This is a genomic window from Thermogutta sp., from assembly GCF_039793925.1.
GTDB lineage: Bacteria > Planctomycetota > Planctomycetia > Pirellulales > Thermoguttaceae > Thermogutta.
In genome coordinates this window covers 117466-164163 of sequence record NZ_JBAMME010000130.1, presented here as the reverse complement: position 1 = coordinate 164163, position 46698 = coordinate 117466, and the positions used below count along the sequence as shown (strand labels likewise).

General features: G+C 56.7%; 36 protein-coding genes. 16 read left to right on the top strand and 20 right to left on the bottom strand.

The window, feature by feature from the left end; translation table 11 throughout:
- Positions 1–531 precede the first annotated feature (531 nt).
- From ABJK56_RS05430 to larC, 3 genes are all read right to left on the bottom strand, one after another.
- A complete protein-coding gene (locus tag ABJK56_RS05430) occupies positions 532–1677 on the bottom strand; it encodes an FAD:protein FMN transferase (RefSeq protein WP_347243647.1) in 1146 nt (381 codons plus the stop codon).
- 277 nt (positions 1678–1954) lie between these two features.
- A complete protein-coding gene (locus tag ABJK56_RS05425; protein WP_347243646.1) occupies positions 1955–2665 on the bottom strand; it encodes a hypothetical protein in 711 nt (236 codons plus the stop codon).
- Between the two features lie 13 nt (positions 2666–2678).
- The gene (gene larC / locus ABJK56_RS05420) at positions 2679–3905 is read right to left on the bottom strand and encodes a nickel pincer cofactor biosynthesis protein LarC (protein ID WP_347243645.1); all 1227 of its coding nucleotides are present in this window, start codon (positions 3903–3905) and stop codon (positions 2679–2681) included.
- A gap of 360 nt (positions 3906–4265) precedes the next feature.
- On the opposite strand from larC, the gene ABJK56_RS05415 reads away from it, so the two are divergent.
- Together ABJK56_RS05415 and panB are read left to right on the top strand one after the other, a co-directional pair.
- Entirely contained in the window at positions 4266–4958 is a 693-nt protein-coding gene (locus tag ABJK56_RS05415) for a thioredoxin domain-containing protein (RefSeq protein WP_347243644.1), read from the top strand.
- A gap of 57 nt (positions 4959–5015) precedes the next feature.
- Positions 5016–5819: a 3-methyl-2-oxobutanoate hydroxymethyltransferase gene (gene panB, locus ABJK56_RS05410; protein ID WP_347243643.1), complete on the top strand. Its 804-nt coding sequence runs from the start codon at positions 5016–5018 to the stop codon at positions 5817–5819.
- 59 nt (positions 5820–5878) lie between these two features.
- Here the strand turns inward: panB and ABJK56_RS05405 are convergent, their stop codons facing one another.
- The gene (locus ABJK56_RS05405) at positions 5879–6670 is read right to left on the bottom strand and encodes a DUF4254 domain-containing protein (protein ID WP_347243642.1); all 792 of its coding nucleotides are present in this window, start codon (positions 6668–6670) and stop codon (positions 5879–5881) included.
- 318 nt (positions 6671–6988) lie between these two features.
- Here ABJK56_RS05405 and ABJK56_RS05400 point away from each other — a divergent pair, with 318 nt between their 5' ends.
- The 4 genes from ABJK56_RS05400 (at position 6989) to glnA (ending at position 11552) form a co-directional block, all read left to right on the top strand.
- Positions 6989–8260 carry a LysM peptidoglycan-binding domain-containing protein gene (locus ABJK56_RS05400; RefSeq protein WP_347243641.1) on the top strand — a complete coding sequence of 424 codons (1272 nt, stop codon included), beginning with the start codon at positions 6989–6991 and terminating at the stop codon, positions 8258–8260.
- Between the two features lie 182 nt (positions 8261–8442).
- Complete coding sequence (gene pyrE / locus ABJK56_RS05395; protein WP_347243640.1) at positions 8443–8991, top strand: orotate phosphoribosyltransferase; 549 nt, start codon at positions 8443–8445, stop codon at positions 8989–8991.
- 170 nt (positions 8992–9161) lie between these two features.
- Entirely contained in the window at positions 9162–9860 is a 699-nt protein-coding gene (locus ABJK56_RS05390; protein ID WP_347243639.1) for a hypothetical protein, read from the top strand.
- Positions 9861–10139: 279 nt separating this feature from the next.
- Complete coding sequence (gene glnA, locus ABJK56_RS05385; protein ID WP_347243638.1) at positions 10140–11552, top strand: type I glutamate--ammonia ligase; 1413 nt, start codon at positions 10140–10142, stop codon at positions 11550–11552.
- 238 nt (positions 11553–11790) lie between these two features.
- Here glnA and ABJK56_RS05380 read toward each other — a convergent pair whose 3' ends face one another.
- The 3 genes from ABJK56_RS05380 to ABJK56_RS05370 all read right to left on the bottom strand — a co-directional run bounded on the left by ABJK56_RS05380 (position 11791) and on the right by ABJK56_RS05370 (position 15645).
- Positions 11791–12240 (bottom strand): hypothetical protein, encoded by a 450-nt coding sequence (locus ABJK56_RS05380; RefSeq protein WP_347243637.1) that lies wholly within the window; start codon positions 12238–12240, stop codon positions 11791–11793.
- 266 nt (positions 12241–12506) lie between these two features.
- Positions 12507–13598, bottom strand: a complete 1092-nt coding sequence (locus ABJK56_RS05375; protein WP_347243636.1) for a DUF1559 domain-containing protein — start codon at positions 13596–13598, stop codon at positions 12507–12509.
- A gap of 712 nt (positions 13599–14310) precedes the next feature.
- A complete protein-coding gene (locus tag ABJK56_RS05370; protein WP_347243635.1) occupies positions 14311–15645 on the bottom strand; it encodes a PQQ-binding-like beta-propeller repeat protein in 1335 nt (444 codons plus the stop codon).
- Positions 15646–15928: 283 nt separating this feature from the next.
- On the opposite strand from ABJK56_RS05370, the gene ABJK56_RS05365 reads away from it, so the two are divergent.
- Together ABJK56_RS05365 and ABJK56_RS05360 are read left to right on the top strand one after the other, a co-directional pair.
- Positions 15929–16747: a hypothetical protein gene (locus ABJK56_RS05365; protein ID WP_347243634.1), complete on the top strand. Its 819-nt coding sequence runs from the start codon at positions 15929–15931 to the stop codon at positions 16745–16747.
- 236 nt (positions 16748–16983) lie between these two features.
- Positions 16984–17886, top strand: a complete 903-nt coding sequence (locus tag ABJK56_RS05360) for a fumarylacetoacetate hydrolase family protein (protein WP_347243633.1) — start codon at positions 16984–16986, stop codon at positions 17884–17886.
- A gap of 22 nt (positions 17887–17908) precedes the next feature.
- On the opposite strand, the gene ABJK56_RS05355 is transcribed toward ABJK56_RS05360, so the two are convergent.
- The 4 genes from ABJK56_RS05355 to acs all read right to left on the bottom strand — a co-directional run bounded on the left by ABJK56_RS05355 (position 17909) and on the right by acs (position 23747).
- On the bottom strand, positions 17909–20089 hold the full coding sequence (locus tag ABJK56_RS05355; protein WP_347243632.1) for an amylo-alpha-1,6-glucosidase: 2181 nt from the start codon (positions 20087–20089) through the stop codon (positions 17909–17911).
- A gap of 32 nt (positions 20090–20121) precedes the next feature.
- On the bottom strand, positions 20122–20967 hold the full coding sequence (locus tag ABJK56_RS05350) for a glycosyltransferase family 4 protein (RefSeq protein ID WP_347243631.1): 846 nt from the start codon (positions 20965–20967) through the stop codon (positions 20122–20124).
- A 29-nt stretch (positions 20968–20996) separates the two neighbouring features.
- Positions 20997–21185: a glycosyltransferase gene (locus ABJK56_RS05345; RefSeq protein ID WP_347243630.1), complete on the bottom strand. Its 189-nt coding sequence runs from the start codon at positions 21183–21185 to the stop codon at positions 20997–20999.
- Positions 21186–21797: 612 nt separating this feature from the next.
- Complete coding sequence (gene acs, locus ABJK56_RS05340; RefSeq protein WP_347243629.1) at positions 21798–23747, bottom strand: acetate--CoA ligase; 1950 nt, start codon at positions 23745–23747, stop codon at positions 21798–21800.
- 283 nt (positions 23748–24030) lie between these two features.
- Between acs and ABJK56_RS05335 the strand changes: the two genes are divergently transcribed.
- The gene (locus ABJK56_RS05335) at positions 24031–25050 is read left to right on the top strand and encodes a TIM barrel protein (protein ID WP_347243628.1); all 1020 of its coding nucleotides are present in this window, start codon (positions 24031–24033) and stop codon (positions 25048–25050) included.
- A 231-nt stretch (positions 25051–25281) separates the two neighbouring features.
- Here ABJK56_RS05335 and ABJK56_RS05330 read toward each other — a convergent pair whose 3' ends face one another.
- Positions 25282–26034 carry a hypothetical protein gene (locus tag ABJK56_RS05330; protein ID WP_347243627.1) on the bottom strand — a complete coding sequence of 251 codons (753 nt, stop codon included), beginning with the start codon at positions 26032–26034 and terminating at the stop codon, positions 25282–25284.
- Between the two features lie 540 nt (positions 26035–26574).
- Here ABJK56_RS05330 and rdgB point away from each other — a divergent pair.
- The gene (rdgB, locus tag ABJK56_RS05325) at positions 26575–27198 is read left to right on the top strand and encodes an RdgB/HAM1 family non-canonical purine NTP pyrophosphatase (protein ID WP_347243626.1); all 624 of its coding nucleotides are present in this window, start codon (positions 26575–26577) and stop codon (positions 27196–27198) included.
- Between the two features lie 187 nt (positions 27199–27385).
- Positions 27386–29266 carry a peptide ABC transporter substrate-binding protein gene (locus ABJK56_RS05320; protein WP_347243625.1) on the top strand — a complete coding sequence of 627 codons (1881 nt, stop codon included), beginning with the start codon at positions 27386–27388 and terminating at the stop codon, positions 29264–29266.
- 5 nt (positions 29267–29271) lie between these two features.
- On the opposite strand, the gene ABJK56_RS05315 is transcribed toward ABJK56_RS05320, so the two are convergent.
- The 3 genes from ABJK56_RS05315 to ABJK56_RS05305 form a co-directional block, all read right to left on the bottom strand.
- The gene (locus ABJK56_RS05315; protein WP_347243624.1) at positions 29272–30330 is read right to left on the bottom strand and encodes a glycoside hydrolase family 99-like domain-containing protein; all 1059 of its coding nucleotides are present in this window, start codon (positions 30328–30330) and stop codon (positions 29272–29274) included.
- Positions 30331–30490: 160 nt separating this feature from the next.
- Positions 30491–33112: a carbohydrate binding domain-containing protein gene (locus ABJK56_RS05310; RefSeq protein WP_347243623.1), complete on the bottom strand. Its 2622-nt coding sequence runs from the start codon at positions 33110–33112 to the stop codon at positions 30491–30493.
- Positions 33113–33225: 113 nt separating this feature from the next.
- Positions 33226–34566 carry a Gfo/Idh/MocA family oxidoreductase gene (locus ABJK56_RS05305; protein ID WP_347243622.1) on the bottom strand — a complete coding sequence of 447 codons (1341 nt, stop codon included), beginning with the start codon at positions 34564–34566 and terminating at the stop codon, positions 33226–33228.
- A 202-nt stretch (positions 34567–34768) separates the two neighbouring features.
- Here ABJK56_RS05305 and ABJK56_RS05300 point away from each other — a divergent pair, with 202 nt between their 5' ends.
- Positions 34769–35611, top strand: a complete 843-nt coding sequence (locus ABJK56_RS05300) for a sugar phosphate isomerase/epimerase family protein (RefSeq protein WP_347243621.1) — start codon at positions 34769–34771, stop codon at positions 35609–35611.
- 144 nt (positions 35612–35755) lie between these two features.
- Here the strand turns inward: ABJK56_RS05300 and ABJK56_RS05295 are convergent, their stop codons facing one another.
- Positions 35756–36445: a PEP-CTERM sorting domain-containing protein gene (locus ABJK56_RS05295; protein WP_347243620.1), complete on the bottom strand. Its 690-nt coding sequence runs from the start codon at positions 36443–36445 to the stop codon at positions 35756–35758.
- A gap of 491 nt (positions 36446–36936) precedes the next feature.
- On the opposite strand from ABJK56_RS05295, the gene ABJK56_RS05290 reads away from it, so the two are divergent.
- Positions 36937–38109 carry a trypsin-like peptidase domain-containing protein gene (locus ABJK56_RS05290; protein ID WP_347243619.1) on the top strand — a complete coding sequence of 391 codons (1173 nt, stop codon included), beginning with the start codon at positions 36937–36939 and terminating at the stop codon, positions 38107–38109.
- A 5-nt stretch (positions 38110–38114) separates the two neighbouring features.
- Here the strand turns inward: ABJK56_RS05290 and ABJK56_RS05285 are convergent, their stop codons facing one another.
- Together ABJK56_RS05285 and ABJK56_RS05280 are read right to left on the bottom strand one after the other, a co-directional pair.
- Complete coding sequence (locus ABJK56_RS05285; RefSeq protein ID WP_347243618.1) at positions 38115–38699, bottom strand: hypothetical protein; 585 nt, start codon at positions 38697–38699, stop codon at positions 38115–38117.
- Positions 38700–38778: 79 nt separating this feature from the next.
- Complete coding sequence (locus ABJK56_RS05280; RefSeq protein ID WP_347243617.1) at positions 38779–40140, bottom strand: Gfo/Idh/MocA family oxidoreductase; 1362 nt, start codon at positions 40138–40140, stop codon at positions 38779–38781.
- A 414-nt stretch (positions 40141–40554) separates the two neighbouring features.
- Between ABJK56_RS05280 and ABJK56_RS05275 the strand changes: the two genes are divergently transcribed.
- Both ABJK56_RS05275 and ABJK56_RS05270 read left to right on the top strand, forming a co-directional pair.
- Positions 40555–41304, top strand: a complete 750-nt coding sequence (locus ABJK56_RS05275) for a sigma-70 family RNA polymerase sigma factor (protein WP_347243616.1) — start codon at positions 40555–40557, stop codon at positions 41302–41304.
- Complete coding sequence (locus ABJK56_RS05270; protein WP_347243615.1) at positions 41297–42262, top strand: hypothetical protein; 966 nt, start codon at positions 41297–41299, stop codon at positions 42260–42262. The genes ABJK56_RS05275 and ABJK56_RS05270 overlap by 8 nt, the downstream gene beginning before the upstream one ends.
- Here the strand turns inward: ABJK56_RS05270 and fmt are convergent.
- Positions 42255–43292, bottom strand: a complete 1038-nt coding sequence (gene fmt, locus ABJK56_RS05265) for a methionyl-tRNA formyltransferase (protein WP_347243614.1) — start codon at positions 43290–43292, stop codon at positions 42255–42257. The two genes, ABJK56_RS05270 and fmt, sit on opposite strands and share 8 nt — an antisense overlap.
- A gap of 368 nt (positions 43293–43660) precedes the next feature.
- Between fmt and ABJK56_RS05260 the strand changes: the two genes are divergently transcribed.
- Complete coding sequence (locus ABJK56_RS05260; RefSeq protein WP_347243613.1) at positions 43661–45049, top strand: DUF1598 domain-containing protein; 1389 nt, start codon at positions 43661–43663, stop codon at positions 45047–45049.
- Between the two features lie 35 nt (positions 45050–45084).
- Here ABJK56_RS05260 and ABJK56_RS05255 read toward each other — a convergent pair whose 3' ends face one another.
- Positions 45085–46632, bottom strand: coding sequence for a deoxyribodipyrimidine photolyase (locus tag ABJK56_RS05255; protein WP_347243612.1), 1548 nt, complete (start codon positions 46630–46632; stop codon positions 45085–45087).
- Positions 46633–46698 lie beyond the last annotated feature (66 nt).

The window sequence follows — 46698 nt, the reverse complement described above, 5'->3', positions numbered from 1 at the left end:
TCGTTCTTGGCACGTTTGGGTAATTCCACTGGAAAACCTCCATCCTCAAAACTTGTAACACACCTCAGGAACCCACCTCCGCCGAGCCCAAACCGCCACCTCTCGAGCGCCCGGCCGGAAAAAAGGCTTGATCCAATTATATGCGCTCCCCCGCTAATTACCAGTGAGCTATTCCCTACCTGTTGTGTTATCGATCGCGCCCCGGCTCCGGTGAAACCATCAAATGACGGGCGTCCGGCATTTCCGGGAAGTTTGATCACGTCGTCAACTCTACGAACTCTTTGTCCTTCGAAGCTGCTCAGCGAGTCCCATCCTGTCGGTCTCGGTTAGCCCTGTCATTACGCCGCAAACACACGATGCACCGCTACTTGGGTTGTGTCTGGGGGGCTAAAACTATCTTTTTCTGTCAAATCGTTATGATTTGAGCAAGCTGCTCAGTTTGTGAAGAATCCAGCGCGCCAGATCGGGTAAAGGTCGCGATTGCGGACCAAAATGCTGATCCGCCGGTTGAAGCCAGCCGTGAAGCCGAATTCATGAAGCGTCGCCCTGGCGCTCATCGATTTCCATATCGGGTTGGAGGCTCCCGACCACCTCCACTTGGGGAGGGCCTTGTGAAGCATTGCAAAGGAATACGCCGGTGACGTTCGGGTGCTGTTCGCAGAAGCGTCTGGCGCCATCTGGACCAAGGATGAAAAAAGCCGTGGCCAGGGCGTCCGCCTCGGCCGCCGTGGGAGCAAGCACCGTCACGCTCAGGACTTCATCGGCAGGATAGCCAGTACGGGGATCCAAAATGTGGCCGTACCGTTTTCCCTTGTGCCAGAAAAATTGAAGAGCTGTGCCGGAAGTGCCCAGCCCCTGACATTTGAGCCAGACTCGACCAAATCGACGACCTGGATGAAGGGGATCCCTCAGCCCGATCGGCCATCCTTGCGGACTCTCCGTGTGTTCGGATAACGTCGGTTCCCACGAATTCCCCATGGCGAAGACACTACTCAGTCCCCCGTGAAGGGCGAAGTCCTGAATGCCCGCCTCAGCAATCATCTTAGCCAGACGGTCTAACGCATATCCCTTACCCACACTTCCCAAGTTGAAGGCCACCCCCGGCTTGTGGAAGCGGACGGTTTGCCGCGACGCATCCATTTCCACCCACCGCCAGCCGCAGAGTTCCCGCGCCTTCATAATTTCGGTTTCGTGCGGTAGTCGTCCTTCCCGGCGGGCAAATCCCCAAACCTGCCAGAGAGGAGCCGCAGTGATGTCAAACGCCCCTTCGGTCGCCTCCCAGAGCTGGCGGCAATAAACCAGCAGGTTCCACAACTCTGACGACACTTCCACATCCCGGTGAAAGGCCTCCGCGTTGATCCGTCCGAGTTCGCCCTTGGGGCGGAAGAAGGACATCATGTCTTCCAGCGGTTCCAGCAGGTCCAGAGCTGTCAGCGCAACTTCGACAGCGTTTTCGTACTGGCCCAAGTTGAAAATCGCCTGAAAATCGCTGGCCATAGCCCGCCGACCTAACTGCAATTTGTAGGCTCCGCCTCGGGGAGTTGAAGATCGAGTGCCAGCCGGTGACGCATTCGATGCGTCGGAGTCGGCAGGGACCCCAATAGGTTCGCCGGGATCTTCGAGTTGTCCGCGAGTCAGCCGTCGCAAAAAGTCACGGCGGTTGCTTTCTGTTGCCATGGATATGAAAAACCGAGCGGTTCCGACATGGACCAGAAGTCAAAATGGGCTGAGCCACGGTCCTTGGCCACACCACGCTGTTGACGATAGGCGCACGAAACAGGCAATGGTAATTGTCACAGTTAGCCTATTGATTGATTTTACAAGACTTCCGCCTCGACAGGCGCAGTTTCAAAATGGGCTGGGTCAAAGCAGACGCCTTGCTTGGGCAGAAAGAGTTGAGCCGAACTGATCGAGTGTCGCCGGTTCCTTGCTCGAAGGTGTAACGAGAGGCGCATTATTCCTGTGACTTCTCCTGACCGGCGGACTCCCGTGTTTTGCGGAGGCTAAGGATCAATTGCACTTCCCCGACCGGAAGCCCAGTGCGCTGAGCGATCTCATCAGGATCATAACCGTAGTCCGCAAGGGTGTAGATTTCTTCGGCAGGCCTGACCTCGCGGGATCGGCTTTCTCCGACACTTGCGCCGTGTTCTTCGCTGCTCTCAATGCCTGACTGAGAATCCTGCAAGGGGGTTGTCACCTGGGTGATGGCGTCAGCGACTGGACCGTTGGCTTGGCTGTCGTCAGGGCTCTGCAAGACGTGCGGAGAGTCCGGAGACAAAACACCGGCGGCCTGGGTTTGGCGAAGCTGCTCGGTGGCACGGAGGGCTGCTTCAAGTCGGGCGGCGGCCCGATCGGCTTCCCGGACCAGGTTTTCCAGAAGTCCTAGTTTGCTGGTGATTCGGCCTTCGATGTCCCGGGCAAGTTCGTGCATTCGAACTTCCCAATCGGTCACCGTGGAAGGATGCGGCAGGTGGCCGGCACCATGCCCAGAACCTGCGTAATCGCCCAACCGCGGCTCCTCTCTGCTTGAGGGTGGTACTTGCCGACCGCTGCGACGCTGCATCCGGATAAGAGAAAACCAGATGAAGACGATCGCCAAAGCCAGGACGATCCACGACAGGGTGCTGTTGTCCAGGGCGATGGGCATTTGAAACTCAGGTCCCATATCATCCCTCCCACTAGCTGCTTGGGGATGGATGCTCGCTTTCCTTTTTCCAGACACCATGCTGGCGGAAAGCTTCTTCCGCAGCCTCGTAAACTTCCCGGAGGGGAATCTGATGCCCTCGGGCAATTTCGCGACAGGCTTCAAACTCCGGCGAGAATTCCTGGGCTCCGTCAGGAAGGACACGGAGTTTGCCCCGAATTTCTCCCCAACGTGTCTTGACACTGGCGACCTGCCGGGGAAGTACGTGGCGATCGACCGGCCAGAACCGCACTCCCAGCGTGGTTGTTTCCCGGAACAGGAGCGATTCCACGGCGGGCACCAGTTCCTCATTGCAGAGAACCGTGAGTTGCACACCTGGCCGATTCTTCTTCATATGGATCGGAGTCGTAAAAAGATCGAGAACTCCCAGTTCCCACAATCTCTCCAGAGTGTAGCCAAGGACTTCTGCAGAAAGATCATCGTAGTTCGTTTGCACAACCCAAATGCGGTCCCGGAGAACTGACGCCGATGTTTCCCTAGGCCGAGCGATCTCTCCTATGAACAGGCGGAGCACATTGGGGCGATGCGGAATGTCGCGAGATCCGGCCCCGTAGCCGATCTTCTGAATCTCCATGGCAGGTAGCGGCCCAAACTCCTGTGCAAATGTGGTGATGAACGCCGCGCCGGTTGGCGTGGTCATCTCCATTTGCACATCGCAGGGAAGCAGTGGAACACCTCGCAGCAGTTCCGCCGTCGCTGGGGCAGGCACGCTCACCTCTCCATGGGCGATGCGGACTGTTCCACCGCCGGCGGGAATCGGTGATGCGTAAACGGCTTCAACCCCCAAATAGTTGAGCCCGAACACACTGCCCACTATATCGACGATAGAATCGGCAGCCCCGACCTCGTGGAAATGGACCTTTTCCAGCGGTACTCCGTGGACCCGGGCCTCAGCCTCGCCTAGTCGGGTAAAGACTTTGATGCTTTGTTCCTTCGCCGATTCGCAAAGCGACGATCGCCGGATCATCTCCACGATGTGATGAAGGTGCCGATGGTGGTGCTCTCGTGGAGTGTGGACCACCACCTGGGTTGCCCGGAATCCGTTCTTTCGCACTTCCCGAGCCTCCAAGCGACAGTCAGGCAAACCCAGCGAATCGACAGCCTGCTGGATGGCGTCGATGGGTACACCCACGTCCACCAGTGCACCGAGGACCATATCACCACTGATTCCACTGAAGCAGTCGAAGTAGGCGGTTTTCATTTGAGCACAAGTAAAAACTGAAGAAATCCGTTAGTGATCGGCCGCTTTAGAATGTCCGAACACGTTTTCTCCCGCGATCGTTGACGGATGAAGCTGGGATCGATCTTCCCGTGATTCTAAACGCCCCCTGATTCGAAACAAGCCCAAGCGCGGGCCGTGAAGGCGAATGTATTTACGTGGTTGAGTGTGTTGAGGTCCTCCAGTTCTGGCTTGATCAGGGCTTCAGCGAGGTCAATAATGAGGCAAGTGGCCATTTGGGACCATGGAAGAACGCAAAACTATTTCGGCAAGTGCTTGCCCTGACGCTTAATTTCTTCAAGAGGAGCGGTTGAGCGGAATGCCTGTGACGGAGGCCCCGGTATGAGTCGTTCGTGGAGGATCCTTGGGATATTGATGGTGGTTGTCATTTTTGGTTTGGCAGGTTGCCAAGCTTCGAAGAATGAGACACCCCAGAAAAGTGAGAGCCAGCAATCAGCGTCAGACGCCAAGCAAACGGCTGTAAAACTGCCCGAGTTGGTGGTGGAAGTAGGGGATGAAAAGGATCTGGACGCGATTCTTAAGGAAAATACAGGAAAAGTGGTACTTGTCGATTTTTGGGGTACGTGGTGCATGCCGTGCCTCGAGTTGTTACCGCACACCCTGGAGCTTGCCCACAAATATGCTGCCGAGGGGTTGGTGGTCGTCACTGTGGCGATTGAGGATATCAACGACCCACGGAAGGTTGATGAAGTAAAAGGCGTACTAGTCAAACACGGAGCAACGGGCAATGTGCGGGCGTTGGTCAGCCGATACGGAATTGGCGAAGAAGCATTCACGAAATTCAACATCGCCAGTGGCGCACTTCCCCATTTGAAGTTGTTCGGCCGCGATGGTGCGCTGGCGGTGACCTTCGGATTGGACGCCGAGAAACCAGATCCCGCGCGAATCGAGGCCGAAGTTCAACGGCTTCTCAAAGAGACGGCGGCTTCTCAAAGCCAGAGCGTGGAAGGGCCGGAGTTGGTCATCCCAGAGGTGAACTCTTCGATGTCGTACGCATCGGGGAGTGCCTCCTGAGATAGTTTCTGCCAGAGTGAGCCGCGTGTTCGCTTAAACGAAAGTTGCTTCGCTACGATGAGCGTAGACACCTCTCCCTTAACTGTGCCGAAATTCTCCGCGCTGAAGCGCGCCGGCCAAAAAATCACCATGGTAACGGCGTACGATTTTCCTTCCGCTGCGCTGGCCGACCTGGCTGGTGTGGACGGGATTCTTGTAGGTGACAGCGTGGGGATGGTGGTTCAGGGAAAAAGTACGACACTTCCCGTCACGCTGGAGCAGATGATCTATCATGCGGAGATGGTATGTCGGGCGGTGCGCCGTGCACTGGTCGTGGTGGATATGCCGTTTATGAGCTATCAGACAGGAGTACGGGACGCTTTGATCAACGCGGGGCGGATTCTCAAAGAGACCGGCGCGCAGGGGGTGAAACTGGAGGGCGGGCGAGACCAGGCTGAATTAATTCGAGCACTCGTCCAGGCGGGGATCCCGGTGCTGGCCCATTTGGGACTTCGGCCACAGGCAATTCGGACTATGGGGGGATATCGCGTGGAGAGGGATCGAGAGCGTTTGCTCACAGACGCCCAGGCCGTTGAAAGGGCGGGGGCTTTTGCAGTCATACTTGAGTGTATCCCAGCGGAAATCGCGGGTGAAATCACTCGCAGCTTGGAGATCCCCACAATCGGCATTGGTGCGGGGCCGCAGTGTGACGGCCAGATTCTCGTGTTCCATGATCTGCTGGGCTACGCGGCTGGGGGACGTAAGCCCAAGCATGCCAAGCAGTACGTGAATCTGGGGGATATCATTGGCCAAGCGATCCGTCAGTACATTCAAGAGGTCCAGGAAGGCAAATTTCCTGGACCAGAGCACAGTTTTTCGTGACACCCGATCGCAGCGGGGATTCAAACGCCGGCGGTCATTCAGATTGGCAACAGTGGAGCTTATGCAGCGGGACGCCTCTGGTACAAATACGGGTTGTAGGCCGGGTCGTTGTACATCTTGAATTGGCGATAGATTTTCATCACGCGTTTGCCCGAGAAAAGATCAGCCAGCAGGTCTGCCAGTGCAGCGCTGAGGTCCTCGTGCTGCTGGTAGAGGATGCTCAGCTTCGCCCTGGCCCGTTCTCGATGTTCTTCATCCACGTCGGTACGCTGCGTTTGCTCCTCCATATGATAGATCCTAAGAGCGAGAATCGATAGCCGATCAATGGCGGATCCCGGCGTTTCTGTATTCAGTTTAGCCCGAGGAAGAGGGCGTACTCCCCACGCCGCGAGGTTTTTCAGAATGTACTCGTCCAGACGCTCAATCCAGTCATTGCGTTCCTGGTTCAGACGATCGATTCGTCGCTTGACAGCGGCAATTTCGTGATCGGTGGCGGTGGGATCACGGGCTTTGTCCTCCTCATGCCACAAAAGAAAATTCCTCTGGTGTTGTTCGCAGACTAAATGGAGGAAACCCCGATAGGGATTGTCGATGGAGGCATGGTGCCATCTTTCAGTGCATTCGCGGTGCAGTGCAGTGATTGCCGAAACATCGATCATGGCGGTTTTTCTCGCTCGCCGAACGAAATGTGGTGTGGGGAGTTGCGGGGGTTGGCTTGTTTGGGGATCCACCAGATAACCGCCCGACGGTTGATTCACAGGGACCACTGGCAACCTCCCTTTAAGACCGGCATCCTGAGGCATCGCGCCGAGCTCGGCAGACTCCACGTTGGAGTTGTCCCTTGCATGCATTTCGCTTTATTCTTGGCAAAACCGTGCTGGGCAGTGAGGACCGGCTCGGCCGTGATTACGGAAGACAGCACTTTAGCAATGTGTGCGGGTTTCGCTCAAGGGCAAAATTTAGCCGCGGCGAGTAGCGTGCCAACGTGTCGAGAGCACTGAAAAGTGCTCTTGGCCAAAGAGTGGTCTTTTCGTATCATGGGCTCGCTTGGGAGTCTCGACAGCTTTCTGGCGGATACGGTGGGGTGACTGGTGGGATGAAGGGCAGAGAGGCACGCGGAGTCGGGGTTCAGGGAGCGAACCATCGTCCAATGTCACGGAGGACCGTCAATGGAAACGATTAAAACCATCGGCGTCCTGGTCGTTCTGCTCGTCGTCGGCTATCTCGGTTATAAAGCCGTAACCACTCCCCCGCCCACGCCTCCCCGCGACGATGATGGCCATCCCCCGCCCGCCTCAAGCGATCTCAACGTGCCCATCCCGGAGTTGCCCGCGGAGCTCGCCCAGCAGTCTGGAAGTGCCACGTCCTCAGGTGGGCAACCCATGAGCGGCCCGGCCTCCGACGGTAGAAGTCAGGTGGCAACCGGCAGGCAGCCGCCCCCGGCGTTTATGGGAGGAACGTCAAATCCCGACAAGACGCTGCCGCCAGGTTCTTCCCAAGGCGTTGTTGCGGATGAAGCTTCCAATAAGGACGGTGAGATGGCATCACTGCCCCCACAGGCGGCTGTCGCTAGCGCGATGGGCCGCTCACCTACCGACGTGCTGGGGCCACCAGGAACAATTGGGACGCCCAATATTGCCAGTACCATTGCAAACACGAATCTCGCTCCCGGGGAACCGAAACCGCAGGAACCATCGTCATCTTCTCTGACCAGCGATTCTGGGCAAAATGGGATCCGTAAAGAATTTGCTGAATTTCTGGAGGCTGCCTGCCGCAAACTGGATCGAGGCGAGTTCGTTCAGGTCCACACGGTGCTCACGGCCTGGTATGCTGATCCCCGATTGACTCCTCAGGAAGACGCACAGTTGACGGATTTGCTCGATCAGGTGGCGGGTACCGTCGTTTATTCGCGCCAGCATTTGCTGGAAAACCCCTATGTCGTTCAGCCAGGTGATAGCCTCCAATCGATTGCCGAACGCTACAACGTGACGCCGGAGCTTCTGGCGAAAATCAACGGTCTTTCCAAGCCGGAGGATCTTGTCCCCGGGATGACTTTGAAGGTGCTCCGAGGACCGTTTGATGCAGTCATCTATCTTCACCGGCGGGAACTCGTGCTCATGTTGCAGGGGAAATATGCTGGTCGGTTTCACATCGGCATTGGGACCGATGCCCGTCAGTGTGAAGGGAGCTATCAGGTTCGTGAGAAGACTCGCTTTCCTCGTTACTTCACCGACTTTGGTGTTTATGAGGCAGGGGATCCGCGGAACCCGCTAGGCCCGAAGTGGATCGGCCTGGAAGGCCGCCTGGGAATTCACAGCACGACGGATCCCGCCCAATTCGATAATCCCCAGGCTCCCGGTTCGATCTTCGTTTCTGCCAAAGACATGGAGGATCTGTTCGACATCCTGACAATCGGCTCGCGAGTGACCATTTTACCGTAGCGCGACGCCCCACCCCGACCCGCAAGGAAGGAAGATAGCAAAGAACGGGAGGCGACTCGCGGTCGCCTAAACATTTCGGATGCCCTTGGTTTTCCAAGAGAAGAACTTCACAATCAAGGAGAACCATCGAACGTGCAGGAAGAAAGCGAGCCCGCAGTTGATCGGGAGGGAAGGCCCTAGGGATGTACGATCGAGAACAATTGCACCGTTTGATTCGTGAAAAGGCGCTCCGGTTCGGGCAGTTCACATTGGCATCCGGGAAAACCTCGACGTTTTACCTCGATTGCAAGCAAGTCACGCTTGATCCAGAAGGGGCTCGGCTGATTGGAGAAGGTTTTCTGGACCTGCTCTCGGAGTACCGGCCGGACGCCATCGGAGGTCTGGCCATCGGGGCCGATCCGATTACCGCCGCGGTGGTGACGATGTCGGCGGTTCGGAAAACACCGATTCGCGGGTTTATGGTCCGCAAAGAACCGAAAGGTCATGGCACTCAGCAGTTCATCGAGGGACCAGTTTTTCCGGGCGATCGCGTGGCTATCGTGGAGGACGTGATTACCACAGGAGGTTCCGCGCTCCGGGCGATTGAGCGGGCGGAAGCGTACGGTCTGAAAGTTGTCCAGGTACTAGGGATCATTGATAGGCTGGAGGGAGGGTCGGACGAGTTTCGGCGACGGGGATTTCCGTTTGCGAGTCTTTTTACAATTCGCGATTTTGGCATTGAACCGGCATAGGGCCGGACGAGCGAATGGCAGAAAGAAGGCCATTGCGGAACTTCTCAGCGGGTAGCGAGTTTGCTCGCCGCCACTGAGGGCACCACCAACCTGGGTGGTCATGGGTTTTCGAGGGCAATACTTCTATTCTTCGGTGGAATATGTGGGCTCGGTACATGGAGGGTTATTCTATGGAGCATTCGCTGCACAGCGATTTGAAGCGTTTTTATGCAGGTCCGGCGCCATCTACAGAGGTTGTGGTTGACGGTTACCGCATCGATGCCACCAGCCATGGGTGGTTGGTGGAGATTCAGCAAGGGCCGCTCTGGGCTATTCGAAGAAAGACCCAGGCGCTCTTGGAAAAGCATTGCGTGCTGGTCGTCAAGCCTATCGTTATGACCAGAACGATTGCCCGGCTGGAAGGGGAGGGGGGGAAAGTGATTTCCTACCGCAAAAGTCCAAAACAGGGACGCCGCTGGGATGTTTTTGAGGATCTTGTGCATTTTGCCAAAGTATTCCCTCACCCCCGACTGCGAATCGATGTGGCGTTCGTGGACGTGATAGAGTACCGCTACCCGCGGCAAAGCCGCTCGTGGCGTCGTTCCCCGTATCGGCTGGCCGATCGCCAGCTTGTAAAAGTGTGCGAAACGGTCACCCTTTTAACGCCAGATGATTTGCGTCTCCTCCTGCCTGGTCTCCCCGAGGTGTTCGACAGCGCCGTCCTTGCCGAGGTACTCGATGTTCCGCGGTGGCGAGCGCAGCAGGTCGCATATTGCTTGAGAGAGACGGGAGCCGTGCAGCTTCTGGGTCGCACCCGCCGGGGATGGCAGTATTCGTGGCGGCCGACGCAACCTGCTCCAGAGGATCGCTTGTCCCTCCTGGTGGCGTAGTGTTACTCGGTTGCCCAGTATTTAGGCAGAAAAGTTCCTGTTGTGGGCAGTGTCTGTCCAGGGGTCAGCTCCTTCCTCGCACCAGAGGAACACGATTTCTGTTCAAGACGGGTGTTAGAGACGCTTTTCTCGTGTTTTGCTAGGACTTGTGTTGTTTGGCATAAGACCTGCTCAGATCGAGTTGTCCCGACTGCGGCCGGGTCAGTGGGACGCTACAGTTCGGTTTTCGGCGTCATGAGATCAGGCACCCTATTTACCAGAGCGAGATGAGGAGAAATTATGACCCCCAAGGAAGTTATCGCATTCTGTCGGGAGAAAGGCGTCAAATCTGTTGATCTGCGATTCATGGATTTTCCGGGCGTGTGGCAGCATTTCACGATTCCAGTGACCGCCCTCACAGAAGATGTGTTCGAGGATGGTCTCGGATTCGACGGCTCCAGCATCCGGGGTTGGCAACGAATTAACGAAAGCGACATGCTGGTCCTGCCTCAGCCAGACACAGCCGCTTTGGACCCGTTTGCTGAAATTCCCACACTCATGATGATTTGCAACATTCAGGACCCGGTCACCCGCGAGGACTACACCCGGGATCCGCGGAATGTTGCCCGCAAGGCTGTCAACTATCTGAAGAGCCTGGGTATTGCAGATACCTGTTACGTCGGTCCGGAGTTGGAGTTCTTCATCTTTGACGACATCCGCTACGATCAGACCTCGCACTGCGGGTACTACTTTGTGGACAGCGTGGAAGGCGAATGGAACCGCGGGCGGGACGAAAAGCCCAATTTGGGCTACAAGCTGCGTCATAAGGAAGGCTATTTCCCGGTGCCCCCGGCCGACCAAATGTTCAATCTCCGCAATGAAATGATGCATCTGATGATCGAATGCGGAGTTCCCGTAGAAGCCCAGCACCACGAAGTAGCCACGGCCGGTCAGTCGGAGATCGACCTGCGGTTCGAAGAACTGGTGACTATAGCCGACCGCGTCATGATTTACAAGTACATCGTCAAGAACGTGGCGCGGCGGCATAACAAGGTGGCCGTCTTTATGCCCAAGCCCATCTTTGGGGACAATGGCTCCGGAATGCATACGCACCTCTCCCTGTGGAAGAAAGGGCAGCCCCTTTTCGCGGGGAGCGGGTACGCTGGCCTGTCCGATGTGGCGCTTTACGCGATCGGTGGCCTGTTGAAACACGCACCGGCGCTCTGTGCGTTCACAAACCCAACCACCAATAGCTACAAGCGGCTTGTGCCGGGCTACGAGGCCCCCGTCAATCTCGCGTACTCCCAGAGAAATCGTTCCGCGGCCATCCGTATTCCCATGTACAGTGCCAATCCAAAGGCCAAACGGATCGAGTTCCGATGTCCCGACCCGTCTTGTAACCCGTATCTGGCCTTTGCTGCCATGTTGATGGCTATGATCGATGGGATCCAGAACAAGATCCATCCGGGAGATCCGCTGGATAAGGACATTTACGACCTTCCGCCAGAAGAGCTCGAAAACATCCCCAAGACGCCCGGGTCGCTGGAGGAAGCACTCAACGCCCTGCGGAATGATCACGAATTCCTGCTGCGTGGGGATGTGTTCACACCAGACGTGATTGACACCTGGATCTGGTACAAGATGACGAACGAAGTGGATGCCATCCGCTTGCGTCCGCATCCCTACGAATTCTGCCTCTATGCAGATATCTGATTGCCGGGGGTCAGAATAACTTTCCCTAGCTGTCGGCTTCTGGCCCCTGGAGTTTCGCCAGTCCCGGGTGAGTGCTGCGGAACTCATCCGGGACCGATGTTTTTTCGAAATTTCTGAAGATTTGCCAATCTGCAAGTTTGACCACGAAGCATTTCCCAAAGAAAAGACGGCGTGAGCCGGTTCTAAAGGCCCAAGCCGTCTGGAACTGCTTTAGACCCCTGACAGTTTTGCCGCAGGGTTACTTCTGCATAGGCACAAGTTCGATGGTGATTTCGTTTTGACCGGGCTTAACTTCGACCACTTTTTCCTTGGGCACCAAACCGGCATAGGGAGAGGGTTCGGGTTTATCCTCGTACGTCTCAGCGCCTTTGGAGACGGGAATGTACGAGACTTCATGTTTGCCTACCACGGCGCCATCGCCCTCTCGATACGTGCTGAGGACGAAGGTCCCGTCGCTTTTAACCTCTCCTGTGGCCGGTTTGCCGAGCGAACCCTCTTTAGCGCCGGGGACCTCAATGGGACGGAAACGGATGCCGCCGCTCGTCACAGGCTGACCGTTATAGATCACCTTGCCCCGTACTGGCGCCACCTTGTACTCCGCGCCGGATTTTGGCCCACAACCGGCCAAAACCAGAAGGCCAATGGCCACCGATACCAACCATACCGTCACGAGTGATCGTACTTTCATGTCAGAGCACCTCCATACCGGATCGATGGTGAGACTTTGACCTGATCAGCCTCGCTTAAACGTCAAGCTGATCAAATACCTGCCTTGGCAGTCAAGCTATCACACCCGGGCGAATTTGGCAACGCGCCCGATCAAGGAATAGCAAAGGCGGATGCCATTTTGCACCCGCCTCTTACTGTTCAATGTTCCAACCTGATCAGGCTGGGCCGAACGTCTAAACGGAACAACGTCAGGTTGTCGATCGCTTTGTGAGATGCCCCTGAGCGTTATGGAACCTGAACTGGGTTGCCATCATTGATGGCGGCTAGCCGCTCGTAGAGGACTGTGTCAATTGTCTCGGACAAGAAGTGCACAGACCCGTCGCCAAACAGGAAGTTGGCGCCGCCAGGATGTTTGCTACCGAAGGCGAAGTCGGAAAGCGCGATGCCCGCGACGGGCGTCGTATCTTTGCTGTTGATGGGGGTGTACTGACCGGCGACACGGGCCCAGGAAGGAATCCGCCATTGGCCAGCCCAGTCGTTGTTACCTCCCGCCCAAAGCGGAAACACACGGTCGATCATTGTGCGGGTCACGTTAGCCGACTCCGACACTTCACCAATGGCGATCACATTGCTGGAACCGTCCGTGAGGTCGGCAAAGCTTGTCACGTAATGGTAGTCGTTCGTCTGCGCCAGGCGGAACATTCCGTTCTGGCCAGAAGCACCGTTGGGCTGCGACCAGCTTGGACCACCACCGGAGGTCAATTGAATGTACCAGGGCGTATCGCCACCCAGGCAGCAGCAATAGTTCGACTTCCCGTAGCCATTGTTGTCCTGCTTGGGGAGAACGTCGCTCGGGCAGATGTACACGCTGATGATGGTTTTGGCGCCTTGGTTGTTGGCACCGCTCGGATTGCCGTGGTTGTTGCGAACCTGCGTCCACCAGTCGTAGCTGTCGGTGCTACGCACCGGGTGACCAGTGGGCAATGCAGGGGAAACTCCAGGAATCTGGCGAATGGCCCCATGGACTTTGAGGTTGTCGCCTCCAGGGATATACACCAGGGCTGCGCCACCACTCACCAGCGTGTCGTACATCTGTTTCTGTTCCACATAGGGAAGAATGTAGGCGCCCCAAGCATAGTTGTCGTTGTCATCGTCCGGCTGACCGATGGGAAAGACGTTGTTCACATCGTGAAAATTGTGAATGGCCAACCCCAACTGTTTGAGGTTGTTGGTGCACTGGCTCCGGCGGGCTGCTTCCCGTGCCGCTTGCACAGCCGGCAATAGGAGAGCAATCAAAATCCCGATGATGGCGATCACCACAAGGAGTTCGACGAGTGTAAACCCTTTACTTACCAAGACTTGTGAAGACTTCTTCATGGAACTACCTCCATACCGCATCACACTGCCAAAGTCAGAAGACTAAGAAAAACAACATAACGCGTGCGCAAAGCCTCCCCAGAGGAACCTTTACGGCATGCTGCTCACGAGAAAGAGGGTCTATTTCTGTTCCGTTTTGAGGGCCTTTTTCGGGCGTGAGCGAGCAGGCGAGTTGACCTATCTCTAACCAAATTCTAGTCCAATTTCCCTACAATGTAAACGCGTTGGATCGTGCGAGGTTTCGTAAAACCGAAGGAAAAAAATGCCTTTGCAATATTTGCACTGCATGCACGGAAAAGAAATACAACATATTCCTGCTAACAACTTTACACGTGATGGGCCGTTGTGGCTTTGTGAGATTGCTTGTTGTTATAAACCCGAGAGCTTCGCCGTTGTCGAAAAGGTCATTTGACAGGATGATGGGCAAAACTCGTACACTCATTGCGACTCTGGGCTTCTCCGAGGCTCGCAACACTGACGCCGACTCAAAGGCCAGGCTGGGCGGCCGCAGCTCTTTCAGGAGCAGCCCATTCAATCTGAAGCTCGGCAGTGCTTGCGGGTCCGAAGATCATGGATCGCGAGTGCTTGAGAAAGAGGCTCTGCGAAGCACGACCCGCCGTAGAAACAGCTTTTCGTAACGCTCGAGTCCCCAGGTTTTTGGTGACGGTCATTGGCTACGCCACCTGGGGTCGCGACTCAGCGTGGCAGGCGATCATTGAGCGTCGGCCGACAGATCAGCACAGACGAGTTCCTCGTCATTTCGGTTAAATACGTGTCGATCCGCGAAGGCCGGGTGAGACCACGTGACACCCTCACCCCGGGGAAGCTGTCCTCTGGTGGGACGCAGGAGCCGAGCACGCGAAATCACTTCGACGCCGCGTGGTGATAGCCGCGCGATGATGAGTTCTCCCTGATCGTTGAACATCCACACGCGATCGGCCTGCTGGACCATATGAAGTGTGCCCCAGCGCAACTGGGACGTTAACGTGGTGTTTTCCCAGATCCGATCTCCATTGTTGGCGTCCAGGCAGCGGAACTGTCCGTAGCTGTCCACTCCGTAAATCCAATTCAATTTCAGGATTGGACTTGACATCAGGCAATGGAGAGCATCCGTTTCGATTTCGTTCTTTCCTTTCCGGGACCAAAGGTTCTTCACGGTTAAGTGTTCCGGATCGAGCTGAAGCATGAGCGACCCATCATCGAAACAACTGATGAACAAGCGATTGGTGGCGGGATCAAACACGGGCGAAATGATGGCGTCAATCCACCGGCGATGGGTGAACGGTACTTCCCAGAAGACGCGACCAGTGCTGGCTTCCAATCCGGCCAGTCGCTGACCGGTCCACACAACAACCGCATCGTGCTGTCCCTGACGTATGAGGATCGGAGCCGAGTAGGACGCCTCATCCTCCAGCGCGCTCCAGCGAAATTCTCCGGTCCTTCGATCCATCGCCACAACACAACCCTGGCGTGCCCCAATCTGCACGACGAGTAGGTCGCCCACTACCAGCGGAGCCGCGGCCACTCCCCAGGTGGGCACGCGGACCTCCCAGTCTACGTTCGGTATCTTCTTCCAGACCACTTTTCCCGTGGCGGCCTCCAGGCAATGGAGATGGCCCATGGTTCCCAGCGCGTAGGCCAGCCCCTCATGAATTGTGACAGACGCTCGTGGACCAGTCCGATAGGTGACATTTTTATAGGAGCAGGGGTAGGAGTATACCCACAGGAGTGCTCCCGTGCGGGCATCGAACGCCAACACGCGTTCCTGCTCTTCAGGGTCCGTAACACGATCTGTAACAAACACCCGGCCATCAGCGACCGTCGGTCCTGAATATCCGCCGGATATCTTGGCCTTCCATCGCAGTTTGATTTCCGGGCTGTCGAAGCGATCGATGATCCCTGTTTCCCGCCAAACGCCATCGCGGTTGGGCCCCCGCCATTGAGGCCAATCGTCCGCGTGAGCATTTTTCAACGCGGTCGGTGGAGTGACAACCTGGCCAAGCCCGATCAGGGCCGCAGCAGCAACGCAAAACTTGCACAACCTCATGGTGTGAGTCCTCAGGGGATGGTTTCAACTTGCGAGCCGTGCAACTGCAACAAAAACGAATTATCATAGATAACCGGGCAGGGGGAAGTCCCCAGATGAGTTCATGAGTCTTTCACTGTTTCCGGGAGAGTCGTTTCTCGCCGTGAGGTTGGTATTACTGTCCTTTCGGTGGCGACCAAACGTTCCCGGGCATCGCTTTGACACGCGAAGGGTGTTGGCCGGAAAGGGTGGTCCTTCCGGCTTTCTGGATGGGTCGTCCGGTTAGATAAAAGGAGGAAGACCGATGATGCGCAAAGTTGCCGTGGGAGCGGTGGGCGCCGTAGTCTTGCTGGCGCTAACCGCGGAGATGGCGAGCGCCGGGCTGTTTCGCCCTGGCCCAGGGCTGTTGGCGAGGCTGCGATGTCGCCGGGTGAATCCCGCCTTAGTGGCGCTCCAGGAGGAACGGGCCAAGGCCGAACAGGCCAAAAAGGAGGCGGAAGAGGCTAAGGCTGCCGCGGAAGCTGCTAAAAAGGAGGCCGAGGCTGTGAAAGCCGCCGTGGAAAAGGCCCTCGCATCCGTTCGTGAGGAAGCTGCCAAGGCCCTCGAAAAGATCCGGCAGGAGACGGAAGCGGCACTTAAGGCGAAAGCAGAGGCAGAGGCCGCATCCGCTAAAGCCAAAGCCGACGTTGCGGCAGCTAATCAGGCCAAAGCCGAAGCCGAAAAGATGAAGGCGGAGGCTCAGGCCCTCATGGATCAGGCCAAGGCCGAAATGGCCAAAGTTGAAGCGGCGAAAGCCGATCTGGCCAAGGCCCAGCAGGCGCTCCAGGCGGAGCAGCAAAAGCTTGAGGCAGCCAAGGCCGATCTGGCGAAGGAAAAAGCGGCGGTGGAGCAAGCCCGTAAAGAAGCAGAGGCCATGAAGGCGGAAGCGGAAAAGGCCAAAGCCGAAGCTGAAAAGAAGTCTGAATCGGCTGCTCCCGGCCAGGAGGCTGCCCCATCTGCTGGTGAATCGGGCGCCCCAGCTCAGCCCGCCCAGCCGGCCGAAAACGTCTCAGGCGCCGAAGCTGGTTCTGCGGGGGCTTCGGCGCAGGATTCGCCCGCCTCTCCAGCGGCCAGCAGCCCGTGAGTCCAGCACCTTTGTGGGAAGCCGCATGAAGGCGGGAGTTTCCCGCAGGCCCGGTGGAGATGCGAACTCCGCCGGGTTTTTTATTGCGCCGACGAACAGCTTGCAAAAGCAGCGACACGATTGGTAGGTCGTTAAAAGCGCCTGGATATTTCGGGATGGCCTGATATACTCGTACGAATCGCGCGGTACTGAGCACAAAGAAAAGAAGGAACCCATCGCTTGAGAGAGGTTTGGTCATGCGGTTAGTTTCCTACGCCAGCCCAGACGGGCCTCGCGCAGCCATTGTCCGTGATGGCGAAATCGTTGATCTCCATCAAAATGAACCGGCACTGCCCACAGATCTTGGCGCTGTCCTCGCCATGGGCGAAGATGCCTGGCCCTTTCTCAAGAGGGTGCTGGAGCGAGGCAAGGCACTGGCCGGGACTGTACGGTTGACGGCTCCAATTCCCATGCCCCGAAAGATTATCTGTGTGGGACTCAACTACGCAGACCACGCCGCCGAAACGGGCGCCACACCGCCCCCTGAGCCAGTCATTTTTAATAAATTTCCCACCGCCATCATCGGGCCGGGGGAAACTATCCATTTGCCGGCCGACTCTAACGAGGTGGATTATGAGGCGGAACTGGTCGTTGTCATCGGGCGGAGTGGCCGACGAATTCCAGAGCAGGAAGCCAGGAATTACGTGGCGGGATACATGTGCGGCAACGATGTGTCGGCACGGGACTGGCAGCTCAAAAAGCCCGGTGGCCAGTGGCTGCTCGGTAAATCCTTTGACACATTCGCTCCCACAGGACCGCACCTGCTGACAAAGGACGAAATCGAGAATCCGCACGATCTGCGTATTCGGCTCATTCTCAATGGCAACGTTATGCAGGATTCGCGGACCAGTCAGTTCATTTTCTCAATTCCGCGGCTTATTGCGTACGTGTCCCGTGTCTGCACGCTGGAGCCCGGCGATCTTATCTTCACAGGAACGCCTGGCGGTGTCGGCTTTACCAGAAATCCTCCGGTGTTTCTGAAAGCAGGCGATGTTGTGGAGGTGGAGATCGAGGGGATTGGCAGGCTGACAAATCCGGTGGCAGGACATGAGCCGGCAGCGAGCTTGAGGACCGCAGCGACTCCCGGCGGTCCATTATGATTCTGCACCATTCAGCAGGTCGTCAGAGGATGACCTCCAGTTCTACGGGCCCTTCCCGTTTTAGGACGTGCGCGGCCACGGTATCACCATGCCGTTGGAGAAAGATGTCCATTCGTGGCCGACCGAGTCGCAGGTTGCGGATGGTCAACCAGTCGAGGCATGGCGGAAGCCGAGGGTGAACAAGTCGCACGGTGTTAGTCGCAGGACTGAAGTCCACGCCCAGGCAGGCGCCCAGGAGGGCAAACGGTGCTGCTGCTGCCCAGGCCTGGGGTGCGCATGCCACCGGATAGAGTGTCGGCCCTTTATCGCGCTCCCTTTGAAAGCCGCAGTAAAGCTCTGGAAGGCGTCGCAAATCCATGTGGGAGGCTGCAGTTAAGATGGCCGTCGTCAATCGCGTCAGTTCCTCTTTGAAGCCGTAGCGCGAAAGCCCCAGGCCGATCAGGGCGTTGTCATGGGGCCAAACCGAGCCATTGTGATAAGAGGCCGGATTGTAGCGAATTTCTTTTCGGCTGACGGTGCGAATACCCCAACCGCTGAACATGTCGGAGTTGAAGAGCGATCGAACTACTTTTTGACCGCGGTCCGGGCACGGTAAGCCGGTAAACAAAAGCTGGCCGGCGTTGGATGTGCGGACACGACAAGGTGTTTTGTTGCCATCGAGCGCCAGAGCGTAAAATTCGAGGTCATCGCACCAGAAGGCCGCCTCAAAGCGATTCCGCAATTTTTCTTTTTTCTCCTCCAGCGATACTGCAAGTACCAGATCGTTCATCTCGGTGGCCAGCCGAACGCCGAGATCGTAGGCCAAGTACACGTAGCCCTGAACTTCCACCAGTGCGATGGGAGGTTGAGCAAGTCGGCCGTCGGCGTGAAAGATGGCGTCGCCGGAATTTTTCCACCCCTGGTTGGTCAGACCGCTGCTTGCCCGACTGTAGTATTCCACAAACCCATCCCCATCGCGGTCGCCGTAGTTTTCGATCCAGTCGAAAGCCCGGCAGACGGCGGGCCAAAGGGCTTCCAGCGTTGGACGGTCATTGGTGCGATGCCAGTAGAGTCCGGCAAGAATGATGAAAAGCGGCGTGGCGTCCACCGATCCGTAGTATTGTCCGAAGGGGATCTCCCCCAGTCGCGCCAGCTCACACTGCCGCATTTCTTGTAGAATCTTCCCCGGTTCCGCATCCGCTCGCGGATCGTCGTGAGTGGCCTGATGCGCCGCAAGAAAATTCAATACGCCACGGGCGATTTCTGGGTCGATCCAGAGCATCTCAATGGCAGTGATGAGGCCGTCTCGGCCAAAAGCTGTGGAATACCACGGGATGCCCGCATAGGGATACGGCTTCCACGGCGTGTCCGTGACGAGCATGGTCAGGTCCGCCATCGACTGGCAGAGGATTTCGTTCACCGTTTCGTTGGACGTTTCCAAAACGGCCGCCCGCTCTGCCGCGTCAAGGAGAGCCCGTCGGGCTCGACGGACGCTTCGGGCAAAATCCCGTTGGTGTGTTGCCTGGTTGTCAACCTGACATTCGACGGTGACCTTGATTCGGCAGCGTTCTTTCGGACCAAGTCGCAGCGCAAACTGAGATTTTGTCGTCGTCAGGCGATCGGGCGCCGGATCAAAGGTGACCACTGTAGACCGGGGCAGCCCATCGAGTGAGTGATAGATAAATCGGAGCCGGCAGGCGTCTTCCACGTGTGCCTCCACGTGGCCCCTTTTTTCGCGCTGGAATCCTCGAACTTCAAAAAGGTCGGCGAAGTCCGCGCCGAATTCCAGCGTCAGTGCGAAAGTGTGCTCCACCGTGTCGAAGTTCCTCAGAGTGAGGACCTCATAGCATGCGGTTTGCCACAGGAACTTGGACCTGCGGATGTGGATGGCCCCTTTGGGCAAGACGAGGGTGTGATCCTGGAAAACGTCGTGATTGGTTAAGTCGACGTTCAACAGAGCGTTATTTCGCTGAACAGTGGAGCTGAGTAAAAGCGGTCGCTGCCCCTCGATTTTTAGGATCAGGCGGGAGAGAAACCGTGTGTCAAGATGATAAATGCCCTCCGGAGTTCGATCCCCCACCACGATGTCCCCGTAATGGTCGAACATGGCGAACGTGTCGCCATGCTTGAGCGTCCGGGGACGCCGTTCAAAGAGCGAACTTGTGGCGGGGATGTAGAACTCCGGAACGGCGGTCTCCTTGAAGGGCCAGACTCCTGTGCTCATCGATGACTCCCCAGATGTTTGCGTCAGAGTTGTCAAATCCGTGCCAGGACAGCTTCGCCCGCTTTGTCACCGGCTTCAAGCAGGCGGTTGTACACGGCGAGGTAATCGGCAGCCATGCGCTGGACAGTGAATCGTTCCTCAAATTGCCGCCGCACCGCGTACCGGTCGAGTCGCTCCACGTGTTTGAGTGCGTCCACGGCTGCGTCGATCGAATCCACAATCCAGCCCGTGATTCCCGGATCAATCACCTCCGGCACCGAACCACAACGCCAGGCAATCACCGGAGTTCCACAGGACATGGACTCGATCATCACCAGTCCAAACGGTTCCGGCCAATCGATTGCGAAGACAAGCGCCAGTGCATTGCCGAGAAACTCGGATTTTTCGCTCTCGCCAATTTCGCCGATGAATTCCACATGGGGTTGTGACAGCAGAGGCTCGATGCATTCCCGGAAATACTGCCAGTCGGCCTTGTCCACCTTGGCAGCAATCCTAAGTTTCATGCCCGCACGCCGGGCAATCTCAATAGCACGATCCGGGCGCTTCTCCGGGGAAATCCGTCCCAGAAACGCCACGTAATCTCCCTTCGGATTTGGGTTGAAGAGGCACACGTCCGAAGGCAAACCATGGTAAACCGTGGCTACCCAGTTGGCAAAGGGGATTGGCCGCCGCTGATCGTTCGAGATGGAAACCAAGGGCATGTCCTGAAATTCCCAGTAAAACGGTTTCAGATCCGGAAGGTCTAATCGGCCGTGAAGCGTCGTGACGGCCTTATGTGCACTATCACGGAACAAAGGAAAGTGAATCATGTCGACGTGGAAATGAAGAATATCAAACTCGCTGGCTCGCTGCCGCACACGCTCCAATTGCATGAGCATGTACGGTAGAGGCTCCTTGATTCGTGGATTCAAACGAATCGCACGATCAATATAGGGGACGAGTTCCGCCGATGTGACGAACCGCCGCTGGCGAACAGTGTCACTTCGTGACCCTGCCGGACGAGTTCTTCTGTCAGATACGAAACGACTCTCTCCGTGCCGCCATAAAGTTGTGGTGGCACGCTTTCGAACAGGGGAGCAATTTGAGCAATTCGCATAAACGTTCCTCCTCCAATTTCATTTCTGAAGGTCCGAGAGAACGGTGCGAACTGCAAAGGACAAAGCCGTGGGGGCCCTGTGACTAATGGGAGCCCGCAGGGAGCCCCCTTGGTTGGACCTGCGGTGACGTTCAAATACGAGCAGAATTGTGCCAGAAGACCGCTGTGTCGAACGTCTCATCGCTATCGAGCTTACCACTCGACAGAAACGGACGTGCACACCACCAGGCAAACAGCGAAAAAGAGGAACACCGCGATGTTATCGAGAAAATGCGGGCGTTGCGCGGTCAAGCAAATGTCATGCGATTAAGAGTGTGATGCGACGCCCCGCTTCAGATTGCCCAATATCTTTATCTTTGTTCTATGTTTCCTATAGCGCCTATGTTCCCCGGTCGAGACGCCGAGCGAATGAAAGCTGCCCCCATACGAGTGGCGGTCATTCTCCCGCGGGGATGGTAATTCAAAAAAAACGGGGACTGCCATTTTCGCAGTCCCCAGTGCCAAATTGGCTAGCTCGAGGGTCTCCGGTGTACTGCTACACCCGGAGGTGTGAATAGCGCTGCCGGCAGGTCCCTAATTCTGGGGCCGGTATGCAATCGGCAGACTGATGCATTATTCTTCGCCGGCACGCAGTCGGGCGAGGACGCTGTAATCTTCCAGCGTGCTCGTGTCGCCTACGGTCTCACGACCCGCTGCGATATCACGCAGCAGCCGCCGCATGATCTTGCCGCTCCGAGTCTTAGGCAGAGCGGTTGTGAAGCGGATATCGTCGGGGACCGCCAGCGGCCCGATTTGTTCCCGCACGTGCTTCTTCAATTCCTGGCGCAGAGCGTCGGAGGGTTCATACCCTTCAGCAAGCGTCACGAAAGCGCAGATGGCTTCGCCTTTGATTTCGTGCGGACGGCCGACGGCCGCTGCCTCGGCCACTGCCGGATGGCTGACCAGGGCACTTTCGATTTCGATCGTGCTCAAGCGGTGACCGGACACATTGAGCACATCGTCGATGCGGCCCATGATCCAAATGTAGCCATCCTCGTCAATCCGTGCGTTATCTCCGGCCAGATATTTATGGGGCACATCGGACCAGTATTGCCGTTTGTAGCGTTCGTCATCACCCCAGATCCCGCGGAGCATCCCCGGCCACGGTTGCGTGATGACCAACCAGCCACCGACGCCCACCGGCACCGGTTTGCCGTCCTCGCTGACCACTTCTGGGACCACACCGGGCAGGGGGAATGTCGCGCTTCCGGGTTTCAGCGGTGTGCAGCCCGGCAGCGGAGAGATCATGATCCCGCCGGTCTCGGTTTGCCACCAGGTGTCCACGATGGGGCACCGTCCGCCACCGATCTTCTCGTAGTACCACATCCACGCTTCTGGATTAATACCTTCACCGACACTCCCCAGCAGCCTCAAGCTGGATAGGTCGTGCTTCTCTACATGCTCATCACCCCATTTGATGAACGTTCGGATCGCGGTGGGAGCCGTGTAGAGGATATTCACCTTGTACCGTTCGATAATATCCCACCACCGATCGTACGCAGGCCAATCGGGAGCGCCTTCATACATGACAGTGGTGGCACCGGCGGTGAGAGGACCGTAAACGATGTATGTGTGCCCGGTGATCCAGCCAATATCTGCCGTGCACCAATAGATATCCTCGTCGCGAATATCGAAGACCCACTCCATGGTCTTCTTAGCATAGAGGTTGTAGCCCGCCGTCGTGTGCTTAACACCTTTCGGTTTCCCAGTGGAACCGCTCGTGTAGAGAAGGAAGAGGGGCGCTTCACTGTCCATCGGTTCGGCCGGGCAGTTCGCCGAGGCATCCTTCATGAGTTCGTGCCACCAGAAGTCGCGGCCAGCTACCATGTTGATGTCCTGCCCCGTCCGCTTGAGGACAACGCACTTCTGAACGGTGGGGGACTTTTCCATGGCCCGATCGGCGTTTTCTTTCAGCGGGATGATCTTGCCGCGGCGCCATCCTCCGTCCGCCGTGATCAAAAGCTTGGCCTGGGCGTCGTTATTCCGTTCGGCCAATGCCTCTGCGGCGAAACCTCCGAACACCACCGAGTGGATTGCTCCAATTCTCGCACAGGCTAGCATGGCGATAGGCAATTCGGGGACCATCGGCATGTAAATGGAAACGCGGTCCCCCTTCTGAATTCCCAGGTTTTTGAGGACGTTGGCGAATTTGCATACCTCCCGATGAAGCATTTCGTATGTGAGGACGCGGACATCCCCCGGTTCGCCTTCCCAGATATAGGCGACCTTGTTGCGCCGCCATGTGTTCAGATGAGCGTCGAGGCAATTGTAAGAGACGTTTGTTTGGCCGTTTTTGAACCAGGTAGCGAACGGTTCGTTCCATTCCAGAACTTTTTCATACGGCTTGAACCAATGGAGCTCTTTGGCATACTCGCCCCAGAAGCCCTCTGGATCGTCTTTGGCCCGTTGCCACATTTCACGATATTGTTCCATAGATTTTATGCGGGCCTTTGCCGAAAACTCGGGTGGCGGCGGAAATACCCGGGTTTCCTTCATCACATTAACAATCCCGGCTTGCGACATGAGCTGCACCTCCCTTCCGCATTGGTTCGGAAGAATGACCAAGAATTCAACACCACCACACTGATCAATTCCGCTTGATTCTAGGAGTGAAGAAAACGGCTGTCAATAATGGCGTCCGCTTCGCGAGGGGGTTGTCACGCCTACGAGGGTCCACCACAATAGCACCATCCGGCGGTCGTGCGCGAGACCCTTTGCGGGCAAACGCGCAGTCAGGGCGAGGTGCGAAGTTATTGTGACACATCTGGTTTTTCGCGCAGTTAACAAAGGAGACGAGGAACTAACCATGGCTACGGGTGTGCCTCCCCGAGTGATTCTCTCCGGATTTGCCGACGAAGCCGCGATCAATAAAACTGCCGTCGAGCAGTTTGTCGCTTTCTCGGCCCTCGGGCTGTCCTATTACAGTATCCGTTTCATCGATGTCGGCCAGGGTGTGAAGAACGTGATGAAACTGACGCCCGATGAGGTAAAAGAGGTGTGTCAACTTCAGAAGGATTATGGTTTGCAGGTGTCCTCACTGGGCTCGCCGATCGGCAAGATCAAGCTGAAGGATGTAGAGGATGGGACGAAAAACGTTTACGTCCCGTTTGACAAGTATCTTCAGGAGGATGTCCGCCGGGCGTGCGAACTGGCTCAAACCTTGGGGACCAAACTCATTCGCGGCTTTTCTTTCTACCATCCAAAGGGAGAGGATCCCCACCCGTACCTTAACGAAGTCATCGATCGATTGGGCAGGATTGCGGACGTGTGTCGGGATGCTGGGTTGATTTTCGGCTTGGAGGTGGAAGCGAATCTGGTCGGACAGAATGGTTATCTGCTTGCGGAAATCTACCAGAAGTTACAGCATCCGTCGCTGGTTCTCGTTTTCGACGGCGCCAATCTTGTTGTGCAGGGATACACGGCCGCCGAGATTTACGACCAGTACCTCGCCATGAAGCCGGGCCTCGGATGGATGCACATTAAGGACTATCGGCGGCCCCAACGTGATGCGAAAGGGGGCCATGTGGACGAGGACATGCTTAAGAACTTTGTCCCTGTTCACCTCGGTGACAGCGGTCACGAAGTCATCTTGCGCGATTTCGCTTCCTATATTCCCGAGTTGGAGGCCCGCCTTCGCCCGTTCGGTGTGCCAGGCGTCTTCTTGGACCTGGAGCCACACGTGAAAGGTGGCGGCCAGTTCGGCGGATTCAGTGGGCCGGACGGAATGGGCGTCGCTCTGCGGAGTCTCTGCCGCCTCCTTGACTATGTGGGAATCGGCTATCATCTGCGAGATTTCGACGATATCCGCGCTGCTCGGGGATTCTGACGTGCTCTGCGAGTGAGCAAAGCGGGATACCGCGGAGAAACGTTTGAAGGAGAGGCAGTTCCAACGTGGACTCCACTTTTTGAAGGGAGGGCAGCCCGACTTGCTTACGTTATACGGGTTCCCGCTAATTGGCGAATGATGTGGCTTTGACGGCAAAAAAGGCGTCAAACGGGGTAGCCGCTTGACGCCTCCATTTGTTTTATTTTGGCAAGCTGTACCTAGCCAAACGGTTCAGGTGGCGAAGGGATTCTCGTTGGCGGGGGGTTGTGCAGGCGGTTGAGGAGCCCGTTGCGGGGGTGCGGCCGGAGCGGGTTCCGTGCTGAAGGGATTCTCTTGCGCTGGAGCCGGGGGAGCGGCTGGCTGCTGCGGCGGGGAAGCCGGCGGAGTTGCTTGCGGCGCTGGTGGTGTGGCCGCGGGAGCTTGTGCTGCCGGCTCCATTGGGGCGGGCGGTGCGGGTTGCGCGGCAGGTTGTGCCGGGGAAACTTCGGCGGGCGCACTCACCTGAGGAATGCCCACTGGTGGCGCGGAGCGGTCAAGCACCCGGGCCTCTTCCCGTCGCAGCTCTTCGTAGCGTGCTCGCCGCTGTTTTTCCAACTCCATCATCACTGTCAGTCGGGCTTGCGTCCGGTATTCCTCGATAAGAAGTCGCTGACGTCCCTGAATCCGTTGCAAGGCCCGACTCACGTTAAAGAACTTCGTGGCAGATTTCATCTCCAGTTCGGCCCCCTTTTTGAAGTCCTCCTTCGCCTCATCTTCTCGCCCCAGTTGGAGATAGGTGAGGCCGCGAAAATAATAGCAGCGAGGATCGTCACTCCCATTCTCGATGGCGGAGTTAAAAGCTTCGAAGGCGCCGGAATAATCCCGAGCAAAATACTTATGCACGCCTTGACCGTAGAGCTGACTGAGAATGCTGTCCTGCGCCATCAGTGATGCGGCACCGACAGCAAACGCTGCCGCGAGCCCACAAAGGATTGTCCGTAACATTGAACTCACTCCCGAGGCAGAATAATTCCCACAATTAACCGGTGCCAAACGCCCACATCCTGTCCGAACAGTGATCCCTTCGGTTGCTTTCTTCCAGACGCAGCTCACTGCACCCGCTCGGGCGGTGTCGCCACATCCCAGCCACCCGTTGCCATCGGGAAGAAAACCCGACCCTCACAAGTCTAAAGGCCATCGTAATTAGGAAAATAGGGCCTTTCAAGTCTCTCCCGACATTTGCACAGTCTTGGAAGAAAGGATAACGCGGATAGGATAATCCTACCGAAGCAAGATTGCAAGCACCCGACTGGCTCGCGGTCTCGTTTTCATGTGATGGTAGGACCTGTTCGACTCCCATCGCCGATGTCTGCTCCCAGGGGCAGGTTCTGTTACCATGAGAGAAAACGTAAGGGCGACGCGCCCCCAATTTGTCATACCGAACAAAATTTGGCAAAAATGTATTTTCTGATTTGGCGGATTCGGTGATCTGCGAGCGACTGTCACAATGGGCACTGTCAAGCAACACAAAGTTGTGAAACAGGTATGACACCACCCACAGGCGTTTTGGGCACAGGAAACAACCATAAGGTGCGAGAGCTTCAAGAGCTTCTCGCCGACACTCCGGTGGTCTGGCGATCCCTGGCAGAGTTTTCTGGAATTCCGGAAGTTGAAGAGACGGGAAAGACTTTTGCGGAGAACGCCCGCCTTAAAGCGGTGGGCTATGCTCGGGCCATCCGACAATGGGTGCTTGCAGAGGATGCCGGACTGGTGGTGGATGCGCTGGGGGGAGAACCAGGAGTTCTGTCCGCGCGGTACGCCGGCGAACCACGGGACGACCGAAGAAATATTGAACTCTTGCTCCAGCGGCTGAAAGACGTTCCCACTGAGCGCCGGACCGCTCAGTTCGTCTGCCACATGGTCCTGGCGGACCCAACCGGAGAGATTGTGGCCGAAGCGACGGGAGTGTGTCGCGGAAGAATCACTGATGCCCCGCGGGGTGTGCACGGATTTGGCTACGATCCGGTGTTTGAAATTCCTGAGTATCACCGGACATTTGCCGAGCTGGGGCTTGCGGTGAAAAGTTGTCTCAGCCACCGGGCCCGCGCCGCACAGGCCATGGTGAACCACATCAGACGCCTGGTAATGTCAGGCCGTTGGGGTGGCTAATGAAGACCATGGACAACCCGAACTTCTTGGAGAACTCATTGGTGGAACACGTCGCTTGGAAGACGAGCTCTGCTGGAATGGGGCACCGGCTGGCAGGTCCGGGAAAACTGTCGGGAAACATAAAAGTCACCCTCCGGCATGAGTTTATAGGTAGTTTTGACAACATCTCTAAATTCCCCAGCATAGTATGACTGGCCGATTCATCGTCGCCTATGGTGTGATTGTCCTTGGGGTGATCGGTTTGGTTTGGGCATTCTGGAGGCCCGGAGAACCGCCAGCAGATTTTTCCTTCTGCAACGGAACGGAAATCAAAACGGTTGACCCAGCCCTTGTGACCGGCCAGCCGGAGGGCAGGGTGGTTTGGGCGATTTTTGAAGGGCTGACCACCTACGACCCCAAAACGTTGGCGCCCCGTCCGGGGGTGGCTGAAAGTTGGGAGATTTCCGAAGACAAAAGGGTCTACACATTTCATCTTCGCAAGAACGCTTACTGGTCGGATGGCACGCCGATAACGGCGGAGGATTTTCACTGGTCTTTCCGCCGCCTCCTCCATCCGGAAACGGCCTCGGAATATGCCTACGAGTTGTGGTACGTGGTCAATGCGGAAAAGTACACCTCTGGCCAGGTCCAGGTGGGTGATCCCGTCGAGATCGAACTGGAAGAAAAGCCGCCGGGAGCCCGCCCTTACGCATCCGGTGTGATTCTTCGAGGCAGGATCGTCGCCATTGAACTTGGGCCGACCGGAACGAACGAGAATCAAGCTGAGACATCGCCGGTTTATGTGGTGGAGATTAATGGCCGCAAAGAATATTTTCAGAAACCCGAGCGAGAAGGCCAGCCACCGCGCGATCCGCGCGCACGTGCTTATCGGTGGTTACTTTTCGACTTTGAGCATGTGGGGATCAAGGTGCTGGATCGGTTCACGCTTCAGATGACACTCAACCATCCGGTACCGTACTTTCTTCAAATCATTGGATTTTTTCCGATGATGCCGGTGCCACGGCACTGCGTTGAAAAATACGGTTATCCTGCCTGGACCAAACCGGAAAATATCGTCTCGAATGGGCCATTCATGCTCCAGTACCGCCGGATTCGCGATCGGATTCGTTTGGTGAAGAATCCATGGTATTGGGATCGCGAAAATGTTCGGCTGAATACAGTCGACGTGCTGGCCGCAGAATCGGCTATCACGGGGCTCAATCTGTACATGACCGGTGCTGCCGACTGGATTCCCGTGGTTCCCAACGAAGTTGTGGGAGAACTCTTGCGACAGAAGCGAAGCGACTTTCAGCCTGCCCCCTATCTGGCGGTGGAGTATTACATCGTCAATACACGTCGGCCGCCTCTGGATGATCTCCGGGTACGTCGGGCTCTGGGCCTGGCCATCGACAAACGGGAAATCATTAACCGAATTCTTCAAACCGGCCAGGAGCCTGCCCTAAGCTTTGTTCCCTCGTCGATTGCGAAGTACATACCCTACCAGCCACCGCAGATGCCGGACTACGATCCCGCAGCGGCTCGCCGGCTGCTTGCCGAGGCTGGATATCCCGGTGGCAAGGGCTTTCCCAAGATCGAAATCCTTTACAACACGCACGAATCGCATCAGGCGATTGCCGAGCTTGTTCAAGCGCAATGGAAAAGAAACCTGGGGATCAACGTGCGGCTTCAAAATCAGGATTGGGCCCGGTATTTAGCTAGCCGGCGACAGGGCGAATTTTGGGTGGCCCGGGCAGGGTGGATTGCTGACTATCTCGATCCGAATACTTTCCTGGAAATGATGACCACGGGCAATCCCAACAATCATGGACGCTGGAGCAACGCCGAGTATGATCGGCTTATTTCGCAAGCCCAGGTGGAAGTGGACGAACAGCGTCGATTGGCTTATTTTGGAGAGGCGGAAACAATCCTTCTTCAAGAGATGCCCATCTTGCCGCTCTATTTTCCCGTTACCCGAGCGATGGTTCGGCCGTATGTGCACGGATATTACGGCAACGTCCTTGACATTCATCCTTTGAAAAGTATTTGGGTGGACGTTTCCAAAAAGGGAAGGGAACGAGACGTCCACTGACCGTGTCAGACGCGTCTGATGAACCGCGCCGTCATCTTCTGGGTCAATTCGAGATACTTCCGCCCGTGTTCCACTGACGGCTCAATCTCGCTGCCTTCGTGCCACTCGTTCCAGGAAGTGATGAGAACCCAGTCCGGCTCGGCAGCAATGGCAGCTTCCCATTGAACTATGTAACTTTGCCCTTCGTAGCGTTCGACTTTGAGACCGGGTTTACGGATCTTGGTGTCGTCGTATCCCGGGATGACTGTGAGGGAACTGATTCGACCGGCATCCCGGGCGAGCTTGACCCAGCGTGGGAAAGTTTCGGCGCACCAGCTCTTCACCTCTTCGAGAGACTTGCCGCGGAGGTGCCCGGCCGTGTTATAGGTATGGAGGCCGTCGAAAACCTCCGCCGCTTTGGGAGAGAACTGGTCGCCCTGGAAAATCGCTCCTCGCTTGAAGGATTTGTTGACCGACTGGATGACGTCTGCCCAGGCCGCCACACCGATTTCGCCGACCGCTCGCCCGTAAATGAAGACGACCGGTTTTCCCTCGACCTGCAGCCAGGCCGGATGAGCAGCATATTTTTCCAGGAGCTGAACGATATCTTTGGCTGCACTTTCCGGCGTTTTTGCCTGGCCGGGAATCGTTTCGTAGTAGATGGTCACTGCCAGGCCATGTTTAGCGGAAATATCCAGAATCCGCGGCGTGGCCTGATCCTCGAAAGAGCCGTGTCCCCACCAACTGACGATCCAACCCGTTAGCCCGGCTTCCTTCGCCCACTGACAGTGCTGGTGAATAACCTTCGGGTCGTGGGAATCGTAGGGGCCAAGTTCCGGGTAATGGGTGCTCGAGCCAATCGTTTTGGCGTTCTCGTCAATGTCCCGCCAGTGACTCCACCGCCGGCTTCCCCCAGCCGCCGCGGGATTGCCGTACCATGGGTAGTAGAAGGCCAGCACGTGTCTTGAAATGTCTTGGTGGGAAACCGCAGGAGATTCAGCCGCCAGGCAGACAAAGCTACTGCGACCGAGCGCCAATGTGCCCAAAGCTCCCATCTGGCAGAGAAAGTCACGGCGTGTGTTCATCGTTCTTGCTCCTTGCACTTCTTACAGTCAATTGCGATGAAGAACTCTTGAGAGCGCCTCGGTGTCGTCGATGACATAGCCCACAGTCGCCGTTAAAGCTCAGCGCCTTCGCCATTCCGCTAGAGCAACGGCGGGTAGCAAACAGTTTGAAAGTAATTTGCTATTGAATTTCGATTTCGTACCACAATGTCTTGTACTGTGGCCCGATTTCGACGACGGCTGGATTACCCCCTGTGACCGGCACCGCACCGTTGGGTCGTCCCGCTTCGTCGAGTGCATAAACTCTCACGCGGTTGGCCGTAACCGGCAGCACAATTCGAGCCGGCACCCCTTCGCAGAGGATTGGTTCTTCGCCCCAGCGGCGTCCGACAGTGACGCGGTCGCCCTCTTTACGAAGGTCCCAGCCCGTGTTCTGGACCTTGCCCGTGGCAGCAAGCAGGATCCGACCAGGCCGATCGAATCCATCTCCTTTGATCACCGTAAGCGAAACGGTTGCCCAACCCAGTTCTGTGTTCCCAATCTGGACCTGAACGCCACTCAGATTAAACGTTCTCCCGGCAGGAAAACCTGTCACGAGTTTTGTTCTAGGCGAATTGACCAGAAACACACCGGCGCCGGGCTGAGAGACATCCCAGCAGATTTGCTGCGTGTCCGAGAGAAAGACCTTCTGTTCTGCGGATAGTGTGGGTGGTTCCACACTCTCGTCTGGCCCTTTCAATGCCATCGCTACCCGGTGGAGCAAACTCAAGTTGGAAGGAATACCGAGGCGGTCTGCGGTGAGCGTCCAAGGATTGAGCGTCTCCCGGAGGATGGATTGCTCCTTTTCACGGGTCATGCCCACCACCACAGCCTGTCTGGCGGGTTGCACATCGCCCCGGTAGAACATCGCGACGCACGCAGGCATGTGAACGAGTTTGGTCACCTCGCTTTTGATGTCGAAGAAACCTGTGATTTTACGTGGTTCGTAATCTCGACTGTGGCTGTATGTGAAACTGAAGATGCCATCCCAATCCTGGAAGGCCCCAAAAGCCGCGATCATGGGAAACCCTTCCGCTGCATACTCGTTGGGAGCCGGGTGGTTGTACTCACTCACGGTGAACGGAAAACCGTCCACGCGGCGATTGGCGAGTCCGGAAAGCGTGCCTCCCGGATGATTGACCAGGGGCACATTGCGCACGTACCAGTTTTCGGGATCCCATGGTCGGCCGGGAAAAACGGGATGCTGCCAGTACGCATGGGCGTCGATGTAATCCAGCCCGGCTTGAATGTGAACCGGACTGTAGGAAAGTTGCGTTCCTGCCACGAGCGGTTTCAGTTTGAGCTCCTCCTTCAGGAAGCGATACATATCCCACCAGTAGTCGCGTTCGAGGTCCCACAGGAAGTCGGCAAAGTCGGCTCGGGCGGCAGCGGTCATCTGGGGGCCGCGGGCAGGCACAATAGGAACCGTCTCATCGACGAGGGATTGCCCCTCCTCGAGGCCGATGACCCCACCAGGCCGAAGCGACACATCTGCCAGTTCGTACGTCCCGGGGCGCAATTGACTGAACGTGATCCGAGCATTGGGATCATCGCGATCTGCCACAAAACTGAGACGGTATTCCTTCCACTCTGTTGAAGTCTGAACATCCGCAGAAAGGCCAAGCCGTTCCCATGGATCATGGCTCATCATGCAGTTCACGTCGATGCGGCCGGGCTTGTCGGTTTTGAGCCAGAATCGCAGGGTGTACACCTGGCCCTTCTTGACTGGGAAACCACCCTGGCTCAACTGGGGAATCCAGGACTGTTGACCGTTGCGGATGACCCGCAACCGCAAGGCGGGTTTGCCCTGAAAACCGTTTGGGACAACCTCGGCGACGACCTCCGAGAGATTGTCACGCTGAAGACTCCATACCTTTTCCCACTGTCCGGAAAAGTCGCGATTTTTCAAGATTTCCTCGCCGAGGGGCTGTCGCTGGGCATTCCAGGCCTTGCGGAGGGCCTCGTCACTGCCATATTTCTTTTTCAGCCAGGCGTTCCACAGCCTGCGAAGCTGGCTGGCATACGGATCGGGTAAGTGATCGAACGCTCCTTTGCGGTACTCGTCAAAAGCAGCGTTTTCATTGTTGATCTCGACCATCGCGATAGCGGGCTCGTTGATGTACGCTGTGCCAGTGTAGGGATTGACGTGCGTGAGCAAGTCCCGGGCATATTTCTTCTGGTACTCAATCATCCGGGGTTCAAAGTTGTCGATCCCCTTGTCGTAATTGGGCAGGCCCTCCACGGCGGGAAAGCCCTCGGCGGGGCCAAACTCACGAGACACGTGCAGGTTGATGTTGGTATAGATTCCGTGCAGCTTTAACTGATAAATGAGGTAGTCCAGCTTGTCCAGCATTTCGGGATCAATCGTCAGTTTGTTGGGGCTTTTACCCCAGATATGACGATTGTCCATGTGATGCATTCGCACACAGTTGATTCCCAGGCTGGCGAGACGCCTGGCAAGGCGTTCCGCCTCTTCCTTGGTAGGAAAACAGGCTTCAAAACAGAGGTTGGTGGCCCATAGCCGGAGTCGCCCGCCGTCTGTGACAAAGTGCCCATTCTCTGCCCGGATAAATCCGTGTTTCCCAGCAGGACGGTCAAGCCATTCTGAAATGTTCGTAATGCTCTCCGTCGGCTCATAGCTCAAAACAAACGGGAAAAGCTTTCCTGACGCCCCTGCTTCTTCTCCCCGGGAAATCGATGTCCAGAAAGACAGTGTGCAAAGCAAGAGAACCAGCAGGGAGTGGCACAAGACATTTGGCCTCATGGTGGGACCTCTCCTTCGGTGCAGAAGTTGAGTCAACACTGTGTGGATGTGGAACGCCACCTTTCCGGCACCACGCCCGGTTGCAAGGTGTGTCATTGGACCTTGATTATAAATTACAAACTCCAGCCCTGGCGATACGGTGGATTGAGGAGGGCGTTGGCTTCCTCGGAGTTGCTAAACCGCAGTTTTTCGGCATCCCAGAAAAGCTTTTTCTGGGTGCGGATAGCGATGTTGCCCATGAGCACTACGGCAGCCAAGTGGGCCGCATGGTCGACAAAATTGCTTCCCGGAGCCGGGCCACCTTTGCAGGCCTGAATCCATTCCTCGTAATGTCCCGGCGAACGGGGGAGCATCTTGGGCGGATCCCCCACTTCTTTGGCGCGGGATTCCGGCAGCAGGCGATCGCCCCACAACATCCCCTCGTCACCAACGATGAGTGTACCGTCGCCGTCAAAGATGTTTTGATCGCCCAGCGCCTTAGGGATCGGCGGCATCATTCCGCCATCATACCATCGCAGCACGATTTCGGGTCGATCTCCTTCCGGTGGGAATACGTAGGTGACGATTGAAGCGATGGGCGCTGTTTCCCGGGTGATTTCTGGCGGGGCGCTCCAATGCGTGGAACAGGCTTCCACAGACACCGGCCACTTCAGCTTCAAAGCTTTGAATGCCGCGGAAAGATTGTGACACCCGATGTCTCCAAGCACGCCGGTGCCAAAATCCCACCAACCCCGCCATGCAAAGGGATGGTAGCACGGATGGTAAGGACGTTCCGGGGCGGGTCCCAACCACAGGTCCCAGTTCAGGTAATCGGGCACAGGTGGCGTCTCCTTGGGGCGGGGGATGCCTCGTGGGGAAATATCGGGCCGGCGATTGGACCAGGAATGGATTTCCCGGACCTTGCCGATTGCCCCGGACCAGATGTACTCACAGATGCGTCGTGCTCCCTCGGAGGCCTGACCCTGGTTTCCCATCTGCGTGGCTGTCTTGGCCTGGGCAGCCAGGTCCTTGATGACCAGGGCTTCACCCACGCTGTGGGTTAACGGTTTCTGACAAAACACATGTTTGCCCAGCTTAAGTGCCATGGCCGTCACCACGGCGTGATTGTGGTCGGGAGTCGCCACCATTACGGCGTCGATGTCCTTTTGCTCCTCCAGCATCTTGCGGAAATCTGCATAGATTTTGGCGCCGGGATACTGGCTGGCCACCTGCTCTGCAAACCGGCGGTCCACATCACAGATGGCTACCACGTTTTCCGTCTTCGCCGCCTGCGCAATATCATGTCGTCCCATTCCCCCAACACCAACTGCTGCCACATTCAGCCTGTTATTTGCGGAGGGCTGACCTGGCTCGAGTCCCAGCGTTTTCGCTGAGACGTACATGGCGACGGCTGCGGCGGAACCCGTGGTCAAGAAACTCCGGCGGGACACAGTGGTGGGATGCGTGTGGGCCATAGCGTCGTCTCCCGTAAAAAAGTGTGTTGCACGTGTTGATTCGGCAGGCGACAGCATTGTACTGGAGGCTATTCCCGAAAGAAAGCCACTGAGACGCTCCCCCTTTGCCAATGCAACCATCATGTGGTTATGATGAGGGGGCGTTTGGACTCGTTACCAAGAAGAGGTGTTGGATGTGGTGAATCGCGAGGAGGAGACAGCTATGGGTCTGACACGTCGCGAGTACCTTAAGCTAGGCGCTGCAGCCGCCGTGACTGCCGCGGCGACGAAAGTATCCTTTGCAGGATCGGAGCGCAAGAAGATCCCCGTCGGTGTTCAACTCTATTCCGTTCGCCAAGACGCGGCTAGGGATTTGCCGGGCGTCCTCAAGGCCATCAAAGAGATGGGCTACGAAGGCGTCGAATTTGCAGGTTACTACGGGCATGACGCCAAAACGATCCGCAAGTGGCTGGATGATAATGGCCTGAAGTGCTGTGGAACGCACACGGGCTGGGACACGCTTCAGCCCGACAAGCTGGAGGCCACTATTGAGTTCAATCAAATGATTGGCAACAAGTATCTCATCTGCCCGTGGCTGAACCCCGCCGAGTTTGCCGCCAGCAAAGAAAAAACAATCGAATTCGCCAAGCGGTTCAACGAGCTGGCGGAAAAGGTGAAGGAAAAAGGTATGCTCGTGGGCTATCATGCACACGGGGGAGACTTCAAGAAACTCAATGGCGAAACGGCGTGGGAGATCTTCTTCAGCCACACTGTTCCCGACGTTGTCATGCAAATGGACATCGGAAACTGCCTGGGCGGTGGCGGGGATCCGTATGCAATTCTTGAAAAATTCCCCGGCCGGGCGAAGACTATTCACCTGAAAGAGCACGGGGGACCGCAGGGGGCTGTCATTGGGGAAGGTGAGGTGAAGTGGGATTGGATTCTGCACTTCTGTGAGACGAAGGGCGGAACCGAGTGGTACATAGTCGAGCAGGAAAGTTATGCGGTGCCACCGTTGGAGGCCATTCGAAAGTGCCGGGAAAATCTACGGAAAATGGGCGTATGAGTCTCCTAGCTCAATCGTCATTTCTCTTCCATGAAGATTGAGCACGCCAAAGAAATGAAAAAAGCCCAGGGATCGTCAATCGTCCCTGGGCTTACTTTTTGCCTGGCTCGCTCAATTGCATTAACGGAGGCCGATGGAGCTCTTTCAGGTAGCCCGAATCCTTTTACGCCCTCTGAGGATTGCTAAGGCACCCGCGCCACCGGCCAACAGAACCAGCACCGAGGGTTCCGGGATCGGCTCGATGCTGTATCCCAGCCGACGGATGAGGATATCTTGGTCAATGGATTTGCTTACATAGACTCCCCCAGCCACGACCTTTTTGATTTGCGGGCTGGAAAGGGAAATCTCCACCGTCTTCCAATCTTCGAAGTTTTGCAGGTAGACCCACTCGTTCCAGATCAGGTTGTTCGAGGCATCGAAGGCGAGGATGAAGCCGATCTCATCCGGGCTCGGTCCTCCAGAAAAGTCGTTGCGGTAAAAATCCATGGCGACGTAAGAGACCGGACTGTCGAAAACGGCCTGGAGGTTAGCCCATTTCCCCCGCCACGCAACCTGATCGATGTTCACCGGTGGCTGAACATGCCAGCCGAAAAAGTGAATCGTGCTGGGATAATGTCCTTTGTCATCCACCAGTGCAAGAACTCGGCCATCCGGGGGGTTCTGACTGGTGTTTCCCAGCACTGCTGTGAGTGTGACGAACGGGGGGGTTATTTGTGATCCTATCGGGTAATCGTCGGGATTGACCCACACAATTGCCGCGTCTGCAATCTGGCTGCCCCACAAGCTTAGGGCCCAAACGAAAGCCAACAACCCCAGGACTCGATACGCTCTCATCGTTTTTCTCCTAAAGCCTCTGCAACTCTGTTCCGGAATGTTTTCTGCCCATCTAACTAAGTTTACGCACACTGCGCTTCGACACTAACTAACCCATATTACCAAGGCACGCATCTGCGAATCAAGTGAAATTTCTAGTTTTGCAATGTTTACTATATTTGAGAAAAGTGACTAGTATACTTGGGGGGTATCACTGTCCAGACGATTGCCGGCGCCCTGGCCCTCATTGAGATTTGACGAATTTCAGCGAGGAAAGTTCCCCTGGACGAGTGGGCACAGTTGCGGGGATTTCCTAAACACCCAGTTTATCTTGGTCTCAAGCACACACTCTCCGTCTACCCTACGCGCTTTCCGAGAATGGCACTTTCCACGCTGAATCGGAATAGCTCTCGGGCGAGGCTCATTTTCTCGCCGATGGGCGTTGTATATTTAAGGGTGGCCCACAGAAAACCGGGAAATCGACTCGGGAGTCCGATCTAATGATAAGTAAGATGATCAGAAAAAACATCGTTTGGAATTTTATTGGATTTGCGGTCGCATTGACCGTGGTGGTTTGTCAGGCTCGGGCGCAAGAAACCGGCCGAGTCAGGACTATCACTGTGGCGGTTGATCGTTACGGCCCAGTGGATCAGCAGATCCGAGCTGAATTACAGCAGCAGTTGGCCGACACGGTGAAAATTCTTCAGGCGCAGGCGAACGCTACGCGTCTCATCGCAAAGCTAATCGGACCGGCCGTGGTGCATATCGAAGCAGAGGTTCTAGGCCGGCGTGCCCTTCAGCATGGTGCTGCCCGGCCCGTGGAAGAGGCCGGTTCCGGCATCATCGTCAAATTAGCCGGCAAGACGTGCGTCTTTACCAATCGCCACGTTGTCGCCGGGGCATCTCCAGATAACGTGCGGATTTCACTCGCCGATGGGCGTATCATTCAGCCGTCAAAAATCTGGTCAGATCCGGAAACGGATGTGGCTGTGATGGAGGTTAGTGTGGAGGACGTTGTTGCGGCCCCGTTGGGCAACAGTGACGAGGTGGAGATCGGCGATTTCGTGCTGGCATTCGGAAGTCCCTTTGGACTGAGCCACTCCGTTACGTTCGGCATTATCAGTGGGAAAGGGCGACGGGATCTCGACCTTGGTGACTCCAACGTCCGGCTGCAGGACTTTCTCCAAACCGACGCGGCCATTAACCCGGGAAACAGCGGGGGACCACTGGTCAACCTCAATGGCGAGGTGATTGGCATCAACACGGCCATTGCCAGCAGTTCCGGCGGGAATGAAGGTGTGGGCTTCGCGATTCCTATCAATACATTTCTGTTCACGGCCAAACAACTTGTGGAAAAGGGAGCCGTGACGCGGGCATTTTTGGGGGTCACACTAGATGCCCGGTTCGATTATCAAGCTGCGCAGCAGGCAGGTTTACAACAACTTGTGGGGACGCGGGTTGTGACGGTCACGCCCGACTCGCCGGCCGCCAAAGCAGGGCTCCGGCCTGGCGATATCATCCTACGTATGGATGGCAAGCTCATCGAAAACGATGCCCACCTCATCACGCTTGTTAACATGAGTGAGGTGGGCAAAGAAGTGACGCTTCAAGTTCTAAGAGACGGCCACATCTTGGATGTCAAGGCCGTCCTAGTAGCTCGTCCGCAAAGTCCTACCCAGGGGTAAACGCCCTACGCATCACGTCCGACGGGTTTTACTGCGGTGGTCTTGCGCGGGACGAGCTTCGGGCAGGGCGGTTCATCAATGGCGATGCCACACTTACGCAGTGAGCAGGCGATGGCCGTCCTGTGTTCACCCTGCGACTGGGCGAATCCTGCCTTGAGGACGCCAATTGCGTTGGGGCCGGCAACGCGTTGCAAGGCCATCCGTACGTCTTCACCGAGGTCGGCATCAAGGAGCAATGGCAAAGCCGACGCCTGATCGATCTCCTCATCCTTGATGATCTCTGACAGCATCCATACGATATCGCGTCGGAGCTGAACGGGAAGCCGAGTATCGCCCACCATTTCGCCAAGGGTTTCCACCACGGGACGGCGAAATTCTTCTCGTCCGGGCGCTCCGACGTAGCGAACAATCTGCCACATACCACGGTTCGCCGCGCGGGAGATTTCCAGCTCTCCTGTAGTGGCAAGATCCGCCAGGGGACGGAGGGCGCTGGCGCCGAGGGGCCCCGCGGCAAGCCAGGCATCACGTCGGACAAACGGATCCGACGATTTGAGCAGCTCAATCAGTTTCTCAACCGTCAGTTGTTCCATTGTTCTTTCCCCTTATCTCTCGCTGTGCTGTTGGTTTTCGAGTCGTAAACCAAGGGTGATTTTTGATCACCTGTTCCGATTACAGATGGTAAGGGTGACGTTGGGGACGCACCATCAGGCGTCGCGCTTGCTCGTCACCGATAATCTCTTGTTTGACTGGATCCCAGTGCAGCTTTCGCCCCAGCATGTAAGAGAGATTTCCCAGGATGCAGAGGAAGGCGACTCCCACACCAGCTTCAACGTTCATGATCGTTTTCTTGCCGATGCGGATACCTTCGAACCAGTCTTCGAAATGGCCGGGGCTTTTGTAGACATCCTTGGCGCCTGGTGGCGGAACCCACTCGCGAACCTTCTTTTCCACCCAGGTCCCCCCATCACCGCCCCAGTGAACCATGGTGCCTTTCTCACCCCGATAGACGGCGCCGTAGCCCGGCCGGAGGATTTTGCCGCCGGGTTCTTTCCCCGTGCGTTCCTCCGGCGGTACGGGTTCGCCAGGCTGGTTCCACGTGAGAATCCAGTCAGGATTCTTAAAAACGTAGGTAACTTTCATCTCCACACAGGAATCCCAAAGACCTTCTTCAGGGGGAGTTCCCGTGGCTTCGACTTCCACGGGACCTGTACCATCCGCTCCGAGCCACCACATCGCGCAGCTCATGACATGGGCTCCGCGGTCACGAATCTGTCCGCCACCCGATTCCAATAGCCAGCGAAAGACCCCGTGCAGATACCGCTTGTTGTAGGGTCGCCAGCGCAGCGGGCCGAGCCACAAATCCCAATCCAACTCCGGCGGCGGGTCGGAATCGGGGGTGTGGCTTTTATCGACGGGGCTCGGGTAATGCCAGCAATCGACGCGATACACCCGCCCAATGTTCCCATTGACCAGATATCGATGAGCCAGGTACGCCTCAGGTTGCGACCGGCCCTGCGACCCAATCTGGCTGGCGATCTTATTCCGCCGGGCCGCCTCGATCATGGCCTTGCCTTCTTCGATGGTGCAGCAAGCAGGTTTCTCGCAATAGATATGTTTGCCACATTCCGCAGCATGCACGAATTGCACGCCGTGCCAGTGATCAGGTGTTGCGATCACCACGGCATCCACGTCTTTCCGCTCAAGGATGTAGCGATAGTCGCGGTAGACATCGGCCTGGGGACCAACAATCTTGGATGCCTCTTCAAGTCGCTTGTCATCGACATCGCACACGGCCACATGCTCACACAAGCCGGCTTCCCGGAGTCCTCTCATTTCGCCGTACAGCCCTCGTCCCCTGCCGCCCATACCGATATGGGCAACGCGGATTCGCTCATTCGCGCCGGGCTTGCCGTTGGATGCAAGGGCTCGGGGTGAGATTAGGTCCGGAATGGCCGCAGTTCCGGCTGCCACACCGAGGCCTGCCGTTTTGAGGAAGTCGCGGCGCTTCACTCTGTTTTGATGGCCAGGCATTCCAAGTCCTCCATTAAAAGAACATTTGCTTTCTGGGGAAGGCTCGTCCCTTTGGTGGAAACGCCGCAACTACTTTAGTCGATAAAATACCCCTCCGCAACAACCGAAACAGCTTGCGCGTGCCCCTCTTTCGGGGGTCCGTTCCTGGGTCGGTCGACAAGCAACACCCACGGAATTCCGTGGGCAACCGCGGGCGGAAGGTTTTTGGCGGCCGTCCGACCTGTATTTTGGTCGCCTGGTCGGAATTTCAGTTATTAGCGTAAGTCATTGTTGCGAAATAACTTGCTTGTGCATCTAAGATTTCCCGGGCGAGGCAGCATTCAAATTGGCCCTGCATTTGCTTTAGGAGAGGCAGCCCTCTCAAAAATGGCCCGCCGGAAATGAACTTAGCGCTTCTTGGCAGGAGTGTGTACAATGATCTGTGTCCGAAAATTTCGCAAGCGAGCTCGTTCGGTTCTCCGCCGTCGCGGACGGTTGCCGAACGTATTCTCTCGAAAAGCCGTAATGAAAATGGACGCGCTCGCTGGACAGCACGATTGGGAAGGTCAAGGGCCTCCCCGGCCGGAGTGGTCGGACGAAGACCTCATTCGCGAGTACCAGATGACCGGTTCTCCGCAGGCATTTGAGGAGCTGGTCCGCCGGTACGAACGCGAATTGTTCAATTACTTGTGCCAATACTTGCGCGATCCGGAAATGGCCGAGGACGCCTTCCAGGCTACTTTTCTTCAGGTGCACCGCAAGTGTCATCAATTTGATGCAGGGCGACGGTTTCGCCCGTGGTTGTATGCAGTCGCCACAAACCAGGCTATTGATGCACAGCGCCGGAGCCGGCGTCATCGCTTGGTGAGTTTGGATCAGCGAACCTTTGGCCAACTGGCCGAGAATGAATCGGGTGCTCTGGTGGACATTGTTGAGGGGACGGAGCTTGACCCCGGAGAACGACTTGAGCTCAGCGAACGTAAAGAGGATGTACGACAGGCAATGGAACAGTTGCCGGCTGCTCTGCGGGAGGTGATCCTTCTGGTGTACTACCAGGGCCTCAAGTACCGAGAGGCCGCGGAGATTCTGAATATTCCGGTGGGGACTGTCAAAAGTCGTCTGCATTCCGCAATTCGTAAACTCGAACACCATTTGAAGCTTCCTCAGTCGCCAAGCCATGCCTGACCATCTGGAAGCCCAGTTAATCGGCTACCTCCTCAATGCCCTGGAAGAAGAGGAGCGCGAGCAACTGGAAGCGGAATTGGCTCAGCGGCCAGGATTACGGCGGCGTGTCCGACAGTTAAAGGAGTTTTTCGAAGTTCTCGACAAAACCCGGGAAGACTGGATACCACCGGCCCGTTTGGTCGCCCGTACCTGTGCCCTGGTCGCTCGGGAACGCGAGTGCCAGGCTCGGCAAAATGGGCGGGGCGGTGCGGCAGTGATATCTGCCAGCTCGCGGAGCGCGTCCGAAGTGGGCCGACGCTCAGGCAAGTTCGGCTTCCAATGGGCACCGCTGGGCGACTATTGGGCGGGCGAGCGGTCTTCGTGGTCGCTTCTTGATCTTCTGGCCAGTTGTGTCGTCGGTTTCTTGTTGGCGGCCCTTCTGCTTCCTGCTCTGGTGGAGACTCGATTCCACCATCAGGTTGTCGCCTGCCAGGAAAACCTTCACCGTCTCTACACCGCGCTGGGTCATTACCACACGCTTTACCCGGAAGTGGGTCTGGCCGCGATAAGTAGTGGGCAAGATGTCCCGGCATCCGGTGTCACCTTGGTTTCCCTGCAACATTTCGGTTACGTGCCGCAGTATTGTCCGGGTTGGTCCGTGAAAAAAGTGGGGCAAGACGCGCAGGGATCAACCGAGGTCGCCAACCGTGCAGCTCAATGGGGATATGCATGTGTCCCGCTTTGCTTGAGTCCTTCCTCGGCACAAATTAATGGCGAAGTGGGCGGTCTTCCCACCACGGTCATTTGGCGTGATGCACGCGTGTTCGGCGTATGTGGGAGTCGGTCGTGGAACCACATGGGAAGGGGAGAGAACTGGTTATTCGCCGATGGCCACGTCCAGTTCGTTCCCCAGTCTGCTGTGGTGACCTGGGAACGTACCTCTCTTCAGTCGGTGGTCGAGCAGGTCTCCATCAAGTGACTTCTGAACGTCCCTCATCAACCTCAACCGTATGCTGCGCGGTGTTTTCTGAGCCGGCGGATGGAGTGAGTTTGGAAGGTTCTTCCGGAGGCCCGAAGCGATCTCCGGGTTGGAGTCGGTAACCACGCAGGAACTCGTCGGCCGACATCATGCGTTTCCCCGCGGGTTGCAGTTGTGTGATTACGACTCCGCCCTGGCCGGCGGCCACCACGATCCCTGATTTGTCGGCCCTGACGACCGTCCCAGGCTGGGCTTCCGCCGGGATTTCGCTGGTCGTGGAAACAGGGCCCAGAATGATTTGGAGTGGGGGCTTGTCCGGCCGGTGCCAGTAGGTGAACGTTTTAGGCCAGGGTTCCATAGCTCGCACCTGATTACGAATGGCATCCGCAGGCCGAGTCCAGTCCACTAGACCATCGGATTTTTTCAGCCGGGGCGCCCGGGAAGCCTGACGAGGATCCTGGGGCAGGGCCTCCAGGAGTCCCGCTTCTAGGTTGTCCAGGGCTCGGCGAACAAACCAGGCGCCCAGCTTGGCGAGCCGCTGTTCGAGTTGAGGGGCCGTTTCATCGGGGAGGATTTCGATCTCGCCCTGGGCTATGATGGGCCCGGCATCGACCTGCGGGGTCATGTGGATGACGCTCACCCCGGTCGTTTTTTCACCGTGATAAATGGCCCAATTGATCGGCGCTGCACCCCGATATTTGGGCAGTAAAGAAGCATGGAGGTTGATCCCCCCCAATCGCGCTGTGGCGAGTGTCTCAGGGGCTAGAATTTGTCCATAGTCGCAAACGACGAGTAAGTCGGCGTCCTGGCTGGCCAGAAACTCTCGAGAAGATGGAGCGTTGATGTCCTCGGGATCGAAAATCGGTGTGCCGTGTGCGAGGGCGATTTCCCGGAGCGGACTGGGAGGAACTGGTTTTCCCCGGCGAACGAGCGGGGCGGTTACCAAACACACCACCGAGTGATGGGTGCGGTAGAGTTCCTCAAACGTGGGAACGCCGAACGGACCTGTACCAATCATGATCAGCCGCATCAGACCGCGCCGCCTCTATCTCGAGAGTTACCGCGCCGCTGGGAATCGGAATTTCTTATTGTTTCGTGGGATGCCACAAGGTGTCCAGTCATCAGTCTGAAGGGGGAGCGGCGAATAGGGTGGGGACGTTTTTCCGACGGAACGAGCGGTCTGTGGATAAATCCACGGCGCTTGCTTGCTTTGCCTATGTTGCCCAATTATTATCGAGTATGATCCCAGGTGAGGGCCACTCGCGGCGAACGGTTTGGGGTTCTGGAACTAAACAAGGCAACGCGGTCTCTAAACCATTTGGGCTGCTGTTATCCGATCGTTTGCCGGATTGATACGACTTTTTGGGTGCGTTAGCACTAATGATGGAGAGGAGTCTCATGTATCGCTCAGCTTTTCGTGCAGGCCTGGTGTTGAGCATTGTCCTGCTCCTATCCTGGGGTGGGCTCGTCGGCAGAAGTTTGGCCCAGCAGAATCAGAACGCCGGCATGGCAGGCGTGGTCGTGAGCCCTGATGGTGTGCTCCGCACACAGGTGGTTTCTGATCCGACCGGCCAAATGATGCGGGACAGGATTGCGGCCGCCCGCAGTACCCTCCCTCCCGACATTGCCCGCTTCAGCAAATTGCGGAAAGTTTCGCTTCCGCGATTGGAACGGGCGATCATCCGCCAGCAAGGGGCGTTGTCCGATGAGATGAAGTATCTGGCTGGCTTACAGCGGATTCGCTATGTGTTCCTTTATCCGGAAAGTGGCGACATTGTATTGGCCGGGCCTGCCGAAGGTTGGGTTGAGGATCCGACCGGGCATGTGGTGGGACTGACAACAGGCCGGCCTGTGATTCAGCTCCAGGACCTGGTGACAGCATTGCGGGCGTATCCGCCGGATGGTGAAGGACCGGCTGTCATCGGTTGCTCCATCGATCCGACTCAGGAAGGACTCGCGCGGATGCAGGAGTTCTTGCGGAGCATGGGGAGCTTTTTCCCGCCCGGAAGGGAGCAAGAAGTGGCGGCAAGAATGGTAGCGGGTGTCAAGCAGAGCTTGGGTATGCATCAGATCACGATTATGGGAGTGCCGCCGGATACACATTTTGCCCATGTTTTGGTAGAGGCTGACTATCGGATGAAATTGATCGGAATTGGTTTGGAGCGGCCTCCGGTCCGATTGGTGAGTTTCGTCGATCGGGCCCTCTCCTCATCGGTGTCTTCCAATCAACTTTTCCGGTGGTACTTTGTTCCCGATTATCAATGCCTGCGTGTCACCGACGACGGATCGGCGTTGGAACTGGTGGGTGAAGGGGTCAAGTTGGTGGGCGAAGACGAACTTGTGACGGCGAGCGGGGAACGCAAGAGCGCCTCGGCAGCGAGCCTGGCCAGCAAGGCATTCACCACCAGTTTCACCAAGAACTACCCGCAATTGGCGGCCCGCGTTCCCGTGTATGCCGAATTGCGAAACCTCATCGATATGGCGGTGGTCGCAGCCTACATGCAGAAGCAGGACTATTACGGGCGGGCCCAATGGAAGATGGAATTTTTCCGAGATGAGAAGAAATTCCCCGTTCGCGTGTATCCCGCACCCAAGATGGCTGAGTCGGCTGTCACCGCTGTCATACGGCCTGGCCGCGTGAGCACACCGGTGGGTGGCGGGGTCCAGATCGAACCGGAGGAAGCCCTCCAATCTGAAAATCTGCTCCCCGATGAGAAAGGCGAGGTCCAGAAAACCAAACAGAGCGTCAAGGTTGACGTGCCCAACGATGTCTGGTGGTGGGATTGATTGAACGGGTCATCAAAAAGACGGGGAGCATCGGATCAACCGCCGGTTGCTGAGCCATATTTCTGAAGATAGGCGGTGAGGCGAAGTTTTCGCATTGCACTGGCGGTACTCATGTAACGCACGGTGCCGAAAATGGGTCTCTCGGGACCCCACGGGCGGTCATAACGGCCAAGGATCCAGCAGATTCCCGTGTAGGAGTTAGGATCACAGCCGTCCAGGGCGTATCGATCGTTTAACTCGATCATGGTCTCAAGTGCCGATTCTGGAGTGGGTGACCACTCCAGAATTTTTTTACCCCAGAGCATCCTCAGATAGTTGTGTATCCGTCCGTGCTCGCGCAGTTCGGTTTGGGCTGCGTTCCAGAGCACATCTTCGGTAGCAGAATGCGCCAATTGTGCCTCGGTGTACGTTTTGGGGCGGGGGTCGCTGTGATGTTTGGTGAGCGTCCGCCTCGCCCATTCCGGAAGAGAATTCCAGCACTTGTATTCCCGTTGGAAGGCACAGAAATTGAACCCAATTTCTCGCCACACCAGAAGTTGATCCAGGAATTCAGCCAATCCTGAAGGAAGCCCCCACCAGTTTTTCGTCGCATGCTTTTCGGCATCTGATAAACGATGATAGTTGTTCTTGCACCGGCCCAGCTCATCTGCGAGGTGGAAAATGTCGCGAACCAATTCGTGCGGGGAAATCACTCCGAAGTGAAGATAGCTGGACAAACCGCTGGTCGCTTCGGCATCGGGATGATTGCGCTGGCTGTCGTAATGTTCGATTTTGTGTGCCAGAAAATAAGTCCAGCGGGCATGGGCTGCCTTCGAACCGCCCCGCTCCCGGACAGGTGGTACGGCGTGATCTATCCACGCAAGATCAACGCTTGATGAACCTGCCAACAACTCTGGCACCTCTTCTGGGGTAACCGGCGGCCACCACTGCTCGTTCCCAATGGGTTGTGTTCGCTGCCATCGATCGGAGAGCGGTCTGGGATCAGGGAGTTGCCGCAGCCAATGGGGAAGAAGTTCCTGGACGACGCGGCGGAAACCTCGGGCGGTAGAAAAACATCTGGGATGAACCGCAAGGGGTAGCAGCCCGCAGGAATCGACCGCCTCCACTCGGCACTGTGCTCTCTCGCCCAATTGGTTGAGGAGCTGTCGGTAGTCGTGATAAGGAAACTCATCCACGATGAGAGCCGCGCAGTGCGATGCAGCGACAACAAGTCGCTCCAAGAAGCCTTCCCAGCTTCGGGGACAGCCTGCGACGAAATTCCGGCCCCATGCCGAGAGAGCACTGGCATGCTCGCAGACAGCATCCCACCAGAAATGCAAATGCCGGATGGTCAACCGCTGAAACGGGGCCAGCGTCTCCACAAGCAGCAAATGCGGGGAATGGCAGGCTTCCGCGATTTCGAGCGCCCGATCCAGAGCGAAATTCCAGCTCAAACGATGCTGGACGCCCATCCAGTAGAGAACCGGTCGCCCCGGTCGGATCGGTAGATCCCGCACTAGGCGAATCCGTTCACGCGGCACCGCGGAGGCGTGCCCCGGCCGGGGAAATTCGTTTCTTTTCGGACCGTTTTTGGAGAGTGACATCTTTTGTTTCATCGAAATCTATCAGGATTAATAGAGTGAGGAAAGACTGTCGCGAAAGCGCACCAG

Coding starts and splice junctions, on each gene's coding strand:
- ABJK56_RS05310 (WP_347243623.1), bottom strand. CDS start 33,112: ATGAGGCCAAATGTCTTGTGCCACTCCCTGCTGGTTCTCTTGCTTTGC.
- ABJK56_RS05345 (WP_347243630.1), bottom strand. CDS start 21,185: ATGCGAATTGCTCAAATTGCTCCCCTGTTCGAAAGCGTGCCACCACAA.
- fmt (WP_347243614.1), bottom strand. CDS start 43,292: ATGCGGCTGATCATGATTGGTACAGGTCCGTTCGGCGTTCCCACGTTT.
- ABJK56_RS05365 (WP_347243634.1), top strand. CDS start 15,929: ATGATGCGCAAAGTTGCCGTGGGAGCGGTGGGCGCCGTAGTCTTGCTG.
- ABJK56_RS05390 (WP_347243639.1), top strand. CDS start 9,162: ATGGAGCATTCGCTGCACAGCGATTTGAAGCGTTTTTATGCAGGTCCG.
- ABJK56_RS05405 (WP_347243642.1), bottom strand. CDS start 6,670: ATGCATGCAAGGGACAACTCCAACGTGGAGTCTGCCGAGCTCGGCGCG.
- rdgB (WP_347243626.1), top strand. CDS start 26,575: ATGACACCACCCACAGGCGTTTTGGGCACAGGAAACAACCATAAGGTG.
- ABJK56_RS05290 (WP_347243619.1), top strand. CDS start 36,937: ATGATCAGAAAAAACATCGTTTGGAATTTTATTGGATTTGCGGTCGCA.
- ABJK56_RS05380 (WP_347243637.1), bottom strand. CDS start 12,240: ATGAAAGTACGATCACTCGTGACGGTATGGTTGGTATCGGTGGCCATT.
- ABJK56_RS05370 (WP_347243635.1), bottom strand. CDS start 15,645: ATGAGGTTGTGCAAGTTTTGCGTTGCTGCTGCGGCCCTGATCGGGCTT.
- ABJK56_RS05255 (WP_347243612.1), bottom strand. CDS start 46,632: ATGTCACTCTCCAAAAACGGTCCGAAAAGAAACGAATTTCCCCGGCCG.
- ABJK56_RS05375 (WP_347243636.1), bottom strand. CDS start 13,598: ATGAAGAAGTCTTCACAAGTCTTGGTAAGTAAAGGGTTTACACTCGTC.
- larC (WP_347243645.1), bottom strand. CDS start 3,905: ATGAAAACCGCCTACTTCGACTGCTTCAGTGGAATCAGTGGTGATATG.
- acs (WP_347243629.1), bottom strand. CDS start 23,747: ATGTCGCAAGCCGGGATTGTTAATGTGATGAAGGAAACCCGGGTATTT.
- ABJK56_RS05415 (WP_347243644.1), top strand. CDS start 4,266: ATGAGTCGTTCGTGGAGGATCCTTGGGATATTGATGGTGGTTGTCATT.
- pyrE (WP_347243640.1), top strand. CDS start 8,443: ATGTACGATCGAGAACAATTGCACCGTTTGATTCGTGAAAAGGCGCTC.
- ABJK56_RS05300 (WP_347243621.1), top strand. CDS start 34,769: ATGGGTCTGACACGTCGCGAGTACCTTAAGCTAGGCGCTGCAGCCGCC.
- ABJK56_RS05355 (WP_347243632.1), bottom strand. CDS start 20,089: ATGAGCACAGGAGTCTGGCCCTTCAAGGAGACCGCCGTTCCGGAGTTC.
- ABJK56_RS05335 (WP_347243628.1), top strand. CDS start 24,031: ATGGCTACGGGTGTGCCTCCCCGAGTGATTCTCTCCGGATTTGCCGAC.
- ABJK56_RS05285 (WP_347243618.1), bottom strand. CDS start 38,699: ATGGAACAACTGACGGTTGAGAAACTGATTGAGCTGCTCAAATCGTCG.
- ABJK56_RS05350 (WP_347243631.1), bottom strand. CDS start 20,967: ATGCTCATGCAATTGGAGCGTGTGCGGCAGCGAGCCAGCGAGTTTGAT.
- glnA (WP_347243638.1), top strand. CDS start 10,140: ATGACCCCCAAGGAAGTTATCGCATTCTGTCGGGAGAAAGGCGTCAAA.
- ABJK56_RS05400 (WP_347243641.1), top strand. CDS start 6,989: ATGGAAACGATTAAAACCATCGGCGTCCTGGTCGTTCTGCTCGTCGTC.
- ABJK56_RS05330 (WP_347243627.1), bottom strand. CDS start 26,034: ATGTTACGGACAATCCTTTGTGGGCTCGCGGCAGCGTTTGCTGTCGGT.
- ABJK56_RS05430 (WP_347243647.1), bottom strand. CDS start 1,677: ATGGCAACAGAAAGCAACCGCCGTGACTTTTTGCGACGGCTGACTCGC.
- ABJK56_RS05295 (WP_347243620.1), bottom strand. CDS start 36,445: ATGAGAGCGTATCGAGTCCTGGGGTTGTTGGCTTTCGTTTGGGCCCTA.
- ABJK56_RS05270 (WP_347243615.1), top strand. CDS start 41,297: ATGCCTGACCATCTGGAAGCCCAGTTAATCGGCTACCTCCTCAATGCC.
- panB (WP_347243643.1), top strand. CDS start 5,016: ATGAGCGTAGACACCTCTCCCTTAACTGTGCCGAAATTCTCCGCGCTG.
- ABJK56_RS05425 (WP_347243646.1), bottom strand. CDS start 2,665: ATGGGACCTGAGTTTCAAATGCCCATCGCCCTGGACAACAGCACCCTG.
- ABJK56_RS05305 (WP_347243622.1), bottom strand. CDS start 34,566: ATGGCCCACACGCATCCCACCACTGTGTCCCGCCGGAGTTTCTTGACC.
- ABJK56_RS05315 (WP_347243624.1), bottom strand. CDS start 30,330: ATGAACACACGCCGTGACTTTCTCTGCCAGATGGGAGCTTTGGGCACA.
- ABJK56_RS05280 (WP_347243617.1), bottom strand. CDS start 40,140: ATGCCTGGCCATCAAAACAGAGTGAAGCGCCGCGACTTCCTCAAAACG.
- ABJK56_RS05260 (WP_347243613.1), top strand. CDS start 43,661: ATGTATCGCTCAGCTTTTCGTGCAGGCCTGGTGTTGAGCATTGTCCTG.
- ABJK56_RS05360 (WP_347243633.1), top strand. CDS start 16,984: ATGCGGTTAGTTTCCTACGCCAGCCCAGACGGGCCTCGCGCAGCCATT.
- ABJK56_RS05320 (WP_347243625.1), top strand. CDS start 27,386: ATGACTGGCCGATTCATCGTCGCCTATGGTGTGATTGTCCTTGGGGTG.
- ABJK56_RS05275 (WP_347243616.1), top strand. CDS start 40,555: ATGATCTGTGTCCGAAAATTTCGCAAGCGAGCTCGTTCGGTTCTCCGC.